Source organism: Actinomadura rugatobispora, from assembly GCF_042656285.1.
Classification (GTDB): Bacteria; Actinomycetota; Actinomycetes; order Streptosporangiales; family Streptosporangiaceae; genus Spirillospora; species Spirillospora rugatobispora.
Genome location: NZ_JBHSON010000010.1, coordinates 112,007 through 162,079, shown reverse-complemented (window position 1 = coordinate 162,079; position 50,073 = coordinate 112,007). Strand labels below are relative to the sequence as shown.

Genomic DNA, 50,073 nt, shown 5'->3' with positions numbered 1-50,073 from the left:
CGCGGGCGCGGAGATCATCCACATGGCCGAGAACGGCCTGTGCGCCGATGGCGAGCAGGAGCGGCTGCTGGCCGAGGGCGCCACCGAGATCGGCGGGCGGCTGCCGGTCAACACCGACGGCGGTCTCATCGCCAACGGCGAACCCATCGGCGCCTCCGGCCTGCGCCAGGTCCACGAACTGGTACTCCAACTCCGAGGCCAGGCCGGAGAACGCCAAGTCCCGGGCCAGCCCCGGGTCGGCTACGCCCAGCTCTACGGAGCACCCGGCACCGCCGGAGTCTCCATCCTCTCCGTTTGACGCGGGCGGGTCCTTCTCCCGGACGAACGCCTTGACACCCGGCGAACAGTAACTCAATATCGATGTCGACATTGAAGTTCTGGATGGAGGTGCCTTGGACGGTCCGATGAGCTATGGCCGACGGGTCGCCGCGCTGGCCGGCGAGCGCCCCGACGAGATCGCGCTGCGGCTGTGCCTGCTCGACGGCGAGGAGGTGACGTTCACCTGGGAGGAGCTGCACCGCAGGTCGGGCCAGCTGGCCGGCGCGCTCGCGGCCCGGGGGCTGGGGACCGGCGACCGGCTCTGCCTCGCGCTGCGCAACACCCCCGAGTTCGTCCTCGGCGCGCTCGCCGCGTGGAAGCTCGGCGCGGTGCCGGTGCCGATGCGCTGGGATCTGCCGGACTGGGAGCTGGCGAGGGTGCGGGAGGTGATCGACGCGAAGGTGCACCTCGATCCGTCCGACATCGCCTGGATCCGGGCCACGGCCGGCGATCCGGTGCCCGACCTCCCGGACGCGGTGTCGCCGCAGGTCTTCGGCATCTGCAGCAGCGGCTCGACCGGCACCCCCAAGGTGATCATGACCGAGCGGCCCGCGCTCTTCGACGAGCGGCGCGTGGTGCCGTTCGCCGCGCTGTGGCAGCCGATCCCGCGTCCCGAGACGATCCTGGTGCCCGCGCCGATGTACCACACCAACGGCTTCTCCACCCTGAACAACCTGCTCGGCGGCGAGCGGCTGGTGGTCATGGAGAAGTTCGACGCGGCCCGCGTGGTGGACCTCATCGAGCGGCACCGGGTGTCGACCTTCACCGCGACGCCCACCATGCTGCAGCGCATCGCCGACCTGCCCGGTATCGAGGGGCGCGACCTGTCCAGCCTGCAGTGGATCCTGCAGGGCGCGGCGCCCATGCCGCCGTCGCTGGTGCGGCGCTGGGCCGGGCTGATCGGGCCGGAGCGGATCTTCATGGCCTACGGCATGACCGAGGGCTTCGGCCTGACCGCGCTGCGCGGCGACGAGTGGCTGACGCACGAGGGCAGCGTCGGCCGCGGCTTCCAGGGCACCGAACTGCGGATCCTGGACGCGGAGGGCCGGGACCTGCCCGCGGGGGAGATCGGCACCGTGTACCTGCGGTCGGCGATCGGCGGGGGCTACAGCTACCGCGGAAAGGCGAAGCGGGCCGCCGCCACCGAGGACGGGTTCCACACCGCGGGCGACGTCGGCTACCTCGACGAGGAGGGCTACCTCTACCTCAAGGACCGCGCCGTCGACATGATCATCACCGGTGGCGCCAACGTGTTCCCGGCCGAGGTGGAGGCCGCGCTCATCGACCACCCCGGGATCGCCGACGTGGTCGTCATCGGGCTGCGCGACCCCGAGTGGGGGCGGCGGGTGCACGCCGTCGTCGAACCCGCCGACCACGGTGCCCCGCCGGACGCCGCCGAGGTCATCGCCTACGCCAAGGGCCGGCTGGCGGCCTACAAGGTGCCCAAGACCGTCGAGTTCGTCGACGCCGTCCCGCGCAGCGCCGCGACCAAGGTCAGCCGCACCGCCATGGTCAAGGCGCGCGGCGGCTGAGCGGCCCGCGCTGAGATCGCCGGGACCCCTCCCGGCGGCGGTCTGGGAGCCTGACGTCCGGTCGGGGCGGCAGCGCGAGGAGGACCAGGGTGGGCAGGAGCCGGCGGCTGTTCGGGCGCAGGCGTGGCCCTGAGCGTGATCCGGTCACCGATCCGCGTGAGGGGCCGCGGGTGAACCCGGCGGAGTCCGCCGTCCTGCCGGAGCAGACGTGGGCCTGGCTGGGGCTGCCGCCGCATCGCAACGTCCGCGGGTGTCACTACGTCCGCGTCGTGGACGGGGCTCCCGAGGTCGTCGCCGAGGACGTGCGAGGTGACGACCTCGCCGAGGCGGCGCGGGCAGGGCGGCTCTCCACGGCCGGCGAGATCATCGACATGGCCGTCCAACTGGCGTGGGGGCTGCAGGCCGTCCACGAGGCGGGCGTGGTGCACGGCGACGTGGGGACGGCCGGCGTGCTGCTCACCGCCGACGGCGTCGCGAAGCTCACCGGCTTGGGATCGGCACGGCGGACGGCGTCGCCCGCGGACGACGGCATGGCCGGGGACGTCCGCTCGTGGGCGGCCACCGTCCTGGAACTGTTCGCGGGAGATGACGCCGACCAGCGCCCGGCGGCCCCCAAGGGGGTCGCGGCCCTGCTCGGCGACTGCCTGGCCGCCGACCCGGCCGAGCGGCCGACCGCTCAGGAATGCGCGGACCGGCTCATCACGGCCTACGACCAGGCCGTGTCCCTGCTCCTCGGCGGCCGGCGAGAGGAGGCCGAGTCCTGCTGGGAGCGGGCTCTGCGCGACGACCCGCGGCACCCGGACGCGACGTTCAACCTGGGCCTGCTGCACTGGCGCGACGCACTCATCACCGACGACGAACTGGTACGGCGGCTGGAGGCGGCGGAGCAGGCCGGCGGAGACCTCGCTCGGCTGCTGGAGTCGGTGCACCTGGAGCGCGGCGGCGCCGGCGAACCGTCGTCGACCGCCCGGTGCGAGTCCGGCTGGATCTGCACGGTGGCGGTCACACCGGACGGCCGGCGCGTCGTGTGGGGCGCCGAGGACGGCGGGCTGCGCTCATGGAGCCCGGGTGACCGCCGGGCGACGACGCTCACCGGCCACTCCGAGGAGATCTGGTCGGTGGCCGTGACCCCCGACGGCCGCTACGCCCTCTCCGGAGGGTCCGACCGCACCGTGCGCCGGTGGGACCTGACCACCGGCCGGTGCCTGAACGTCCTGAGCGAGCACACCGGGCGCGTGCGCGGCGTCGCGCTCTCCCCGGACGGCATGCGCGCGATCACGGGCGCCGAGGACGGCCGGGTCCTGAGCTGGGACCTGCGCCGCGGCGCGCTCCTGGGCACCGTCGCCGAGGAGGACGTCGCCGTCCTCTCGGTGGCGATGACGCCGGACGGCCGGTACGCCATGGTCTCCGGGAACAAGGGGATGCTGCGCCGCTGGGACCTGCGCACCGGCCGGTGCCTGGGCACCCTCGCCGGTCACACCGGCACCGTCCTCTCGGTGGCCGTGACCCCCGACGGCCGGTACGCGCTGTCGGGGGGCGACGACGGCGACGTGCGGTGGTGGGACCTGGAGACCGGCGACTGCCTGCGCACGCTCACCGCGCACACCGACCCGGTCTTCTCGGTCGCCGTGACGCCCGACGCCCGCCTCGCGGTGACGGGGAGCCCGGACCGCACGGTGCGGTGCTGGGACCTGGCCACCGGCCGCTGCCTGCGCACCCTCACCGGCCGGAAAGGGGCGCCCTTCCGCTGGGTGACGGCCTCCGCCGACGGGCGGTTCGCCCTCGCCGGGGACCACGCGGGCACCCTCTGGTGGTGGGAACTCGCCACCGGCCGCCTCCTGCGCACGCTGACCGGCCACGACGGCCCGGTCAACCAGATCATCGTGCTGCGGGACGCCCGGCAGGCCCTCTCCGCGGGCGAGGACGGCACCGTACGCCGCTGGGACCTGGACGCCGGCCGGTGCGTGCGCACCTACACCGGCCATGACGACGCCGCGTACTCGATCGCCCTCGCCGCCGACGAGAGCGTGTTCCTGTCCTGCGGGGGCGACGGCACCGTGCGGTCCTGGGACCTGGCCACGGGCCGCGGCCTCCGCGTCCTCACCTACGGCCACCGCGTGATCGACGTGATCACTCCGACGATCCTCGCGGTCGCCGTCAGCGCGGACGGCCGCACCGCCGTCGCCGGGGACAAGGACGGCGACCTGACCTGGTGGGACCTGGCCACCGGGCGCTGCCTGCGCACGTTCTCCGCCTCCGGCGGCGCGATCAACGCGGTGACCATGGCCCCCGACGGCCGGACCGCCGTCTCCGGCGGCTTCGACAAGACCGTGCGCTGGTGGGACCTCGCGACCGGCGGTGCCGCGCCCTGGAGCTACAGCCGTCCGCGTTTCACGCTCGACCTGGGGGGCGCAGGCGGAGGAGTTCCGGAACCGCGTGGACGCCGCCCGCGCACTCCTCGACCGCGGCGACCCCCGGGGCGCCGCCGGGGAACTGCGGCGGGCGCGGGCCGTCCCCGGCTTCGGGCACGACCCGGCGCTGGCGGAGCTGTGGCGGCGGGCCGGCCACGGCGGTCGGCGCACCGCCGTCCTCGGCAGCCGGCAGACCCGTCGCCTGGAGTCGCCCAGCCACCTCGCGAAGGCGGTGGCGATCACGTCCGACGCTCGGCACGCCCTGTCGGCGAGCGGTGCGGCGCTGCGCTGGTGGGACCTGGCCACCGGCCGGTGCCTGCGCGTCCTGACCGGGCACGACGGTTTCGTCTTCGGCGTCGCGGTGACGCCCGACGGCCGGCGCGCCGTCTCCGTGGGCGACGACACGGTGCGCTGGTGGGACCTGGGCGAGGGCCGGTGCCGGGCGGCCCTGCCCCTGGGCACCGGGTCGCCGACGTTCTCGGTCGCCCTGGCGCCCGACGGTCGCCGCGCCCTGTCCGCGGGCGTGGACGGCGTCCTGCGCTGGTGGGACCTGGCCCGCGGCCGCCGCCTCCACGCCCTGACCGGCCACGACGGGCTCATCAACTCCGTGGCCGTCACCGCCGACGGCCGGCGCGCCCTCTCCGGCGGCGCCGACGGGACGGTGCGCTGGTGGGACCTGGCGGCCGGGCGGTGCCTGCGCACCTTCACCGACCACGGTGAAGCGGTGAGCGCGGTCGCGGTGACGCCCGACGGGCGCCACGCCGTGTCCGGCGGCACCGGCGGTGCCGTATGCGCGTGGAACCTCGCCGCCGGCACCTGCGGGCGCCTCCCCGTCCACCACACCGCCCAGATCAACTCCGTCGCGATCAGCGCCGACGGCCGCCACGCCCTGTCCGGCGGAGAGGACACCACGCTGCGCTGGTGGGACCTGGAGGAGGGCCGCTGCCTCCACCAGGTCAAGACCGCCTACGTGGCCTCGGCCGCGATGACCCCGGACGCCCACCACGCGGTCTCCGGAATGGCGGACGGCTCCCTCCTGCTCTGGGAGATCGCCTGGGACTACGCGTTCTAGTTCCGCATCTGCGACTCAGCTCGGGCACGGTACTGGCAGATGCATGCCATATGCGGCTTGGAGTGTCGTTTCTGCAAGGATAAGGTAAGGGTCGTCGCGGCGCCCCCGCGTGATCGCCGAGGCCGTGACCCGTACCCCTGAGGAGCCGCCGTGCAGTTCAAGCACCTGACCACCCGTCTGACCTCCGGGCTGACCGCCGGGGTCGCCGGTCTGGCCCTGCTCGCGACGGCCGTCACCGGCTGCGGCGACACCGGCGACGACGCCTCCGGGGGATCGGCCGGAAGCGGAAAGACGGTGACGGTGTTCGCGGCCGCGTCGCTGACCGAGTCGTTCACCGCGCTCGGCAAGACCTTCGAGGGCTCGCACCCGGGGGTGAAGGTCCGCTTCAACTTCGGCGGCAGCTCCACCCTGGCCCAGCAGATCACCCAGGGCGCCCCGGTGGACGTGTTCGCCGCCGCCAGCCCCGCCACCATGAAAACGGTCACCGACGCGCGCCTGGCCGAGGGGCAGCCGCAGACCTTCGTCCGCAACCGGCTGCAGATCGCCACCCCCGCCGACAACCCCGGCAAGATCGCCGGCATCAAGGACCTGGCCGGGTCCGATGTCAAGGTGGTGCTGTGCGCCCAGCAGGTCCCGTGCGGCGCGGCCGCCCAGAAGGCCCTCGGCGCCGCCGGTGTGAAGGTCGAGCCGGTGTCGCTGGAACAGGACGTCAAGGGCGCCCTGAACAAGGTCACCCTCGGTGAGGCCGATGCCGCCCTGGTGTACCGCAGCGACGTCAAGGCCGCCGGCGCCAAGGTGCACGGCATCGACTTCCCCGAGGCCGCCCAGGCCATCAACGACTACCCCATCGCCACCCTGGCCAAGGCGCCCCAGCCCGCCCTGGCCAAGGAGTTCCTCCAGCTGGTGGTCTCGGCACAGGGCAGGACCGTACTGACGGCGGCCGGTTTCGAGAGCCCCTGAACCCTGCGAGCGGTCAGTACACGTCGCGGACGTAGCGTTTGTCGGAGGCGAGCTGCTTGAGGTACGCGGTGGCGGCGTCCGGGGCGAGACCGCCGTGGGTGGCGGCGATGTCGCGCAGCGCCTGGTCGACGTCCTTGGCCATGCGGGACGCGTCGCCGCAGACGTAGAGGCGGGCGCCGTCCTGCAGCCAGGACCACAGGCGGTGCCCGTGCTCGCGCATGCGGTCCTGGACGTAGGTCCGGGTGCGCTGGTCGCGGGAGAACGCGGTGTCGAGCCGGGTGAGGTGGCCGTCGTCGTGGAGGCCGGTCAGCTCGTCCTGGTAGTAGAAGTCCGTGGCGCGGTGCTGCTCACCGAAGAAGAGCCAGTTGGGGGCGCGGTGACCGCGGGCGCGCCGTTCGTGGAGGAAGCCGATGAACGGTGCGACCCCGGTTCCCGGGCCGATCATCACCATCGGGGTGTCGGGGTCGGACGGCGGCCGGAAGTGCGGTGCGGTCTGGACGAAGACCGGTACCGGCGTGTCGGGGGCGGTGTCGGCGAGGAAGGCCGAGCAGACCCCCTTGCGGGTGCGGCCGTGGAGGTTGTCGTACCGGACGACGGAGACCGTCAGCGCGATCTCGTGCGGCTCGGCGAGAGGGCTGGAGGAGATCGAGTAGAGGCGGGGCTGCAGGCGCTTGAGGACGTCCCCCCACTCCTGCGCGGTGGCGCGGACGGGGTGCTCGGCGATGACGTCGACGGCCTGGCGGCCCCAGGACCACTGGGTGAGCTGGCCCTTGTTGCCCGGACGCAGCAGCTTCCTCAGGGCGCGGTCGCCGGTGCGTTCGGCGACGAAGCGCAGCAGGTCCGGGGTGATCCTGGTGATGTCCAGATGCCGGTGCAGCGCCTCATCGAACGGGACGGGGCCGACGCCGTCCAGCTCGATGACGGTGCCGGCGTCGACGCCGGTGGCGGCCAGCCATTCGGCCACCAGGTCGGAGCAGTTGACCGGGCGCACGCCGAGCGCGTCGCCGGCCTGGTAGGCGAGCGGGGCGTCGCCGTCACGGGTGTCGAAGACGAACCGCCGGACCTCCTTGGCCGACCCCGGGCGGCTGAGCAGCCGGTTGCCGGTGAGGCGGGCGGCGGCGGGGACGGGTTTGGCGCGGCGGGCGGGGGCGGCCGGAGCGGCGGGCGGAGCCGGAGCGGCACCGGCGGCCGGTGGGCGATCCTCCAGGGCGGTGAGGACCTGGTCGAGCCACGCCTGGGCTGAGGCGTCGTAGTCGGGTTCGCAGTCGGTGCGCGGGGCCAGCCGCACGGCCCCCAGCTCCTGCAAGCGCCGGTCCAGGCGGCGGCCGTGGCCGCAGAAGTCGTCGTAGGAGGAGTCGCCGAAGGCCAGGACGGCGTACCGCACGCCCTCCATGCGTGGGAGGTCGTCCGCGGCCAGCGCGTCCCAGAAGCCCGAGCCGTTGTCGGGCGCGTCGCCGTCGCCGAAGGTGCTGGTGATCAGGAGCAGCTCGCCGCCGGGGAGCGAGCGCGGGTCGGTGTCGTCCATGCAGCGGAGCGCGACCCGGTGCCCGGCCGCGGTGAGACGTTCGGCGGTGGCGGCCGCGAACTCCTCGGCGTTGCCCGTCTGCGACGCCCAGAGCACGGCCATCTCGCGACCCGTGCCCCCGGCCTCCGCCGCGGGCACGGGGGCCGGGACGCGGGAGTACAGGCCGGCCAGGACGCCGTTCACCCACAGCGCGCTGTCCTGCCCGAACGGCGCCGTGGGCGGCAGGACGGGGACGCCCGGCGCCCCGGCGTCCAGCCCCGCGAGGAACCCGGAGAGGTAGCGGCGTTCGGGCTCGGTCAGGACGGGCGGTGCCAGGTCCTGCAGCCCGAAGACGGCCGCGGCCGGGGGAGGGGCGTCGCCGCCCACAGCTCCGGCGCCGCCCTGGATGGACGGCGGCATCGCCGCCCGCGTGGCGACCCTGGTCAGCGAGACCGCGCACACCTTGAGCTCGGGCTGGAACGACAGCGGGTCGACCGCGTCGCTGGTCACGGCGTTGACGCTCAGGTACTCGCCGAACAGATCGTTCCAGTGGAACGGCGCAAAGCAGCATCCGGGCCGCACCCGGTCGGTCACCACGGCGGGCAGCACGGCCCTGCCGCGCCGGGAGGCGACCTCGACCGTGTCGCCCTCGCCGATGCCCAGTTCCCGCGCGTCCTGAGGATGGATCTCGATGAAGGGCGCGGGGTCGAGCTTGTTGAGCTTGGCGACCTTGCCGGTCTTGGTGAGGGTGTGCCACTGGTGCTGCAGCCGGCCGGTGTTCAGGACGAACGGGAAGGCGTCGTCGGGCATCTCGGCGGCGGGGATGTGCGGGCGGGCGAAGAACACCGCGCGGCCGCTCGCGGTCGGGAACACCGGCCCGCCGCCGTCCCGGTCCAGGTACCGGATCGGGTTGCGGTCGGGGCCGTCCGGGTCCGGGGCGGGCCACTGGACGGGGGTGTCGCGCAGCCGCCCGTAGGTCACGCCGCGCAGGTCGTAGCCGGTCGCGGGGTTCCAGGCGCCCTTGATCTCCTCGAAGATCTCCTCGGCACCGGAGTAGGAGAAGGCGTGTGCGTAGCCCATCGCGCACGCGATCCGGGCGATGATCTGCCAGTCCGGCAGCGCCTCCCCGGGCGGGTCGGCGGCCCGCGGGGCCAGGGTGAGGTTCCGCTCGCTGTTGATCAGGACGCCCTCGGCCTCGGTCCACAGGGCGCCGGGCAGGACCACGTCGGCGTAGGCGTTGGTCTCGGTGTCGGCGAAGACGTCCTGGGTCACCACGAACTCGGCCGCCTCCAGCCCGTCGATGACGGTCCTGCGGTTGGCGACCGAGGCGACGGGATTGGTGCAGATGATCCAGCAGGCCTTGATGTCGCCGTCGGCCATGCGCCGGAACATGTCGACGGTGCCCTTGCCGGAGCCGTCCGCGCGGATGGTGCCCGGCGCCAGGTCCCACAGCCGCTCGGCGAAGGCGCGGTCCTCCTCCACCAGCACCGAGCGCTGCCCGGGCAGGCCGGGCCCCATGTAGCCCATCTCCCGGCCGCCCATGGCGTTGGGCTGGCCGGTCAGGGAGAACGGGCCGCTGCCCGGGCGGCAGATGGCGCCGGTGGCCAGGTGCAGGTTGATCAGGGCGTTGGTGTTCCAGGTGCCGTGGGTGCTCTGGTTGAGCCCCATGGTCCAGCAGCTCGTCCACTCGGCGGCGGTGCCGATCCACTCGGCGGCCGTGCGGAGGTCGTCCTCGGGGACTCCGGTGATCTCGGCGACCGTGGCGGGCGGGTAGCCGGCCAGGAACTCCGGCATCGCCTCCCAGCCCTCGGTGCGGTCGGCGACGAACGCCTCGTCGATGTGCCCGCCCTCGACCAGCAGGTGCAGCAGCCCGTTGAGCAGCGCCAGGTCCGTGCCGGGCTTGACCTGCAGGAACAGGTCGGCCTTGGCGGCGGTCGCGGTGCGCCGCGGATCGACGACGATCAGCTTGGCGCCCGCCTTCACCCGCTCCATCATGCGCAGGAACAGGATCGGATGGCAGTCGGCCATGTTGGAGCCGATGACCAGGAACGCGTCGGCCCTGTCGAAGTCCTGGTAGGAGCCGGGCGGGCCGTCGGCGCCCAGCGACAGCTTGTATCCGGTGCCCGCGCTGGCCATGCACAGCCGCGAGTTGGACTCGATCTGGTTGGTGCCGATGAACCCCTTGGCGAGCTTGTTGGCCAGGTACTGCGCCTCCAGGCTCATCTGCCCCGACACGTACAGGGCCACCGCGTCCGGGCCGTGCTCGTCGATGACGGCGCGCAGCCGGGCGGCCGTCGCGCCGATCGCCGCGTCCACCCCCGCCGGTACGGGTTCGGCGCCGCGCGCGTCCCGTACCAGCGCGGAGGTGAGCCTGCCGGGCGCGGCCAGCATGTCCGCCGTCGTCGCGCCCTTGGTGCACAGCCGCCCGGAGTTGGCCGGGTGCGCCTTGTCGCCGGTCGCCTTGACGACCTTCCGGCGGCCGTCCGGCCCCGTGGTGACGTCCAGGACGATTCCGCAGCCCACACCGCAGTAAGAACAGACCGTTCGCACCTGCGTCGCGGCCTGCGAATCCAGCGCGGTCAACGATCAGCCCCCTCATCGGATCGGGACAGCGCGCTGAACGTATGAAACGCCCGTTAACCCCATGTCACGCCAAGGACTCACACACGGTTACATCTGTCACACAACCGGCGCACCGGCGCTGTGAGGCGTTCACGGGGCGACGCCGAGGGGGCCCGGTCGTCAGTCGGTGACGCGGCTCTTGCTGGTGTACAGCAGGTCCTGGTACTCGGGGTGCCTGGCGATCCAGGCGGTGTAGAACGGGCACACCGCGAGCACCGGCACGCCCTGGACGCGGGCGGCGTCGAGGGAGGACCGGACCAGCGCCGATCCGATGCCGCGCCCCTCGTAGGCCGGGTCGACCTCCGTGTGCACGAAGGCGATCAGTTCGTCGGTGCGGATGTACTGGGAGAACCCGGCCAGGTCCCCGCTCACCCGCGCCTCGTAGCGGTTCGCGTCGGGGTTGTCGATGGTCTCCACGTCGGCGGTCGTGGTCGTGTCGCTCATGGCTCCAGCCTCATCGGTCGTTGATCATTCTGCGTGTCGGCCCTCAGCGCGACGGGTTGCCGCGGGGGCTGAGGGTGGCGTTGGGCAGGGCCGGCGCGGGGAGGCGGTCCCCGTCGTAGCCCTCGACGGCGCCGAAACGGCCGGAGGCGTTCTGCCACGCCTCCCGCGCCTCGACGATGTCCTCGTGGCTCCGGCCGATGAAGTTCCACCACATGACGATCCGCTCGTTGAACGGCGGTCCGCCGAGCAGGAGCATGCGGGCGGCGGTGTCCGCTTCGTTCGCCAGCGTCAGCGTGCCGGCGCCCGCGCCGAGGTAGCCGAGCTCGGCGGGCCGCAGGAGGGTTCCGGCCGCGCGGACGTCCCCAGCGTCGACGAGCACGCCGTGCTCGAAGCCGGGGTCCACCGCCAGGGTGACCGCCGCCCGCGGCTCGAGGGTGATCTCGGCGCCGAGCAGCGGCGTGAAGGTCCGCACCGGGGAGGCCGCGCCCGCCAGCGAGCCGAGGAACACCCTGGCCTCGCCGCCGTCCAGCCGGACCGGGTCCGGGACGTGGTGCTGGAAGTCGCGGCCGGTGTGCCGGTGCTCCTCGGGCAGTGCCACCCAGAGCTGGACACCGTGCAGGATCGTGGCGCGGGCGGTGGAGACCTCGGAGTGGCTGATGCCGTGGCCGCCCGTCATCAGGTTCAGCTCGCCGGGCCGTACGAGCGTGTGGTTGCCCATGCTGTCGCGGTGCTCGATCTCCCCGCCGAACAGCCAGCTCACCGTCTGCAGGCCGGTGTGGGGATGCGGCGCGACGTCCATGCCGCCGCCGGCGGAGACGTCGTCGGGGCCGTAGTGGTCGGCGAAGCACCAGGCGCCGATCAGCGTGCGGGCCCGCTGCGGCAGCGTGCGCCGCACCCTCATCGCCCGGGGGCCGCCCAGCGGGACGTCCCGCGCGGTGAGGACCTCGACCCGCGCCGCGTCCGCGCCGCCCGGGGTAATTTCTCTTTCAACTACCACGTCACGATGATAGGTCGCCCGGTGCACCGGTCGGTGCGGAGCCGGACGGGCGCGTCAGGCGCCGGATCGGGCGAACTTCATGAACCAGTGCCCGCGGAGGTTGTCCGACCGTGTGAAGAACGGGTGGTCCGGATCGGTCATCTGGCGGAACAGGAACTCCGTCGCCGTGCACTCGAAACGGCTGCCGTCGCCGAGGCTGTCCACGGCGTAGACGGGCCAGCGGTCGGGATCGGGCCCTTCGGTGATCCAGAAGAACGTCTCCTGGTGCTCGTTGCTCGACCAGGGGATCACTCCCGACGGGGCGGGGAAGGGCGGATGCTCGTCTCCCGGGGCGAGGTCGTCTCCGGCGTGGACCTCGGCATGCCAGATCAGCTCATCGGGGGTGAAGACCTGGAAGAACGCGTCGAACAGGCCGTCGCAGCCGAACGTCTCGACGATCCGCCTGTAGTCGCCCGGCAGCGGCGCGCCCAGGCGGGACTCGACCGCCGCCCAGTCGGGCGCGGGCACGGGTGACGCCGTCCCGGCGGTGATCGCGACCAGCCGTTCTACCCAGGACATCTCCGCGGGCAGCTCCTCCGGGCGAGGGATGTCCCGCTCCGCGACAGCTATGAACGGCCGGCCGTCCGGGCCCCGCCCCAGCGTGACCGCCCGGTCGTCCCACACCCAGGCGTGCGTCCGGCCGGCCTGCTCCGCGAAGCGCAGGGACGGCGATGCGGCGTGGGTGAACGGGCCGGCGTACCGCTTGGTGAGCGTCTCGATCAGGCCGTCCACGTCCGCGCCGCCGGAGATCGGCAGGCAGGTGTGCCCGTCCGGATGCCCGGGCTCGTCGCACGTCAGGTCACCGGCACCCACGCCCATCAGGCGGGCCACGGCCGCCGCCAGTTGCTCACCGTCCATGGGGGCAGTCAAGCGCATGCCCCTGACAAGCGGTCAGGGCCCGGCGAGGTTGCGCTCGCGGAACGCGGCGGCCTTGGCGCGGTTCCCGCATTCGCGCATGTCGCACCAGCGGCGCGAGCGGCGCCGTGAGTGGTCCACGTACAGGCGGGTGCAGCGCGGGTCCTGGCATTCCTTGATGGCGGAGGCGAGGGGCTCGGTGAGCAGGTGGACGGCGGCGCGGGCGACCTCGGCGAGCGCGGCGGCCATGTCACCGGTGCGCGCCACGCCGCCCTCGGCCGTGAGGCGGACGGTGACGGGGGGCCGCGCGGCCGCGTCGTTGATGGCGTCGCGGTCGGCGGCGGCGGGATGCTCGCCGCGCAGAACCGCGGTGGCGGCGCGGTAGATCGCCTCCCGCAGCGCGACCGCGGCGGCCAGGTCGGCCGCGCCGGCGTGCGGGGGAGCGTCGAGCAGCCCGGCGGCCACCGTCCAGCGCGCCGCCTCGGCGGGCCCGGTCAGCAGTTCGCACCGCTCGTGGCGGCGGTACCGGACGGTGCCGGCCAGGTCGAGGGCCGCGTCGCCGCTGACGAAGGTGAACTCCACCATTCCAGGATAACCGTATTGACAGGTTACCCAGAGTCGTGACCAGATGGGATAACCACATCGACCGGTTACTTGGAGGGCTCATGGCGATCGGCCTGCGCCGGGGGAGCCGCACGTCCCCGCCGCCCGCGGGGACGGCGGGCCGCGGCGGCCGGGCCGTCCGAGCGGTGACGCCCACGGCGTTCGTGGTGCTCTGGAGCAGCGCGTTCATCGCCGGGGTGATCGGGGTGGACGCGGCGCCGCCGTTGCTGCTGACCTTCGCGCGGTTCGCGCTGGCGGGCGTGCTGCTGGCCGCGTACGCGGTGGCGGTGCGCGCGCCCTGGCCGCGCGGACGGCGGCTGGCGCACCTGGCGGTGACGGGCCTCCTGATCCAGGCGGTCCAGTTCGGCGCCCTCTACACCGCGCTGGGCATGGGCCTGCCCGCCGCCGTGGTGGCGTTGGTGCAGGGGCTGAACCCGGTGTTGATCGCGCTGCTGGCCGGGCCGCTGCTGGGGGAGCGGATCGGCGCCCGCCGATGGGCGGGGTTCGCGCTCGGCGCGGCGGGCGTGGTGCTGGCGGTCGCCGACCGGATCGCCGTCCCGGCGGCCGCCGCGGCGGGCACCGCCGCCGTGCTGTGCGTGGCCGGGGTGCTGGGGCTCAGCCTGGGCACCCTCTACCAGAAGCGGTTCGCCGCCGACATGGACGTGCGGACCGGAACCGCGGTGCAGTTCCTCGTCGCCGCTCCCGTCCTGGGCCTGGCGTCGCTGGCCTGGGAGACCCCACGGGTCGGCGACTGGACGGCCTTCGGCGGGGCGCTGGCCTGGATCGTGCTGGTCAACTCGATCGGGACCTTCCTGCTGCTGAACACCATGCTGAAGCGCGCGTCGGCCAGCCGGGTCGCCACGTTGTTCTTCCTGACGCCCTCGGTGACGGCGCTGCTGGCGTTCGCGCTGGTCGGCCAGGCCCTCGACGGCCTGGCGATCGCGGGCCTGGTCCTGGGCGGCGCGGGGGTGCTGCTGGCGGGTCAGTCACCGCCGCCGCAGGAGGAGTCGCAGGAGGAACCGCAGGAGTAGCCCCCGCACCCGCCGTTCTCGTTGCGGGAGGAGTCCGAGCGGTTCCCGGAGGAGCCCCCTCCGAAGAAGCCGCCGCTCGTACTGGACGACGTGCCGCCGGAGAACAGGGACGCGAGCCCGGTGAGGACGAAGCCGATGAGGAAGAGGACGCCGACGAACCCGGCGATGGACCCGAAGACGACGAGCAGGAAGAGCAGGGGGCCGGGCACGCTATCTCCCCTCGGACGCGGGCGGAAGATCGTTCACATCAGCATGCGACGCCCGCGCCGCGGCGCCGGTTCGGAACGCCGCCGTGAACTTCTCCGCCCCACCGGGCGACGGCCGAGCAGCGCGACTCGGGCATGCCGCCCTCTTCAAGGATTCCCAGGGAATCTTCGTCCGGGATCTCGATCGATTCACCGGGGTGCTTCGCCACCGGCTTCCGGGCGCCTCCGTCGACGAATGCACCGCGAATATCGGGCCGAAGAAATAGCGGCTCCGGGCGGCCGCCGGACGGCGGCCACCCGGATATCGACCTTTCACTCCCAGCCCCGGATGATGTTTCAGTGGGAGTGCGCGGCCGATCGAGTCGTGGTCATCGGGGAGTGCGCAGGTTCTCGGAGCCCTGCGCGAACATGGCGCGGAAGGTGATCGGCCCCACCGTGCCGTCGACCCCGATTTCCTTGCGGCTCTGGAAATTCCAGACGGCGGTCTTGGTCCTGTTCCCGTAGACGCCGTCGACCGGGATGGCGTCGCCCAGGATGTTCAGCGAGTGCTGCAGTCCCTTGACCAGGTGGGAACGGGTGTCGCCCGGCCGTGCGACGCCGTGGTCGGCGCGGAGCGTGACCCAGGTCTCGGCGTTGAGCCCGCCGGTCGCCTCGAGGTCGCGGGCGGCCTGGTACTTCTTGACGGCGGTGACCAGGGCGTCATCGAAGACGTCGGAGCCGGCGGCCCTGGGGTCGCAGTTCCTGAAGTAGCCGAACTGGGCCAGGAAGCAGCGCGCGGCCGCCACCCGGTAGTCCCGGTCGCCCTTCTTGAGCGCCTTCCACGGCTGGGCCTCGATGGCCGCCACGATCCGCCTGTCGGTCCCCGGTCCGTCGGCATTGGCGGAAACGGCGCCGACGCCGGCGACGAGCGCGGCAATGGCGGCGGCCAGGCCCGCCACCATCAGCCGCAGCGTGATTCTCATGCGATCTCCTCTCGGGACGTGTTCGACCCTTCTCTACGTGGGACGCCCGATTGTCAGGTCAAGTTTTCGCCCTATCGCGAGAAAGTTCGTCCACCGCCCTGGAGATCAAATGATAAGGCCCGTGACGCGCGCCTCACTTCGCCGGTTTACAGTCGCCAGAGATCTTTTATGTATTTTGAAGAAAGGAACTCGGCCGCCGGCGGCGGGGCGCCGGCGCGTGAAGAACGCCCCCGGCGGGGCCGCCGGGGGCGTGCGAGTCGTGGGGAGAGGTCAGGTGTCCCGGCGCAGGTCCTCGTCGAATTCCAGGTCGAAGGACCGCATCAGCCAGGCGAGGGTCTCGTAGGCGCCGACCGTGAAGATGACGTCCATCAGCTGCTGCTCGTCGAGGCCGCCGGACAGCGTGGCCCAGGTCGGATCCGCGATCGCGCCGTCGCGGATCAGTTCGTCCGTCGCGCGGAGCAGGGCCGCGTCGAGCGGGTCCCAGTACGGCGCGTCCGCGCCCCAGGCGACGCGGCCGATCTCATCGTCGGTGAGGCCGGCGTCGTGCGCCATGAAAACGTGCTGGGCCCACTCGTAGGAGCAGGAGCGCAGCGTCGCGACCCGCAGGACGAGGAGCTCGCGCTGCCGCTCGGTGAGCGTGGTCGCCATCAGGATGTGGCCGTTGAAGGTGAAGAAGGCACGCGCCAGGGCCGGATGGTGCGCGAAGGTCCCCAGCGTGTTGAGGGCCTTGGGACGGCCTTCGGACGTCGGCTGCGAGTGCCGGGGCGCCGGCGGCACCATCGCGGCCAGCGCCTCGCGCATCTCCGGCGGCCACTTCTTGATGGGGAGCGGTTCAACGCGTGCCATGTCGGGTCGTCCTTCCAAGGTTGATGGTCTGAACGGTGCGGCGGTGATGGCCGGCCTGTCAGGCGACGGCCTCTTCGCCGACGAGGGTCGTGCGGCGCATGAGCCGCGGGGAGGTCGGCTGGTACGGCAGCGCGCGATGCAGCATTCCGGTGTTGTCCCAGATCACGAGGTCGCCGGGGGTCCAGTGGTGCCGCAGCGTGAACCGCGGCTGGGTCGACCATTCCAGCAGACGGTCGAGCAGCGCGCGGCTCTCGGCCTGCGGCATGCCCACGACGTGGTCGGTGGTGGCGCCGACCAGGAGGGATTTGCGGCCGTTGCGGCGCGTCCACACCAGGGGATGCTCGCCGGAGGGCACCCGCCGCCAGGCGGCGAGCTGCTTCTCCGAGGGCGTGGGGTGCACCAGCGTCTGGGCGGCGGCGAAGCTGTGCACCACGCGCAGCCCCTCCAGTTCCTCCTTCTCCCTCTCCGGCAGCGCCTCGTAGGCCGCGTAGGTGTTGGCGAACTCGGTGTCGCCGCCTTCGTCGGACACCTGGCGGGCCACCAGGAGGGTGGCCTTCTGCGGGATCTCGTCGTTGGCGCCGTCGATGTGCCAGTAGAAGGTGCCCGCGCGGTAGGCGGCCAGTTCGCTCTTGGCGGGGTCCAGGCTGATCGTCGAGATCTCCGGGTGGTCGGTGTCGCCGCCCATCGGGGCCACGACCACCTCGCCCAGGAGCCTGCTCAGGGCGACGAGGTCGCCGTCCTCCAGGTGCGCCTCGCGGCAGATCACCACCCCGTGGGCGTCCAGCGCGGCGCGGAGCCTCTCGGCGTTGCCGGGTTCGAGCAGCAGGCGTCCCGTGGGACCGGTGGCCTCGCCGCCGATCTCCGGGCTGACGGGGGTGAAGGCGATGGACATGATCTCTCCTCCGGACGAGTGAGGTGGACCGCCCCGCGGACCGGCCGGCGCGCTCAGGGTGATGGATCGGGCACGCTCGTTCCCACCCTGTCTAGGCACCCGCCTAAATATCCTTGGGCATATGCCTAACAGCCGGGGGCGGCGCAGGTCAAGGGTGGATAGAGTGGCCGGGTGGTTCCCACCGCCCGCACCCCCGGCCTCCCGCACGCGACGGCGCCATGAGCGATCCCCGTCCCGGCAGGGACTCCAAGACCCGCGCAGTCTTGATCGAGGCGGCGACGCAACTGCTGCTGGAGGAGGGGTACGCCGCGGTCACCACGCGGAAGGTCGCCGCGAAGGCGGGCGTCAACCAGGCCCTGGTCTACTACTACTTCCGCACGATGGACGAGCTGTTCCTGGCCGTCTTCCGCCGCGGGGCCGACGCGACCGTCCGGCGGCTGGAGCGCGCCGCGGAGGCCGACCAGCCGTTGCGCGCCCTGTGGGAGGTCAGCAGCGAGCCCCGCGACAGCGCGCTGACCATCGAGTTCCTCGCGCTGGCCCACCACCGGCAGGTCGTCCACGCCGAACTCGTCGCCTACACGCGCAGGTACCGGCGGATACAGAAGGAGATACTCGAGCACGCCGTGAAGAGCCGGGCCACCGACGGCGGCGGCCCGACCCCGTCCGCGCTGGCCGTTCTGACCGTCGCGCTGTCCCGCGGGCTGGCCATGGACGGCATGCTCGGGATCACCGACGGCCACGACGAGATCCTCTCCCTCGTCGAGGAGCAGCTGGCGCGCTTCGAGCCCCTGGACGACGACCCCCGGCCGTGACCCCTCCCATGAGGGGCCGTGCCCGCGCGCTCGGCTGTTCCTGCTGGACCGCCCGGCAACGTTCAGCCGGGATCGCCGGGCGGGCCCGCCAGTGTGGCCAGGCGCTCGCGGTACTCGGCGGTGTCGATCTCGCCGCGGGCGTAGCGCTCGGCCAGGATGCCGCGGCCGCGCTCCACGCCGTCGTCCGGGCGGCCGACGGCGGGAGGGGCGGTGCGGGGCGGGCGCTCCGTGGCCCTGATGACCAGCACGACGGCGACGGTCACCGCGGCCACGGTGAGGAGCAGGAGGAGCAGGCCCCAGCCCATCATCCAGCCCGCCCAGGCCCCGTTTCCCATGTGTCCCCAGCCGTCGCGGGGGTCGGCGAACGCGGGGAACGAGCAGATGTTCATCGCGCACCTCCTGCCTTCCCCTCCACCCTTCTCCCGCGCGCGGCCCCGGCGGAGGGCCGAAGGTCCTCATGGTCATGGACCGACGCCCTCTGATACCGGACGTCACCGGGCAGAAGACTGCAGGTGACCGATCCGCAGGGGCAGGAGAACAGCATGAACATGAGCAATGGCGTCGTGGTCGGCTACGACGGGTCCGAGGCCGGTGTCCGGGCGCTGGACTGGGCGGCCGCGGAGGCGAGCGCCCGCGGGGTGCCGCTGACCGTGGTCCATGTCTGGGGGCTCTACATCGGCGGGGCGATCGCGATGCCCGCGCTGGACCTGCGCGCGGCGGCCCAGGAGACCCTGGACGCGGGGGCCGGGCGCGTCCGTGAGATCGCCCCCGATCTCAAGGTGAACCTCCTGCTGGAGCGGGGGGCGGTGGCGGCCAGGCTCATCGAGGCGGGCGCCGACGCCGATCTCGTCGTGGTGGGCTCGCGCGGCCTGGGCGGCTTCACCGGGCTGATGCTGGGCTCGGTCGGCGCCCAGCTGGCCGCGCACGCCCCGTGCCCGGTGGTGGTGGTGCGCGGCGAGCCCGAACCCGCCCCCGAACAGGAGCCCGGCACGGTGGTGGTCGGCGTCGACGGCTCCCCGGCCTCCCGCGCCGCCCTGGCGCTGGCGTTCACCGAGGCCGAGGCGCACGGCGCCCGGCTGACCGCCGTGATCGCCTGGGACTCCGCGCGCCCGGACGACCTGCCGCCGCTGGTGGACGCCGACGGCCTGCGCGAGGCGGCCCGGACGCGGCTGGAGCAGCTCCTGATCTTCTGGCGGGAGAGCCACCCGCGCGTCGAGGCCACGGCGAAGGTCGTGTCCGGGCCGCCTCGGGAGGCCCTGATGACCGCCTCGGTCGGCGCCCGGCTGCTGGTGGTGGGGTCGCGCGGGCTGGGCGGCGTCCGCGGCCTGCTGCTCGGGTCGGTCAGCTACGCGCTGCTCCACCACGCGGAATGCCCGGTGGCGGTCGTCCGCGTCCCCGGAGAGACCGTCGGCGCCTGACCCTCACCAGGGCCGCCCCGAGGCCCATTCGGGACGAAAGTCCCTGGTCCGGTCCTTCGGGGCGTCGCAGCATCGAGCCTGGAGGCCGGGGGTGGCGGCGCCGGACCAGGAGGGGGATTCACCATGGGGAGGTATGTGCTCGTCGGTTACGACGGGTCCCAGGAGAGCGACTACGCCCTGGCGTGGGCGGTGGAGGAGGCGCGGCTGCGGGAGCTTCCGCTGGAGGTCGTGCACGCCTGGCGCTGGCCGTACCCGATCGACTACATCGACTACGAGGGCACCGCGACCCTCAAGCGGGTGGGCCAGCACGTCCTGAACCACGGTGCGGAGTTGGCGCAGCGGGCCGAGCCCACGGTCGCGGTCCGCCGGCACCTGATGAACGGGCCCGCCCACGTCGCGCTGAAGCACCAGTGCCGTGACGCCGAACTGGCCGTCGTGGGTGCGCGCGGACGGGGTGAGCTGCCGGTGGGGTCGACCGCGTTGCGGCTGCCCGCCCGTTCCACCTGTCCGGTCGTGGTGGTGCGGAACGCGGCGGCACGGAGTGGGCTGGTCGTCGCGGGTGTCGATGGGTCGCCCGGGGGCGAGGCGGCGCTGGCCTTCGCCTTCCGGCAGGCGGCGCTGCGCGGGTGGTCGCTGCTCGCCGTCCACGGCTGCTGGGAGCCCAGCGCGGTGCCCGAAGCCGATCTCGCGCTGTTCTCCGAGCAGGAGAAGCTGCTGCAGATGTGCCAGACCCGGCTGGATCACGCCGTCGAGCCCTGGCGGATCCGGTATCCGGAGGTCGAGGCGGCCACGTCGGTGCCGATGCTCCCGCCGCGCGAGGCGCTGTTCGAGGCGGCCGAAGACGCCGCTCTCGCCGTGGTCGGCAACCGCGGGACGGGCGGGTTCGATCCGCTGCTGCTCGGCGCCACCAGCGGGACCTTGCTGCAGCACGCGCCGTGCGCGGTCGCGATCGTGCAGCCGGAGGCCCGGCCATGATCGATGAGATGACCCTTGCCCACGAGCCGTTCTTCTCCGGGACGCCCCGGCGGGCGCTGGCGCGGATCGCGAGCACCGCCCGGCCGGCCGCCTTCCCGGACGGGCACCGGCTGTTCGACGAGGGCGGCGCGGCCGACCGGTTCTGGATCCTGCAGGAGGGGGCGGTGGTGATCGACCTCCAGGTGCCCGGCCGCGGCGCGGTCGTGATCGAGACGCTGGGGCCGGGCGACGTGCTGGGCTGGTCCTGGCTGCACGCCCCGTACCGGTGGCGGTTCGGGGCGTGCGCGCGCACACCGGTGCGCGCGATCGAGTTCGACGCGCCCCTGCTGCGCGCGCTGTGCGCCGTCGACCCGGCGATGGCCTACGAGCTGTCGCGGCGCTTCACCGAGATCATCGTCGACCGGCTGCAGGCCACCCGGATGCGCCTGCCCGACCTGTACGCCCACCCCGCCGAGCAGCGATAGGCCACGCGCAGGCGGTCAGCCGCCCTGCACGAACGTCGCCGACACCCGCCCCAGCGGGTGGATGTCGGCCTCGATGAGGTCCCCGTCCCGCACCGGGACCATGGGCCCGAGCGCGCCGGACAGCACGATGTCGCCGCGGCGGAGCGGAGCGCCGATGTCGAGCGCGGTCCGGGCGAGCCATTCCAGGGCGTTGAGGGGGTCGCCGAGGCACGCGCGGCCCGACCCGTCGCTCGCCTGCCCGCCGTTGCGGAACATCCGCATCGACACCTCGGCGGGCGTGAAGCGCTCGACCGGCACTTCGCGGTCGCCGAGGACGAACACGCCGCTGGAGGCGTTGTCGGCCACCGTGTCGGTGATCCCGATCCGCCAGTCCTCGATCCGGCTGTCGACGACCTCGATGGCCGCGACCGCCGTCCCGGCGGCCGACCGGACGACGGCCGGGTCGGGATCGAGGATGTCGGCGGCGAGGACGAAGGCGATCTCCGCCTCGGCCCTGGGCTGCAGCAGCCGGTCGAGCGGCACCGTGCCGCCGGAGGGGTGGCGCATGTCGTCGAAGAGCACCCCGAAGTCCGGGCGGTCGACCCCGACCTGGCGCTGGACGGCCTCCGACGTCAGGCCGATCTTCTTCCCGATGATCCGGGCGCCGCGCGCGACCCGCCGGTCCGTGAGCGCCGACTGCACCGCGTACGCCGCGTCGATGTCCGACGGGCCGATGAGGTCGGCGACCGGGGCGCAGGCCGCGCGGTCGATCGCCGCGCGGTCGAGGCGGTCGGCCGCGGCGGCGATGGCCTCGGGGGCGACGCCGCCGCTCACGCGGCACCCTCCGGCGCCAGGAACTCCCGGACCGTCCGGTCGAACTCCGCACGCTGCTCCCACTGCGGCCAGTGCCCGGCGCCGTCGATGAGCCGGAACTCGCCCTTCGGGATGCGGCCGGCCATCTCGGCCCCCGCGTCCGGGGGGCCGGACGGGTCGTGGCTGGTCCAGATCACCAGCGTCCGCGCCTCGATCCTCGACAGGATCTCGGGGGTGAGCATGTTGCGGCGCCGCACCTCCGGGTCCTGCAGGCACAGGATGTGCCGCATCGACCGCGCGAAACCCGGCTGGGCGTAGATCGCCCGGCGGACGGCGACGAGCTCGTCGGTGACCGACGCGGGATCGGCCATCAGCCATTCCAGCCGGGCGCGGATGCGCTCCGGGCTGGGATCGTCGGCCGCGCCCTGGCTGAGCGTCCTGATGCGGTCCATGACCTCGGGGGTCGCCATCGAGCCGCCGGGCGTGTTCAGGACCATCCGGTCGACCCGTTCGGGATGGGCCGCGGCGAACCCCGCCGCGACCCATCCGCCGAGCGACTCGCCGCTCAGATGCACGCGGCCGAGCCCGAGCTCGTCGAGCAGCCCGAGCAGGTGCTCCTGGTAGTCGGCGATCTCGAGGTCGCGGGTGGCCGGCGTCGTGCGCCCGTGACCGGGGAAGTCGTAGGCGATCACCCGGAACCGTTCGGCGAGCGCCGGGACGTTCCGCACGAACGCCTCCAGGTGGCCGCCGGTCCCGTGCATGATGACGAGCGGCGTGCCCGCGCCCGCCTCCAGCACGCGCGTCGACCAGTCGCCGACCCGCACCCTGCGGACCGTGAACGGGGTGGAGCCCAGATCGGTCCAGAGCGTCATCCGCTGTCCCTTCTTCCGGTGCGCCGGCTACTGCGCCGACTTGACCTGGTACTGGCCGTTGACCTGCGGCGAGGACGGGATGAACGGGAAGTCGTCCGGCGGCGGGATCGGCGTGTGCCGGTCCGGCGTGTAGCTGAACTGGGTCTCGGTGAGCCAGTGCCCGGCCGGCATCTGCAGGTTGTAGAACGCCTTCACCAGGGAGTCGGGGGTCTTGTCGAGCGCCCCCGGCCGCGCGCCCGCCGCGGCGAGGAGCCGCAGCTCGTCCCAGGCGAGTGACGGGGTGGACAGGCTCTGGGTGGTGGGCTTGCCGCCGGTGTACCGCTTGTAGAAGTCCTTGAACGTCGGCGACTGCTGGCTCTCCGGCACCGCGACCTCGACCTTGAACACGAGGATCTCGAGGTTCTCGTTGGACTCACGGCTCCCGTACTTGTACGGCCCGCCAGCGGTGAGCGACATCCCGATGCCGGCGGCCGTGGGGACGCTCGTCCCGCCGGCCTGCGTCCGGGCCTGCATCAGCCGGACGGCGGCCTCACCGGTCGTGTCGAGGAACACGAAGTCGGGCTTGGTGGCGAGCATGCGCCGGTAGGAGACGGACAGGTCGACGTCGGTCGCCACGAACTCGAAGGCGTTCACCTTGATGGCGCTGCCGGCCATCCGCTCCTTGATGGCCTGCACGACGCCCTTGCCGTACTCGTCCTTGGAGACCAGGACGCCCAGGCTCTTGACCCCCTTCTTCTCCAGGTGCGGGCGCAGGCCGGTGAGCTGCGCCGCGCTGCTGGGGGCGGTCTGGAAGTGGTACGGGTACTTCTTCGGGTCGTTGAGCAGCGGGCTGGCGCCGAAGCCCACCGAGACGATCTTCTTGCGGGTGAGCAGCGGCACCAGCGCCAGCGCCTCGGCGCTCGACCCGCTCGGGATCACCGCGTCGGGCGGGTTCGAGCCCGACAGCGACTCCTGCAGGAGGCTCACCGCGCGGGTGGGGTCGGCCTGCGAGTTCTTGAACTGGAGTTTGACGCGGCGCCCGGCGATGCCGCCGGCCTCGTTGACCGACGCCGCGGCCGCCTCCAGGGCGTCGGTCGTCGCCTTGACCGTCGCGGCGGTGGGGCCGGTGACACCGCCGATGAACAGGACGTCGAACTCCTTGTCGTCGCCCTCGGAGGTGGTCCCGCACGCCGACAGGGTGAGCGCGAGCGCGAGGGTCGTCCCGATGACCGAGCGGCGTCTGAGGGGTGCGCTGAGTGACATCATGGGGGTGGGCTTCCTTCTTCCGTGCTTCCGAACTTGGTCGTGGCCTTTCATGGACGCGGGGGCCGCGTCACGGGAGTTCGCTCTCCTCGGCCATGTACGCGCGCTGGATCGCGTCGCGGAGGCCGGGGTCGTCGCTGCGGGCCGAGTAGACCGTGCGTCCCACGTTCAGGACGACGACCCGGTCCGCCGCCGCGAGGGCGAAGTCGACCGCCTGCTCCACCAGGAGCACGGCCAGGCCGCCCGCCCGCAGGTCCTTGATCACATCGAGCACCTGCCCGACGATCGCGGGCGCCAGGCCCGCGGACGGCTCGTCCAGCATCAGGACCCCGGGATCGGCGACCAGCGCCTGCGCGATCGCGAGCATCTGCTGCTGCCCGCCGCTGAGCGACGCGGCGGGCTGCTTCCTGCGCTGGGCGAGAATGGGGAAGCGCTCGTACATCTCCTTGATGAGCGTGCGCCCGCGCGCCTGGTCCCGGCAGGCGTAGGTGCCGAGGACGAGGTTGTCCTCCACCGTCCGCGACCGGAAGACGCGCTTGCCCTCCTGGACGTAGGCGATGCCCGCCCTGGCCCTGCGGTACGGTGCCATCCGGGAGAGGTCGGCGCCGTCGAGCGTCGCGCTGCCCGCGGTGATCTTGTTCAGTCCGGCGACGGCGCGCAGCGTCGTGGTCTTGCCGGCGCCGTTGCGGCCCAGGAGCGCGGTGACGGACCCGCTGTCCGCGCGGAACGTGGCGTCGCTCACGACGCGCAGATCGCCGTAGCCGGTGGCGAGTCCCTGAACTTCCAGCGTGGTCATGCCCGGTCCGCCTTCTCGGTGTCGAGCAGTTCGTCCGCGACCCGGGTGCCGGCGATCTCGCCGCCCTGGCCCAGGTAGGTCTGGACGACCTCGGGATGGGACGCGATCTCGTCGGGGGACCCGGTGGCGATCACCCGTCCCTCGGCGAGCACGACGATGGTGTCGGCGAGCGCGCGGACGAGCGCGAAGTTGTGCTCCACCAGGAGGATCGTGATCCCCGCGTCGCGCATGCTCGTCAGCACCCGCACCAGCCCGTGGATGTCGTCCTCGTCGAGACCGGAGGCGACCTCGTCCAGGAGGACCAGCGAGCTCCCCCCGGCGATGGCCCGGCCCAGTTCGAGCATGCGGCGGGTGCCGAGGGCGAGGTCGGCGGCCGGGGTCCCGGCCTGGCGGGCCAGCCCGAGGCTCTCCATGATCTGCCGGCCGGTGCGGCGTTCGGCGTCCAGCGCCTTCCAGTGCCGGGGGAGGCGCAGCGCGCTCTCGGCGAGGGAGATCCGGTGCCGGGCGAACCGCCCGGTGACGATCGCGTCCATCACCGTGAGCCCCTGCGGGATCAGCGGCGTCTGGAAGGTGCGCCCGACGCCGCGCCGCGCGACCTGGTGCGCGGGCAGGCCCGAGATCACCTGGTCGCCGAGCCTGATCGTCCCGCCGTCCAGCGAGTAGTACCCGGAGATGAGGTTCATCAGGGTCGTCTTGCCGGACCCGTTGGGCCCGACGAGCGCCGTGATCCGGCCCGGCCCGGCCTCGAAGGAGACGTCGTCGACGGCGAGGTTGCCGCCGAACCGCTTGCTCACCCCCGACACGGTGAGCGCCAGCCCGTCGACGGCCGGGAAGGTCACGGCGGCGGGCGGCTCGGCCGGGGCCGCGTCCCCGGCGGGGCCGGACCGGCGGCGCAGCCGCGCCGCCGCCTTCCGCCCGAGCCGCTCGGTCACGCCCGCCAGCCCGTTGCGGAGCAGCAGGCCCCCGGCGATCAGGAAGGCGCCGTACACGACCAGCGCGTACTGGTCGAAGACCGTGATCCGCAGCGGCCCGATCTCCATGATCGCGGCGCCCACGATCGCGCCGTAGACGCTGGTCGCCCCGCCCAGGATGGCGGCCGCCAGGATGACGATCGCCAGCTCGAGACCGAAGGTCAGCGGGGACAGGTAGGCGTCCAGGTAGGCGATGAAGCAGCCCGCGATGCCCGCCGGGACGGCGCTGAGCGCGTAGACGGTGACCTTGGTCGCGAAGGGGGAGGTGCCGATCGCCGTCGCCAGCACCGGGCTCTGCTTCAGGACGAGGAACGCGGCCCCGTGCCGGGACACCACGATGTTCCGGAAGACGGCGAACCACGCGGCCGTGACCAGGATGACGACGACGTAGAAGCCGTTGTCGCCGAGCTCGGAGCCGAGCAGCGTGGGGACCGGGATCCCGTTCAGCCCCTCCAGCCCGCCGAGCCGGTCGCCGAAGATGTTGACGACCGAGGGGATCAGCAGCACCACGAAGAACGAGGTGATCGCGAGCGCCCAGCCGCCCAGGCGCAGCCCGGGCAGCCCGGTGACCACGCCCAGCAGCACGGCCACCGCCACCGCCGCGAGCAGGCACACCAGCAGGTCGTCGATGACGTTGATCGCGAGATAGCCGGTGGTGTACGCGCCCGCCGCGTAGAGCGGCACCTGCCCGAGGGCGAGCTCGCCGGCGTAGCCCAGCGTGAGGTTCAGCCCGCTGACGACCATGGACAGGATCGCGATCAGCAGGACCAGGCGGATCGTCGCGCTGTTCAGGCCCAGCCAGGGCAGCACGGCCACCAGGCCGACGATGACGGGCCACCCGGCGAGGGCGAGCCTGCGTGCCGCACCCGTCGTCATACCACTCTCTCCTTCCGGCCGCCCGCCAGCCCCTGGGGGAAGGCCAGCAGGGTCACCGCGAACACCACGAACACGACGATGTCCCGGTACAGCGGTCCGATGTAGCGAGCGCCCAGCGCCTCGATGATCCCGATCGCGAACGCGGCGAGGAGCACGCCCCGGTGGCTCCCGACACCGCCCAGTACCAGCACGACGAATCCCTTCACGGCCAGGATGAGCGCCAGCGAGGGCGCGGCGAACGTCTTGGCGACCAGCAGCGGCCCGAGCAGCCCTCCGACCGCGGCGGCGAACGCGAACCCCCACATCGACAGCGCGCCCACGTTGATCCCGCGGAGCTGGGCCGCCTCCCGGTCGTCGATCTGGGCGAGCGCGGCCAGGCCGATCCTGGTGCGCCGGGTGCCGAGCTCCAGCGCGACGGCGAGCACGATGGCCGCCGCGACGATGATCAGGTCGAGCGGCTGCGCCCGGGTGCCGAAGAACACGAGCGTCCCGTCCGGTCCGAAGAACGGGACGCGCAGCGCGTCCGTCCCGTAGACCAGGGCGATGATCCCGGTGATGACGGTGGCGACCCCGACCATCGTCACCAGCTCGGCGCTCCCCTCCGCCTTGCGCAGCGGCTGGATCGCGAACCGCTCCTCCAGGACGCCGGCGAGCCCGGCGAGGAGGAAGGCCACCGCGAACACCAGCGGCATCGGCAGGCCGCCGGCGCTGTAGGCCCAGTAGGCCACGTACATCCCGACGACCATCAGGTTCGCGTGCGCGAAGTTGAGGACCCCGGAGGCCAGATAGGTCATGTTGTAGCCGAGCGCGACCATGGCGTAGATGGCCCCGGTCGCGAGCCCGGCGATGATGTCCGTCACGATCGTTCTCCCGGCTGTTGCGCGTCGCCGACACCGCCCGTGACGTTCGGGAACCGGCCCGTGGCGACGCCCGCCATGTATCCGCCGTCGACCCAGATCACCTGTCCGGTGAGGTAGCTGGCCGAGGGGCTGTTGAGGAAGGCGAGCACGGCCGCCTGCTCGCGGGGCTCGGCCGTCCGGCCGAGCGGTCGCGGGATGGAGTCGAGGAACCCGGCTCCCCTGGACTCCCGGGACGCGTCCAGGATCGGCGTGTCGGTGAGCCCCGGGGCCGCGCAGTTCATGCGGACGCCCCGCGCGGCCAGCTCGACCGACCGCGTCAGCGTGTACCAGACGAGGGCGTCCTTCGACACGGCGTAGCCGGTGCCGATCCGCTCCCGGTGGTCGCGGCACCAGCGCGTGGCGGCCGGGCGGTCGGCCGCGGCCAGCAGGCCGGCCACCAGCTCGCGCCGCCGCGGGTGGTGCGAGGCGGCGATCGAGGCCGTGTTCACCACCGCCGCGCCCGCGGTCATGCGCTCCAGGAGCAGTTCGGTGAGCTCCCGGGTGCCGACGAAGTTGATCCCGATGATCTCCGCCGGGTCGGCGAGCCCGGAGACGCCCGCGACGTTGAACAGGGCGTCGATCCGGTCGCCCGCGGCGCCCGCCGCCTCGGCGACGGAGCGGGAGTCCGCGAGGTCGACGCGGTGGAACCCGGCGACCGGCGCCGACGTGGGCCGGCGGTCCAGGCCGATGACCTCGGCGCCCTGGCGGACCAGGAGGCGCGCGAGGGCCTCGCCGATGCCCGACGCGCATCCGGTGACCACGACCCGCTTGCCGCCGTACTCGGGCGGGCTTCCGTTCGTCGTCACGGTGTCCTCCGCCCTTCCGCGCGCTCGGGACGGGAGCCGCCGCGGGCGTCGGCGATGTCGTTGGCGGCGACGTACCCGAAGGTCATGGCCGGGCCGAGCGTCGCGCCCGCGCCGGCGTAGCTGCGGCCCATGATCGTCGCGGACGCGTTGCCGGTCGCGTACAGCCCGTCGATGGCCGTGCCGTCGCCGCGCAGCGCGCGGGCCCGCGCGTCGGTGACGATGCCGCCGTTGGTGCCCAGGTCGGAGAGCCTGAGGGCGAACGCGTAGTAGGGGCCCTCGCCCAGCGGCGCCAGGTTCGGGTGCGGCAGCGTGCGGTCGCTGTAGTACTGGTCGTAGAGGCTGTCCCCGCGGTGGAAGTCGGGGTCGCGCCCCGTCCCGGCCATCCGGTCGTACCGGTCGGCGGTGCGGCGCAGCCGGTCGGCCGGGACGCCGATGCGCCCGGCGAGCTCGTCGAGCGTCCCCCCGGTGACGACGGAGCCCGACGCGGTCCACGAGCCGGGCAGTTTCCGCCCCGTCGGGACCGGCGCGAACGGGATCCTGGGCAGCGGCAGATGCCCGAAGATCACGTAACGCCGCCAGCACCACTCGTTGGTGATCAGCCAGACCGGGATGTGCCGGACGCCGGCGTCCTCGCCCGCGATCATCGTGTAGCCGAAGTCCTGGTACGGGGCGGCCTCGTTGATGAAGCGGTCGCCGTCGCCGTTGACGATGAACTGCGCCGGCATCATCCGCTCGTTCAGGCTGAACTGCACCCGCCCCTCGCCCCACGCCACCGCCGGGTACCACCAGGCGCCGTCCATGAGGTCGAGGTCCGCGCCGGCCCGCTGGGCGGCGACGATGCCGTCACCGGTGTTGGACGTCGCGCCGAGGCTCAGCGACGGGTCGGCCTGCGGCTGGTGGGTCCGGCGCAGCTCGGCGTCGTGGTCGAACCCGCCGGAGGCGACGACGACGCCCCCGAGCGCCCGGACCCGCCGGACGGTCCCGTCCCGCCTGATCTCGGCGCCGGTGACCCGCCCGGTCTCGTCGGTGGTCAGCGACGTCATGGGGGAGTCGAGCCACAGCTCCAGCCCGCGTTCGCGGAAGGCGAGCATCAGCCGGGTCATGAGCGCCTGGCCCATCGTCACGACGCGCTCGCCGAGCAGCCGCGCCCGCACCATGCGCCACAGCAGCCGGGTGAAGAGGAGCTTGCCCTTCCAGGTCTGGCGGAGCCGGTAGAAGTCGACGAGCTCGTTGGGACCGATCCACAGTCCCGGGGGAGCGACGGCGTGCGGCGGGAGCAGGCGCTCGGCGTCCGCTCCGAGCTTGCGCATGTCGATCGGGGGGATGTTGATGACGCTTCCCTCGGCCGAGCCCCCGGGCAGTTCCGGGTAGTAGTCGGGGTAGCCGGGCTTCCACACGAAGCGGAGGTGCTCGCTGGCCCCCTCCAGGAAGGCGAGCATCTTCGGAGCGTGTTCCAGGTAGGCCCTGAGCCGGTCATCGCCGACCAGTTCGTCCGTGATCTTGCGGAGGTATTCGAGGACGTCCTCAGAGTCCAGGCGCACCCCCGCGCGCACCTGCTGCGGCGCCCCGGGGGCCCAGATCCCGCCGCCCGACAGGGCGCTGGAGCCGCCGAAGTGCGCGGCCTTCTCCACGACGAGCGTGCTGAGCCCGCGGGCGTTCGCCGCGAGCGCGGCGGTGAGGCCGCCGGCGCCCGAGCCGACGACGAGGACGTCGACGGTGCGGTCGGGTTCGGGATCGCGGTCGTGCTCGTGGTCGTGGTCGCTGCGACTATCGGTCATTCTCCCCCACCTCTTCCGGGATTGCGGCGGACGGGTTCAGGGCCAGGGCCTTCATCAGCCGTCGGGAGGTCGCGGACGACTGCTGGGCGATCGAGGCGGCCGCGACGCATCGGTCGGGGCGCAGGAAGACGACCGACTCACGGTGCGCGTCGAACCAGGCCTTCAGCGGGCCGGGGTCGCCGACGACGAGCACCTCGGGAGGGAAGGCGCCGTCGCCGAGCTGCGCCTCCGGCACGACGGCGACGAGCCGTGCCCCGAGCCGCCGCCAGAGCTCCAGCGCGTCGTGGTCGAGGATCGCGGTCGGGTCGTTGTTCCAGCACAGCACGGCGAACCAGCCGCCGAGCGCGTCGTCGAGGAGCATGACGCCGTCCGACGTGCGGACCTTCGGCTGGATGAAGAGCCGCCCGACCGGCGAGCCCGCACCCGACGGCGGCACGATCGCCCCGCTCTGGTAGCGCGGCATCGGCTTGAACCGCATCTCGACGACGTAGCGCTTCAGCGACGGGAACGCCGAGGCGGCGGAGGCGACCCGGTCGCGCGCCCAGGCGAGCCGGCGGTCCCGGATCGAGATGATCCGCCCGACCGTGGTGGACAGGTCGATCATGGCGCGGGCGTGGTCGCGCCGCTCCTGGTCGTAGGTGGGGAGCAGCTCCTCGCCGCAGAGGCCGCGGACGACGGCGGCGAGCTTCCAGCCGAGGTTGGCCGCGTCGCGGATCCCGCTGTTGTACCCCTGCCCCTGCCAGACCGGCATGAGGTGGGCGGCGTCGCCGGCGAGGAGGACACGGCCCTTGTGGAACGTTCCGGCGAGCCGGGAGTGGTGGGTGTACACGCGGTGCCGGATCACCTGGACCTGGGCCGGGTCCGGGACGTAGGGCGCCAGCAGGCGGTGCAGGAACTCCGGCTTCTCCGCCTCGTCGTCCGCCTCGTCCGGCATCATCATGAACTCGAACCTCCGGATCCCGTGCGCGATCGAGATGGAGGCGAACGGCCGCTCCGGATCCGCGCCGACATAGCTGTTCGGGGAGCCCAGGGGGTCGTTCTCGATGTCGACGACGAGCCAGCGGGTCGAGGAGGTCGTCCCCTCGAAGGACGTCCCGAGCAGGCGGCGGGTGAGGCTGCGGCCGCCGTCGCATCCGACCAGGTAGCGCGCGCGGACCTCGCGGACGGAGCCCTCTCCGGAGTCCTCGCCGGAGCGGATCCGGACGATCACCCCGTCGCCGGTGTCGTCGAAGGTCTCCACCGGGGTCCGCCACGCCACCTCGACCGAGGGGTAGCGCGCCAGCCCCGCCAGGAGTTCGGCGTCGACGAGCGGTTGCACGAAGCCGTTGCGCTTGGGCCAGCCGTAGTCGGTGCCGCTCGGCGCGATCTCGGCGAGCACCCGGCCCTTGCCGTTGACGAAGCGCAGGATCTGGTTCGGGATCGTGTGCCGCTGCACCCGGTCGATCAGCCCGATCGACTGGAAGGTGCGCAGCGACTCGTCGTCCAGGCCGACACCGCGCGGGTAGTCGATGAGCGCCGCGCGCTCCTCGGCCACGAGCACCGAGACGCCGTGCGCGCCGAGGAGGTTCGCGAGCGTGAGCCCGACCGGGCCGGCGCCCACGATGAACACGTCCACGCGATCTCTGGACGCGGTGGGCGGCGCCGTGCGCGGGGGACTGGAACCCATCGTTGACCCTTCACTGACAGGGGGACAGCCTGTGTGTATATAACGCACATGCTGTTGCGATATTCACAACTTAGCCAGCCACCTGCGGGCCGTCAATGTTCATCCGCCGGAAACATCGATTAGTGTGAAGATAATGAGTACTGTGATGTAAATATCGGAACACGCGTCACAGGTACGAGTCACAGGAACGATGGGAGGCGCGAGCCATGACCGCGTGGGATCACGAGGTGGATGTCGTCGTCCTCGGCAGCGGCGGCGCGGGACTCACCGCGGCGCTCACCGCCGTGTCGCACGGGGCTTCCGTGGAGGTGTACGAGAAGGCGCCGACCGTGGGCGGGACGACCGCCGTGTCGGGCGGGATCGTGTGGGTGCCGGCCCACGACCGGGCACCCGGCCTGGACCTGCCCGTCGAGGACGCGCTGCGCTACCTCCGCGCCCAGTCCCTGGGGTCGATGGACGACGGTCTCGTCGAGACCTTCGTCCGCACCGCACCCCGCATGATCGACTTCGTCGAGGCGCACAGCGAGGTGCGCTTCGACATCGCCGCGGGCTTCCCGGACTACAAACCGGAGTTGCCCGGCGGGAAACCCACGGGCGGCCGCTCGCTCAGCCCCGCGCCGTACGACGCGGCCCGGCTCGGCGAGTGGCAGGACAGGATCACCGCCTTCCCGGCGGACTGGAGCAACGTGGGATTCGACGCGGAGACCCGCGCCCGCCTCCATCCGTCGATCGGAGACGCGCCCGCGTCGACGTGCGTCGCCGGGACCGCCCTCGTCGCGGGGCTCCTCAAGGGGCTGCTGGACGCCGGCGTCGTCCCGCGGACGAACGCCCGCGCCGTCGAGCTCCTCACCGGAGACGACGGCGGCGCCGTGGCGGGCGTGCGCGTCGAGACCGGCGGCGAGCGGGTCGCCGTGCGCGCCCGCCGCGGCGTGATCCTGGCGACCGGCGGCTTCGAGTGGGACGAGACGCTGGTCCGCGCCTTCCTCCGGGGCCCTATGCACGGCGCCGTGTCGCCGCCCAACAACACCGGGGACGGGCTGCGCATGGCCATGGCCCTCGGCGCGGACCTCGGCACCATGGGCGAGGCATGGTGGGTGCCCATCGTCCGGATCCCGGGGGACACCATCGACGGCCGCCCGCGCAGCCGCAGCGTCAGGCTGGAGCGCACCCGTCCCCGGAGCATCATGGTGAACCGGGCCGGCCGGCGGTTCGTGAACGAGTCCTGCGACTACAACTCCATGGCCGGCGCCTTCCACTACCTCGACCCCCGCGACGGGTACGTCAACGACCGGGCGTGGATCGTGTTCGACTCCGTTCACCTCGACCGCTACGGCTTCCTCGGCGTCGCCCCGGGAGAGCCGGTCCCTGACTGGTTCTCGGGATCGGCCGACCTTCCGGCGCTCGCCGCGGCGACCGGCATCGACCCGGACGGGCTGGCGCGCACGATCGAGGACTGGAACCGCGACGTCGCGCGGGGGGAGGACCCGGGCTTCGGGCGCGGGTCCAGCGCGTACGACGGCTGGTGGGGCGACGAGTCGGCGGCCACCGCCGCGGGCCGGACGCTCGGCCCGATTGACACGCCGCCGTTCTACGCCGTGCCGGTCTCGGTCGGCGCGATGGGGACCAAGGGCGGGCCGCGCACCGACCGCGACGGCCGCGTCCAGCGCGTGTCCGGCGGCGTGATCCCCGGACTCTTCGCCGCGGGCAACGCCATGGCGGGCGTGACCGGACGGGCCTACGGCGGAGCGGGGGGAACGATCGGGCCCGCGATGGTCTGGGGATTCCGCGCGGGCCAGGCCGTGGCCACGGGCGAGGTGCCCTCGGACCGCGCGGAACGGTAGCCCCGGCGGCGCCTTTCGCCCGGACCCCGCGGGGAACATCCCGCGGGGTCCGGGCGACGGCCTTCCAGGCGCCTAGTCGACGAAGAAGTCCAGCAGGAGCTTGTTCACGACCTCGGGACGCTCGATCTGCGGGCAGTGGCCGGCGTCTTCGACCACCACGGAGGAGCCGTCCGGGATCACGTCGGCGATCTCCGCCGCCCAGCCGGGCGGCTTCAGCTTGTCCTTCTCGCCCTCCACCATCAGCACCGGGACGGAGATCCGCTCGTACGCCGGCTCGCCGCGCGGGCCCGCCGGGGGCTCGGCCCCGGGACGGCGGAAGCGCGCCGCCGCGATCGCCTCCCAGGCGCCCGGGGCGACGCTGGACGCGTAGCGCCGCCGCACGTAGTCCTCGTCGGCCGGATACGACGGATCGTGGAACAGCGCCTCGACGATCCGCCGCATCGCCGGCAGCGTCGCGTCGTAGTCGTAGAGCGCGCTCGTGTGCGGGTTCCGCAGGATCTCACCGCCTCCGCAGATGGCGACCATCTTGCGCACCGGCAGGATCGGCGCGTCCGCCACGGCGTCGACGAGCAGGTTCACGGCGCCCATCGAGTTCCCCACGAAGTACGCCGAGTCGATCCCCAGCAGCGCGCAGAACCGCGCCACGTGCCGGATCCTCGCGCCGCGCCCGTCGACGAAGTCCACCACCTTCGCGGTCCGGCCGTAGCCCAGCTGGTCCGGAGCCAGCACGCGGTGGTGCTCCGCCAGGGCGGCGATGGTGTTCTCCCAGGCGATCTCCGCCTCGGCGCCGAACTCGCCGCCGTGGAGCAGGACGACCGGCTCCCCCTCGCCCGCGTCGAGGAAGCCGGTGACGAGCCCGTCCACCACGATGGTCCGCCGGTGGACCGCCACCGCCCCCGCCCCGCTCACGCGGCACCGTCCAGCGGGACCGCGGTGGTCGTCGCGAAGCCGGCGAGCCACTCGGGGATCGCCCGGTAGTAGGACGAGCGGACCGTGTACGGGCCCGCGGCCGCCAGCGCCGCGTACGCCGCGATCCAGGTCCTCACCTCGGGCGCGGAGTGGCCGCCCTCGGCGACGAACCACTCGTTGCTCCGCCCGTCCACCGCGGCGAAGTCGCCCGCCGCGAGAGAGCGCAGCACCAGCGCGTCCCAGTCGGGGTTGAGCGGGCGGAGCGCCCCGCCGCCGTGCGCGAACTCGCTCGCGGCCTTGACGGTGCGGCCCTCCCTCTGGGCGCGCTGCTCCGGCGAGGGGTCGCGGCCGTGCGTCAGGCGCTCCGCGACCTCGGGCGTCGCCTCCTTCAACCGCGGCACCGGTGGATCGTGCGACAGCCCCCCCGAGCCGATCAGGAGGACGCGGCGGTCCATCTCCTTCAGCGCCTCCCCGACCGCGGTGCCCAGGTGCCGGGCGCGGACGGCCGGCCCCAGCGGCTCGGCCACGCAGTTGATGAAGACGGGAACGACCGGAACCGCGGTCAACGAGCCGAAGAGGAACGTCAGCGGCTGGACGAAACCGTGGTCGACCCGCATGTCCTCCGAGACCGCCACATCGACGCCGCTCGCCAGAACCCTCTCGGCGACGGCGTACGCCGCGTCCCGGTCCACGTCCAGCGCGCCGGAGGGCAGGCCGTAGTCCCCGACGGAGGTGGCGGCCGCGCCGACGCAGAAGGACGGCATCATGTCGTACAGGAAGCCGTTGTAGTGGTCGGGCGCGAAGATCACGGCCAGGTCGGGGGCGAAGTCCTCGGCGAACGCCCGCGCCGCGGCGAACTCGGCGTCGACCTCCGCCCTGACCTCGGGCGCCGGATCGTGCAGGCCGATGAGCGGTGAATGGGACGTCGCGCACAGGGCAACGGGCACGGCGGATCCTTTCTGACGTTCGGGCTGCGGCCGGTGCCGACGCCACCGGGCGGCGCGCCGTGTTCGCGCGCCTACCCTCGATGCTGTATCATTATTTACATACACGTGCTCGATATATGTGCACATGGTAGGGACCGGTCCAGCGGGCCGTCAACGCCGCCGGGCGCCGGTGCAGGGCCGGCCGGGTGATGGGTGAGGGGGCCTCGTACATGGCAGGATCCACGGGACGCACGCAGGTGGGCAGCCAGACGCTCGCGCGCGGCCTGCGCGCCTTACTGACGGTCGTGGAGTCGAGCGGCGGCATGACCGTCCAGGAGCTGGCCCGCGAGCTCGACGTCCACCGGTCCATCGCCTACCGGCTGCTGCAGACGCTCGCCGACTTCGGCTTCGTCGCGCACGGGGAGAACGGCACGTACCATCCGGGGGCCCGGCTGGCCACGCTCGCCGACACCTACCTGCCCGCGCTGCGCGAGGCCGCGTTTCCGATCATGCGCGAGACGGCGGACGACCTCGGCTGCACCGTCGCGCTGTTCGTCGCCGAGGGCGACGAGGCCGTCGCGATCGTCCTGGTGGAGCCCACGACGACCTCCCACCACATCGCGTTCAAGGCCGGGATGCGCACCCCCATCGACCGCGGGGCCGCCGGCTACGCGCTCCTGTCCGCCGCGCCGCCGCGCGAAGGCGAACCGGCGCCCGTGGCCCGGACCCGCGAGCGCGGCTACGCCACCAGCGAGGGCGAGATACTGGTCGGCGCGTACGCCATCGCCGCCTCCATCCCGGACACCGTCCCCCGCACCTGCCTCAACCTCATCACCCACCGGGAAGACCAGGCGAAGGCGGCCGAGAAGCACATCGTGCAGGCGGCGCAGAGAGTCGGCCGCGCCCTGCGCCCGACCCGCTCCGACGACCCCGGCCGGCCCTAGCCGTGCCTCAGGGCCCCGGCCGGGTGCGCGGCGCGCGGACCAGGGCCTCCTGCATCACCGTCGCGACGAGCACGCCCTCGCGGTCGAAGATCAGGCCGCGGCACAGCGCCCTGCCCCGGTCGGCCCAGAAACTTTCCTGGTCGTAGAGGAACCACTCGTCGGCCCGGAAGGGCCGGTGGAACCAGACCGTGTGGTCCAGGCTCGCGAAGACCAGGCCCGGGTCGCCCGCCTTCAACCCGTGCGGCGGCAGCGACGAGGAGAGCAGGAAGACGTCGGTCGCGAAGGCCGCCGCGCCCGCGTGCAGCAGGGCGTCGTCGCCGAGCGGCCGTGCGGACCGCAGCCAGAAGCGCTGCTTCGGGGGCCTGCGCTCGCCGCGCGCGACGGCGACGCGCGGCAGCTCCCCGTCGAAGCGCAGGTCCAGGGGGAACGTGGCGGAGAAGGTGCGGAACCAACTGAGCGAGGGTTCTCCGGCGCTCGCCATGGCCTCGATCGCGGGCGGCAGCGTCTCCGGATCGGGCGCCGCGGACCGGGGGGTCTGGTGCCGCAGTCCCTCCTCCTCGACCTGGAAGGACGCGGTGAGAAGGAAGATCGCGGCGCCGTTCTGCTCGGCGACGACGCGGCGGGTGGTGAAGCTCGACCCGGCGCGCATCTCCTCGACGCGGTAGTCGACGGGCAGCCGCGGGTCGCCCGCCCTCAGGAAGTGGCCGTGCGCCGAGTGCGCCGCCCGATCCGCCGGGACCGTGTGGCCCGCCGCCATCAGGGCCTGCGCGGCCACCTGCCCGCCGAACAGCCGCGCCCCCGGGTGCGAGGGCGCGTCCTCGGCGGCGGCCCGCAGCAGGTTCCCGCCCACCGGTTCGAGCGTGAGGAGGCGGGCGAGCCCCGGCCTCTCCGTGATCTCCATAGGCTCCTGCCGGTCGTCCATGGGTGGTACTGGTCGGATCGGACTGATGCGGAAGGGGAACGGCTCGTCCCGGCCCACTGCGGGGGGACGAGCCGTTCCGCGCCGGTCCGGCCGTGGGACGTGTCAGCGGGGGGCGAAGCGCTGGCCGCCGTCCAGACGGAGGCACTGGCCGTTGAGCATGGGGTTGTCGACGATGGCGTAGGCGAGCTTGGCGTACTCCTCGGGGCGGCCCATGCGCTTGGGGAAGGCGGCGTCCTTGGTGAGGGCCTTGGCGAAGTCGTCGGGGATGCCGGCGGTGATGCCGGTCGAGAAGAGGCTCGGGGCGATGGCCAGGACGCGGATGCCGAGCGAGCCCAGGTCGCGGGCCATGGTGAGGCACATGCCCGCGATGCCGGCCTTGGCGGCGGTGTAGGCCACCTGGCCGATCTGGCCCTCGAAGGCGGCGATGGAGGCGGTGTTGATGATGACGCCGCGCTCCTCGTCCTCGGGCTCGTTGGTGCTCATGTGCGCGGCGGCGAGCCGGGAGATGTTGAAGGAGGCGATCAGGTTGAGGTCGACGGTCTGGCGGAAGGCGTCCAGGTCGTGCGGGCCGGTCTTGCCGAGGGTGCGCTGGGCGACGCCGCCGCCGGCGGTGGTGACGACGACGTGCAGGCCGCCCAGGTCGGCCACGGCGGCGGCCAGGGCCGCCTCGGTGCCGGCGAAGTCGGTGACGTCCACGGGGTGGAAGGGGCCGCCGACGGCCTTGGCGACGTCCGGGCCCGCCGAGCCCTCGCGGTCCAGGACCGCGACGGCGGCGCCGCGCGCCGCCAGCAGTTCCGCGGTGGCCCGGCCCATCCCGGACGCGCCGCCGACCACGACCGCCTTCTTGCCCTTGATCTCCATGTGCTCCTCCGTCGCTCTCGGCGCAAGGCCCATCGGATTGCCGATCTCGCCGTAGGATAGGCCCGTTCTCATCGCCCGCTGAGACCGGAGTCCCATGAGCGGATCCCGGTGGTGGCCGGGGGCGCGGAGACGGTGGTCAGACGTCCCAAGTCAGGTGCAGCGGAGTGGTCAGGGTGAGCTGGCCGCCCGACTCCAGCAGTTCCCGGGAGCCCTCGTCCGCCAGCCGGTAGGAGGGGATGCGGGCGTGCCACTCCTCGAAGGCGATCCTCAGTTCGCGGCGGGCGAGGTGGGACCCCAGGCACCGGTGCGGGCCGGCGCCGAAGCCGATGTGGTTGTTGGGGCTCCGATCGATCCGCACGGTGCGCGCGTCGTCGAAGGCGCCGTCGTCGCGGGTGGCGGCGTTGAGCGGGAGCAGCACCATGTCGCCCTCCTTGATCGGGCAGCCCTGGACCTCCGTGTCGCGGGTGGCCTTGCGGCCCGGCAGCACGATCGCGTAGGCCCGGACGAACTCCTCGATCGCGCCGGGGATCAGTTCCGGATCGGCGACGATGCGCTCGCGGTCCTCGGGGTTGCGGGCGAGATGCAGGAAGCTCCAGCCGAGCGTGGCCGTGACCGTGTCCAGCCCCGCCATGAACATGAGCAGGCAGAACGCCAGCAGGTCCTCCTCACCGACCGGCTTCCCGCCGATCCGGAACCGGAGGGCCGCGCTGATGAGGTCGTCTCCGGGCTCCCTGCGTTTGCGGGCGACGACCTCGGCGAAGTAGCCGGTCACCGCGCGCATCGCCCGCATCCGCAGCACCCGGCCCTCCTCGGTCTTGGGAGAGCGCAGGATCTGGTGCTCCCACTCCATGAAGGTGTCCAGCTCCGCCGCGGGCAGGCCCATCAGGTCGAGGAAGATGGTCGTCGGGTAGATCTGCGCGAACTCCGCCATGAAGTCGCACGAGCCCTGCTCGGCGATACGGTCGATGACCTCGCGCGCCCATGACCGGACCCGGTCCTCGAGGCGGACGATCGCCCTGGGGGAGAAGGCGGGCGCGAGCTGCCGGCGCCACTCCCGGTGCTCCTCCCCGTCGAGCATCTCCGGGATCCACCGGTACGCCGGATCCGGATCCATGGCCACCACGGAGCTGCTGGAGAAGTCCTCCGGGTTCTGCAGGATCTCCAGGATGCCCTCGTGGTTCAGCATCATCCAGAAGCCGGGGCCGAAGTCGTTGCGGTACCAGGGGGCCTCGGCCCGCAGCTCGTCGAACGTCCGGATCCACTCGCCCTGCGGGCGGTGGGCCGAGTAATCGAGATTCACGACAGGACACGACTGCTCGTTGCTCTGCACGGGTCCCATTCTCACTCCTCCGCGGTAGGGTGATCGGCCATGGGGCGTGTGACGGGCAAGGTCGCGCTGGTGACAGGAGCGGCCCGCGGCCAGGGTCGTTCCCACGCGGTGCGCCTGGCCGAGGAGGGGGCGGACGTCGTCGTCACCGACGTGTGCCGCGACATCGGTGACGTCCTCGCCTACTCCCTGGGCACGAAGGAGCAGCTGGAGGAGACCGCCGAGCTGGTCAGGCGGGCGGGCGGCCGCTGCGTCGCGCTGCCGGCCGACGTGCGCTCGGTCTCCGACCTCCGCGCCGCCGTCGACGCGGCGACGGCCGAGTTCGGCCGGCTGGACGCGGTCGTGGCGAACGCGGGCGTGATCAGCGCCGGAAGCGCGTGGGAGCTGTCCGAGGAGGCGTGGGACCTCGTCATGGACGTCAACCTCAAGGGCGCCTGGAACACGGTGCGGGCGGCGGTCCCCGTGATGATCGAAGCCGGGGAGGGCGGCTCGGTCGTCCTGATCAGTTCGGCCGCCGGGATCCGCGGGCACGTCCCCTACGCCCACTACGTGGCGAGCAAGCACGGCGTCGTCGGGCTGATGAAGGCCCTCGCCAACGAGCTCGCCCCGCACAGGATCCGCGTGAACACCGTGCACCCCACCGGCGTGAGCGGCACCGGGCTCAGCCTCGGACCGCCGCCCGAGGAGCTCGCGGCGCGCGAACCGCTCTTCGCCATGAGCGCGATGAACCCGCTGGCGCCGGCCGTCGAGCCGCGGGACGTGTCGAACGCCGTGCTCTTCCTGGCCTCGGACGAGGCCCGCTATGTCACCGGCCTGCAGTTCACCGTCGACGCCGGCGGCACGAACAAGCCCTAGGGCTCCGGGCACGTCACAGCCTCGCCTGCTCGTCGGAGCGGCCGCGCAGCCACTCGCCGACCACGCTGAAGGACAGGATCGTCAGGAACAGCACGGTGGCGGGCACGAAGACGAGGTGCGGCCGGGTCTGCAGATGGTTGCGCCCGTCGGCGATCATGTTGCCCCAGCTCGGGGTGGGGGTGACGACGCCGAGCCCGAGGAAGCTCAGGGCGGCCTCGGCCAGCACGAGCACGGCCGCGATCACGCCGGCGTAGGCGAACACCGGCGGCGCGACGACCGGCAGGATCTCGCGCAGCAGGATCGTGCCGCGCCGCGCGCCGAGCCCGCGCGCGGCGAGCACGTACTCGGCGTCGGCGTGCCGCAGCGTCCCGCTGCGCGCCAGCCGGGCGAACGACGGGAACGCGGCGATCGACAGCCCGATGATGATCGTCGGGATGCCGGGGCCGAGCACCGCCGCCAGCGCGAGCAGCAGGATGAGGCCCGGGAACGCCAGCGTCGCGTCCACGACGAGCCCGACCGCGGTGTCGAACCTCCCGCGCACGAAGCCGGCGGTGATGCCGGCGAGCAGGCCGAGCACGACCGCGATCACCAGCGCCGCGGCGGCCGCCGCGAGCGAGACGCGCGCGCCGAAGATCAGCCGCGAGAGGATGCTGCGCCCCTGCGCGTCGGTGCCCGGCAGCTGCCCGGCGACCTCGAACGGCGGCGTCTGCACGCCGTGGCCGACGTCCACGCCGGGGTCGCTGATCGGCAGCAGGTCCGCGGTGAGCGCGGCCGCGATGACCAGTGCCAGCCAGGCGATCGCGCAGGCGACGGCCGGCGGCGGGCGCCGCCGGCGCTCACGCGCGGACGCGGGTGCGGGGGTCGAGGAGGCCATAGAGCAGGTCCACGAGGAAGTTGACGGCGAGGAAGGCGATCGCGATGAACGCGACCGTGCCCTGGACGGTGACGAGGTCCTTGTTGGTGATCGATTCCAGCAGCAGCGTGCCGAGGCCGGGCAGCACGAAGATGGTCTCGACGAGCACGGTGCCCGCCAGCAGGCGCGCGAGCGTCAGGGCGCTCAGCGTGAGGAGCGAGAACGACGAGGGGCGCAGAGCGTGCCTCCACATGATGGTCCGGCGGGGCAGTCCCTTGGAACGGGCGAGGGCGATGAAGTCCTGCTGGAGCGTCTGGATCAGGTCGGCGCGAAGCACGCGCAGCAGCACCACCGTGTCGGCCAGCGCGATCGACACCACCGGCAGCACCGCGCCGCGCACGTTCTCCAGCGGGGCCTCGGTGAACGGCGTCCAGCCGATGAGCGGGAAGACGTGCGTCCGGTAGGCGAGCAGGTAGATCAGCGTCATCGCGACCACGAACGAGGGCACCGACACTCCGGCCGAGCCGAGCGCGCCGACGAGGCGGTCGAGGCGCGAGCCCTGGTGCTGGGCGCACAGGACGGCCAGCGGCACGGCGATCGCGAGCGCCAGCAGCGTGGCCAGCAGCGCGAGCTCGAAGGTGACCGGGAAGCGCCGCAGGATCGTGTCGAGCACCGGCTGCCTGTTCAGGTAGGAGATGCCGAGGTCGCCCCGGAACAGGCCCGCGAGCCAGTCGCCGTAGCGGACGAGGAGCGGATCGTCGAAGCCGTACTGGCGGTTGATGGCGTCGACGACCGCCGGCGAGGTGTTGTCCCCGGCCATGACCGTCGCCGGCGACCCCGGCGTGAGCTGCAGCAGCAGCGTGGCCGCGAACGTGACCAGGAGGAACGTCGCGACCAGCCGGGCCAGGAGGCGGGCGACGGCCCTCATGCCGCGAGCGGGTGGTGGCAGGCGACGGCATGCCCGGGGGCGGCCTCGCGGACGGCGGGCTCCTCGGCCGCGCAGCGCTCGCTCGCGCGCGGGCAGCGCGTCCGGAACCGGCAGCCCGAGGGCGGGTCGAGCGGCGAGGGGACGCCGTCGGAACGCGGCGCGGGGGCGGGCCGCACGTCCGGGTCGGGGACCGGGATCGCGTCCAGCAGTGTCCGCGTGTAGGGGTGCAGCGGTCGCCGGTAGAGCGCGTCCGGCGTGGCGATCTCGCAGATCCTGCCCAGGTACATCACCGCGACGCGGTCGCTGACGTGCCTGACGACCGCGAGGTCGTGCGCGATGAACAGCATCGTCAGCGCGTGGCGCCCGCGCAGGTCGACCAGCAGGTTGAGGATCTGCGCCTGGACGGAGACGTCGAGCGCCGACACCGGCTCGTCGCAGATGAGCACCTCCGGTTCGAGGACCAGCGCGCGGGCGATGCTGATGCGCTGGCACTGGCCGCCGGAGAACTGCCCGCGGCGCCGGTGCGCCGCCGGGTCGTAGGACAGGCCGACCGCCTCCATCGCCGTCCGGACCTTCTCGGCCCGCTCCCGCGCGTCGCCCAGCCCCCAGATGCGCAGGCCCTCGCCGACGATGTCCTCGACGCGGCGGCGCGGGTTCAGGGAGGAGACCGGGTCCTGGAAGATCATCTGCAGCCGGGTGCGGGCGCGCCGCAGCTCGCCCCGGCGCAGCGTCGACAGGTCGCGGCCGTCGAGCCGCACGGTCCCGCCCGTCGCGCGGACGTGCTGGGCGATCGCCCTGGCCGTGGTCGACTTGCCGCAGCCCGACTCGCCGACGAGCCCGAGCGTCTCGCCGGGGGCCAGCGCGAAGCTGACGCCGGACACGGCGTGCACCGTGCGGCCGCCCGGGGCGGGGTACTCGACGGCCAGGCGGTCGACTTCGAGTTTCGGCGTCATCTACGGCTCCGTCCCGATCGGGTGCCAGCAGGCGAAGCGGTGCCCGGGCGTCCCGGCCTCGCGCAGCGGCGGCTCCTCGGCGAGGCAGCGCGGCCCGGCGTGCGCGCAGCGCGGGGCGAAGCGGCAGCCGGGGCCGGGGTCGAGCAGGCTCGGCGGGCTGCCCGGGATCGTGCGCAGCGGGCCGCGGTCCTCGGCGTCCAGGCGGGGGATCGCCCCCAGCAGCGCCTCGGTGTAGGGCATCCGGGGGCGGCGGAACAGCGCCCGCGTCGGGCCGTACTCGACGATCTTGCCGGCGTACATCACCGCGATGCGGTCGGTGCGCGTCGCCACCACGCCGAGGTCGTGCGACACCAGGACGGTCGCCATCCCCCGCTCGCGCCGCAGCTCGGCCAGCAGGTCGAGGATCTGCGCCTGCACCGTGACGTCCAGCGCGGTGGTCGGCTCGTCGGCCAGCAGCAGCTCGGGCCCGCAGGCCAGCGCGATCGCGATGATCACCCGCTGCCGCATGCCGCCCGACAGCTGGTGCGGGTAGCGCCGCAGCATCGCCTCGGGGTCGGCGATGTGCACCGAGCGCAGCAGGTCGGCGGCGGCGGCGCGGGCGGCGGCCCTGGAGAGCGAGCGGTGCAGCCGCAGGCCCTCGGTGAGCTGGGCGCCGATCCGCATCACCGGGTTCAGCGAGGTCAGCGGGGACTGGAACACCATCGCGATCCGGGTGCCCAGCACCGACCGCATCGCCTCGTCGTCGAGGGCGAGCAGGTCCTCTCCCGCGAACAGGACCGATCCACTCCGCTGCGCGTCGTTCCCGGGCACCAGCCCCGTGACCGCGCGCGCGAACGCCGTCTTGCCGCAGCCGGACTCGCCGACCAGGCCGAGCGTCTCGCCGCGTTCGACGGTGAGGCTGACGCCGTCCACCGCGTGCACCATGCCGCGCCCGGTGCGGTAGCGGAGCCGCAGGTCGCGCACCTCCATCAGCGGCGGGCTCATGGCGCGGCCGGTTCGATCGTGACGAACCACTTGGTGACGTCCGCGCCCGCGCGGTGCGCGTCGAGCAGGTCGACGGCGTCGTTGATCGCCTCCAGCGGGAAGCGGTGGGTGACGAGCGGGGCCGGGTCGAGCCGGCGGGCCTCCAGGTGGCCGAGGATCTCCAGCATGTCGCGCCGGCCGTGCCCGCGCTCGCCGAGCAGCCGGTACTGCGACACCGGCATCGCCCGGACGTAGTCGAACGCCAGCTGCTCGGTGCCGTCGCCGCCGTAGAGCACGGCCCGCGAGCCGGTCCGCAGACCGAACAGCGCCTGCGCGGTGATCGCGTGCCCGGAGGGCAGGAAGTCGAGCAGCGCGTCGGCTCCCTTCCCGGCGGTGCGCTCCCGGATCGCCCGCGTCAGGCCGTCGTCGCGCTCCCAGCCGGGTTCGAGCACGAGCGGCTCGACGATCTCGGGCGCCAGCTCCCGCAGGGCCTTCAGCCGTTCCGCCGAGCGGCCGACCGCCAGCACCCGCCCGACGCCCAGCAGCGGCGCCTGGCGGACGACGGCCGCGCCGTTGCCGCCGGTCGCGCCGGTGAGCACGATCGTCGCGTCCCTCGGCGGGCGCGCGGCGGTCAGCGCGTGGTAGGAGACTCCGAGCAGGCCGAGCCCGGCGGCGACCGGGAACGGCACGTGGTCGGGCACCCGGTTGATCGCGGTGGCCGGGACGCGCCAGTACTCGGCGAAGCACCCCGACGAGTAGTGGGCGTACCGTTCTCGCGCCGCCGCGCTCGCGCCCTCGCCCGGATCCGAGCCGATCACCACGACGCCCTCGCGGCAGGAGACGCCGTTGTCGGAGAGGCACGCGTCGCAGCGTCCGCAGGGAAGCGTCGGGTCGACGTGCACGCGGTCGCCGACGGCCGTCCCGAACGCGTGCCGGCCGCGGGCGGCGACCGTGCCCGCCGCGTGGATCCCGATGATCGCCGGCAGCCGGTGGTACCACGGCAGCTCCCGCCAGCGCAGCAGCGTCGAGCTGTTGATCGACGCGCCCTCCACCCGGACGAGGACGTCGCCGTCGCCGAGCTCGGGCACCGGGACCCGCTCCAGGCGGAAGTGCGACTCGCCCTCGTGGGAGACGGCGGCGAGCATGGTCCCGGGCGTCACCTGAACCTCAGCTGGGCCAGGTCGACCTGCGAGGGGTCGTGCAGCTTGACGTTCGTGAGGTCCTTCGCGACGAGCGTCGGAGCACCCGGGCGGTACAGCATGATGAACCAGTTCAGCTGGACCAGCCGTTCGGCGGCCTGGACCATGTGCGCCTTCTGGCGGGCCGGGTCGGTCTCGGGCCGCGCCTTGGCCAGGATCGCGTCGAGCTGGGGATCGGACCACTTCAGGTAGTTCTGCGGCCCGCCGGTGCCGAACGAGGCGACCATCGCCTCGGGGTCGTTGGCGCCGGACTGGTTGAGCGCGACCTGAGCCTGGTTGGCGAGCAGCCGCTGGGTCGCGACCTGACCGGTCACCGTCTCGATGTTCACCTGGACGTTCTTCAGCCGCCGCCACTGCTGCTGCAGCGTGGTGAAGGTCGGTATGGCGGTGGGCGCCGCGGGCACCGTCACCGTCACGGGGCCGCCCTTCTCGGCGACATAGGAGTCGATCAGCCGCTGCGCCTCGGCGAGGTCGTTCGTGGGCTGCCTGAGCTGGGCGGCGCGCCCGGCGTCGTAGAAGAGGGACGATCTGGTCAGCCAGCCGTCGGACGGGCTGACGGTCTCGGCGAAGTTCTTCTTGGTGAGGTCGTCGAGGTCGGTCGCCAGCGTCAGCGCCCGGCGGACGCGCGGGTCGTCCAGCGGCGGCCGGGACGCGTTGAAGATCACCATCGCGGCGCCGTTCATCGGCTGCAGGTGGTACCGGAACCCGGCCTGCTTGTAGCGCGTGATGTCCGGCGTGAACGCCATCACGCTCGCGACGTGGGCGGCGCCGGACATGACCGCGTTGACCGAGGTCGTGATGTCGGGCGCCTGCCTGACCGTGAGCTTGTCCAGGTAGGGGCGCGGCGCGTCCCAGTAGCGCGGGTTGCGCTCCAGCGTGAGATGGCTGCCCGGCACCAGCTCCTTGAGCACGAACGGGCCCGCCCCCACCGTGGTCTGCGGGCTCGTGCCGTAGCTCTTCCCGTGCTTCTTCAGCGCCGCCGGCGAGGCGATGTTCGTGCACGTCCCGCTGCGCACCTGGCCGCTGCCGAACAGCTGCTGCGGGAGGCTGCCGCGCGGCTCGGGCAGCGTGATCCGCAGTTCGAGCGGCCCCTTGACGTCGATCGCCTTGAAGTCCTCGATCGTCGTGGAGCACCCCGACCCCAGCTGGGGGTTGTCCTTGATGCGGTCCCAGTTGAACTTCACCGCCCCGGCGTCCAGCGGCGTCCCGTCGCTGAACGTGACGCCCGGCCGGAGCTTGATCGTCCAGACGGTCGCGGCCTCGTCGGGCGTGATGGACTCCGCCAGCCGCGGGATCACCGTGCCGGCGGCGTAGTCGACGCGGAAGAGGTTGTCGTAGACCGCGTAGCCCAGCGGACCTTCGACGGCGCCGACCGAGGCGATCGACGCGGGGTCGAAGGTCGGCGGCTGCAGGGTCGTCAGGAGCGTCGCGTGACCACCGGAGCGGCCGGCGCCGCCGGACTGCGCGCCCGAGCCGCAACCGCCGAGGGCGATCGCGGCCGCCGCCGCGACGATGATCCAGCGTCTCATGCGTTCATCCCGTTCTTTAACGGCCGCTGTAGCTAACTTTTACGACCATTATAGTAGGGAATATGCGGCGGGCCGTCCACTAAACTCCTCGCGTGACGACCGACACCCCGCCCGGCCCGCCGCTGCGCGGTCGCGTCGAGAAGCGCGAGGCCATCCTGCGCGCCGCGCAGCGGGTCTTCGGCGCGAAGGGGTACGCCGCGACCACGATGGACGACATCGCCGAGGCCGCCGAGGTCGCGACGCCGACGATCTACAACCACATGGGCAACAAGGAGCAGCTCTTCCGCTACGCGATCGGGGCCGCCAACGAGCGCCTGAACGCCAGGACGCTGGAGGCGCTGGCCGCCTTCCCCGCCGATCCCGAGGACCTGCGCGAGGCCCTGCTCGAACTGGCGGCCAACCTGACCCGCTGCATGCTCGACCCGGACGCCTGGGCGATCCGGCGGCTGATCTACGCCGAGATCGGCCGCTTCCCCGACCTGTTCGCCGACACGGTGAACAGGCCGGGACGGGACGCCTCCCTCGACGCGCTCGCCGGCCGGATGGCGCAGCTGGCGCACGCCGGCCGCCTGCGGATGGACGACCCGGCCCGCGCCGGCAGCCACTTCATCGCCCTCATCTGGGCCGACCTCGACGCCGAGAGCGCGCTGGGCACGCGGCCCGTCCCGCCCGACGCCGTCCGCCGCACCGAGCGGACGGGCGTCGACGCGTTCCTGCGCGCCTACGCGCCGTAGGGCGTCACCCGACCGCGTGCCGGCTCGGCACGGGCGGCAGGCCGAACAGGTCGCGCAACGTCGTCCCCTCGTACTCGCGGCGGAACAGGCCCCGCCGCTGCAGGATCGGGACGACGTGGTCGACGAAGACCTCCAGCCCTTCCGGAAGCTCCTGCGGCTGCAGGGTGAAGCCGTCAGCCCCGTGGGCGCGGAACCATTCCTCCATGTCGTCGGCCAGCATCTCGGGGGTGCCGATGAACTCGCGATGGGTGCCGGCCGCCAGCCGCCGCAGCAGCCGGCCGGTCGTCATGTCGTGCTGGCGCGCCATCTCCACCAGCCGCGCGTACCGGCTCCGCACCTCCGGCGGCAGCGTCGCCGTCAGGTCCGGGAACGGCTCGTCCAGCGGCATCTCGGGCAGCTCGATGCCGTCGACCTGCCAGGTCAGGATGGTGCGGCCGATCTCGGGCTCGATGAGCTCGGCGAGCTCGGCGGCCCGCCGCCGGGCCTCGGCCTCGGTGCTCGCGAGCACCGGCTTGATGCCCGGCAGGATGAAGATCTCCTCCGGTGCGCGCCCGAAGCCGGCGGCGCGGCGCTTGATGTCGGCGTAGTAGGCCCGCGCCGACTCGAGCGAGAGCTGGTTGGTGAAGATCACCTCGCCGAACCGGGCGCCGAAGCTCCGCCCCGCCTCCGAGGCGCCCGCCTGGACGAGCAGCGGGCGGCCCTGCGCGGAGCGCGGGACGTTCAGCGGCCCCGCGACGTCGAAGACGCGCCCGCGGTGGTCGATCGCGTGGACCTTGCCGGTGTCGACGAACACCCCGCCGGCGGGATCGGCGACGACGGCGTCGGCCTCCCAGCTGTCCCAGAGCTTGGTGACCACGTCGACGAACTCCTCGGCGTCGCGGTAGCGGCCGTCGTGGTCGCGCAGCTCCCGGTCGCCGAAGTTGCGCGCCGCCCCGGTCAGCGCCGTCGTGACGATGTTCCAGCCGGCGCGCCCGCCGCTGATACGGTCCAACGACGCGAACTGCCGGGCCAGGTTGTACGGCTCGAAGTAGGTCGTCGAGGCCGTCGCGATCAGGCCGATGCGGCTGGTCGCCACCGCGTACGCCGCCAGCAGCGTGATGGGCTCCAGGAACGGCACCCGGTACCTGGCGTTGTGCAGGAGCATCGGCGCGTCGGCGATGAAGATCGAGTCGAGCAGGCCCCGCTCCGCGAGCCGCACGAGCTCGATGTCGTAGGTGATGTCGTCGTACCGGGAGAGGTCGTGGCCGTTGCGGCGCCAGGCGGCGATGTGATGGCCCGCCTGGTCGAGATGGAGGTTGACGTGGAGCCGTCGATCGCCTTGCCGAGTCACAGTTCCCTGCCCCTGTCGAGTGCGTGCGCCGGGCGGTCCGCTAGCCGACGGTGATGCTGCCCTGCCCGACCTGCTCGACGAGCGCGTAGCGGTCGGCGACACGGTCGACCCGGCTCACCTTGCCGTCGCGGAACGTGAAGATCATGAGCTCCTCGATCTCGAACTCCCGGTCGCTCGGCTGGAGCCCCATCACCTCGCCGATCACCTGACCGCGCACCGTCAGCTGCACGGCGACCTTGTCGCCCTCGGCGATCATCGTCTCGACCGTCACCGGACGGCCCTTCAGCCTCGTCGCCAGGTACCGGTTGTGCTCCCGGAGCCCCGCCAGGCCCTGCCGCCCGTTCGGCATCGTGTTCGCCGGCAGCTCGACGTCCTCGTGGAAGAACTCGGCCAGCCGGTCGTCGGCGTCCCCGCCGGAGGACCCGTCGCGCGAGCCGCCCGCGTAGTACGCGCGCAGGATCTCCTTGTTGGTCCTGGCGATGTCCTCAACGGTCATGGGGCGTTCCTTTCGGCGCGTGAGGGGCCTCGGCGTCGGGGGAGGGGGCCGCGTCCAGGCAGGCCACACCCGCCCGCCCGCCGAACTGAAGCTACAGATATGGAATCTTGAAGTCATCGTTATAGATTTCCTTAGGATCTATCTCACACCCGGCCGGATCCCGCAAGCCGGACCGCGCCGTGGTCGTGGCGGGCGCCGAGGGCGCCCGGCCGTTTCACCGCGGGGCGGTGCCCACCGCGACGAGTCCGGCCACGGGCTCGACGTGCCGCCGGCTGATCAGCCATCGGCCGTCCTCCTGGGCGAAGGTGTCCTGGACGAGGCCGACCACCGTCCAGTCCGCCGGACGGTGCTCGCCGAGCGGTGTGCGCGTGGCCGCCCAGTGGTACACGGTCGCGTAGGCCTCGACGTGCGGGACGCCGGAGATCCAGTCGATGGTCGTCTGGCCGACGACGTGCGCCACCCGCGGTTCCCGCCGCGGGCCGCCCGCCGACATGAACGCGGCGAACGCGTCCCGGCCGTGGAAGCGCTGCGTCGGACCGGGCATCACGTCGTACTCGATGAGGGCGTCGCGAGTGAAGCAGGCGGTGCCGATGTCGGTGAACCGCCCGAGGTCGGCCATCCGGAAGAAGCGGTAGAAGGTCCTGTAGATCTCCCGCTCCGCCATGAGGATCGCCAGCGGGTCGGCCGGACCGGGTTCCCGGCCGTCGATGTCACGTTCCGTGCGCGTTTCCTGGGTCATCTGGCCGAACCTCGCTATGATGAAAAACGGGGACGCTCCCCGCATCGGTAATATGGGGTCTGTCCCCGCTTAGTGTCAAGGGAGGCGAAAGTGACGGGCGCCG

47 protein-coding genes and 2 pseudogenes (1 of these 49 running past the window's edge) are annotated in these 50,073 nt (G+C 72.9%); 16 read left to right on the top strand and 33 right to left on the bottom strand.

Going from position 1 to position 50,073, the window contains the following annotated elements:
- From ACFPZN_RS09695 to modA, 6 genes and pseudogenes are all read left to right on the top strand, one after another.
- Positions 1-298 (top strand): thiolase C-terminal domain-containing protein (locus ACFPZN_RS09695; protein ID WP_417281727.1); only part of this gene is annotated, 298 nt, incomplete at its 5' end.
- A gap of 106 nt (positions 299-404) precedes the next feature.
- Complete coding sequence (locus ACFPZN_RS09690; protein WP_378281497.1) at positions 405-1,850, top strand: class I adenylate-forming enzyme family protein; 1,446 nt, start codon at positions 405-407, stop codon at positions 1,848-1,850.
- 89 nt (positions 1,851-1,939) lie between these two features.
- A pseudogene (locus ACFPZN_RS09685) lies at positions 1,940-4,183 on the top strand (protein kinase); the annotation flags it as partial.
- A 25-nt stretch (positions 4,184-4,208) separates the two neighbouring features.
- Positions 4,209-4,883: pseudogene (locus tag ACFPZN_RS09680) on the top strand (WD40 repeat domain-containing protein); the annotation flags it as partial.
- A gap of 102 nt (positions 4,884-4,985) precedes the next feature.
- On the top strand, positions 4,986-5,333 hold the full coding sequence (locus ACFPZN_RS09675; protein ID WP_378281500.1) for a WD40 repeat domain-containing protein: 348 nt from the start codon (positions 4,986-4,988) through the stop codon (positions 5,331-5,333).
- A 150-nt stretch (positions 5,334-5,483) separates the two neighbouring features.
- On the top strand, positions 5,484-6,293 hold the full coding sequence (gene modA / locus ACFPZN_RS09670) for a molybdate ABC transporter substrate-binding protein (RefSeq protein WP_378281496.1): 810 nt from the start codon (positions 5,484-5,486) through the stop codon (positions 6,291-6,293).
- Positions 6,294-6,306: 13 nt separating this feature from the next.
- Here the strand turns inward: modA and ACFPZN_RS09665 are convergent, their stop codons facing one another.
- The 5 genes from ACFPZN_RS09665 to ACFPZN_RS09645 form a co-directional block, all read right to left on the bottom strand.
- Positions 6,307-10,380 (bottom strand): molybdopterin-dependent oxidoreductase, encoded by a 4,074-nt coding sequence (locus ACFPZN_RS09665; RefSeq protein WP_378281495.1) that lies wholly within the window; start codon positions 10,378-10,380, stop codon positions 6,307-6,309.
- Between the two features lie 159 nt (positions 10,381-10,539).
- A complete protein-coding gene (locus ACFPZN_RS09660) occupies positions 10,540-10,863 on the bottom strand; it encodes a GNAT family N-acetyltransferase (RefSeq protein WP_378281494.1) in 324 nt (107 codons plus the stop codon).
- A gap of 43 nt (positions 10,864-10,906) precedes the next feature.
- Entirely contained in the window at positions 10,907-11,860 is a 954-nt protein-coding gene (locus ACFPZN_RS09655) for a pirin family protein (RefSeq protein ID WP_378281493.1), read from the bottom strand.
- A 54-nt stretch (positions 11,861-11,914) separates the two neighbouring features.
- A complete protein-coding gene (locus tag ACFPZN_RS09650; protein WP_378281492.1) occupies positions 11,915-12,757 on the bottom strand; it encodes an SMI1/KNR4 family protein in 843 nt (280 codons plus the stop codon).
- Positions 12,758-12,790: 33 nt separating this feature from the next.
- Entirely contained in the window at positions 12,791-13,336 is a 546-nt protein-coding gene (locus ACFPZN_RS09645) for a CGNR zinc finger domain-containing protein (RefSeq protein WP_378281491.1), read from the bottom strand.
- An 83-nt stretch (positions 13,337-13,419) separates the two neighbouring features.
- Here ACFPZN_RS09645 and ACFPZN_RS09640 point away from each other — a divergent pair, with 83 nt between their 5' ends.
- A complete protein-coding gene (locus ACFPZN_RS09640; RefSeq protein ID WP_378281490.1) occupies positions 13,420-14,388 on the top strand; it encodes a DMT family transporter in 969 nt (322 codons plus the stop codon).
- Here ACFPZN_RS09640 and ACFPZN_RS09635 read toward each other — a convergent pair.
- The 4 genes from ACFPZN_RS09635 to ACFPZN_RS09620 form a co-directional block, all read right to left on the bottom strand.
- Positions 14,340-14,597 carry a hypothetical protein gene (locus ACFPZN_RS09635; protein WP_378281489.1) on the bottom strand — a complete coding sequence of 86 codons (258 nt, stop codon included), beginning with the start codon at positions 14,595-14,597 and terminating at the stop codon, positions 14,340-14,342. The genes ACFPZN_RS09640 and ACFPZN_RS09635 overlap by 49 nt on opposite strands.
- Before the next feature lie 365 nt (positions 14,598-14,962).
- Positions 14,963-15,556: a peptidoglycan-binding domain-containing protein gene (locus tag ACFPZN_RS09630; protein ID WP_378281488.1), complete on the bottom strand. Its 594-nt coding sequence runs from the start codon at positions 15,554-15,556 to the stop codon at positions 14,963-14,965.
- 270 nt (positions 15,557-15,826) lie between these two features.
- Positions 15,827-16,402, bottom strand: a complete 576-nt coding sequence (locus tag ACFPZN_RS09625) for a carboxymuconolactone decarboxylase family protein (protein WP_378281487.1) — start codon at positions 16,400-16,402, stop codon at positions 15,827-15,829.
- A 58-nt stretch (positions 16,403-16,460) separates the two neighbouring features.
- A complete protein-coding gene (locus ACFPZN_RS09620; RefSeq protein ID WP_378281486.1) occupies positions 16,461-17,294 on the bottom strand; it encodes a TauD/TfdA dioxygenase family protein in 834 nt (277 codons plus the stop codon).
- A gap of 218 nt (positions 17,295-17,512) precedes the next feature.
- Here ACFPZN_RS09620 and ACFPZN_RS09615 point away from each other — a divergent pair, with 218 nt between their 5' ends.
- Entirely contained in the window at positions 17,513-18,106 is a 594-nt protein-coding gene (locus tag ACFPZN_RS09615; RefSeq protein WP_378281485.1) for a TetR/AcrR family transcriptional regulator, read from the top strand.
- A 62-nt stretch (positions 18,107-18,168) separates the two neighbouring features.
- On the opposite strand, the gene ACFPZN_RS09610 is transcribed toward ACFPZN_RS09615, so the two are convergent.
- Entirely contained in the window at positions 18,169-18,495 is a 327-nt protein-coding gene (locus ACFPZN_RS09610; RefSeq protein WP_378281484.1) for an SHOCT domain-containing protein, read from the bottom strand.
- A 153-nt stretch (positions 18,496-18,648) separates the two neighbouring features.
- Between ACFPZN_RS09610 and ACFPZN_RS09605 the strand changes: the two genes are divergently transcribed.
- From ACFPZN_RS09605 to ACFPZN_RS09595, 3 genes are all read left to right on the top strand, one after another.
- On the top strand, positions 18,649-19,524 hold the full coding sequence (locus tag ACFPZN_RS09605; protein WP_378281483.1) for a universal stress protein: 876 nt from the start codon (positions 18,649-18,651) through the stop codon (positions 19,522-19,524).
- A gap of 123 nt (positions 19,525-19,647) precedes the next feature.
- Entirely contained in the window at positions 19,648-20,499 is an 852-nt protein-coding gene (locus tag ACFPZN_RS09600) for a universal stress protein (protein ID WP_378281482.1), read from the top strand.
- A gap of 8 nt (positions 20,500-20,507) precedes the next feature.
- Entirely contained in the window at positions 20,508-20,963 is a 456-nt protein-coding gene (locus tag ACFPZN_RS09595) for a Crp/Fnr family transcriptional regulator (protein ID WP_378281481.1), read from the top strand.
- 15 nt (positions 20,964-20,978) lie between these two features.
- Here ACFPZN_RS09595 and ACFPZN_RS09590 read toward each other — a convergent pair whose 3' ends face one another.
- The 9 genes from ACFPZN_RS09590 to ACFPZN_RS09550 all read right to left on the bottom strand — a co-directional run bounded on the left by ACFPZN_RS09590 (position 20,979) and on the right by ACFPZN_RS09550 (position 31,661).
- The gene (locus ACFPZN_RS09590) at positions 20,979-21,776 is read right to left on the bottom strand and encodes a 2-keto-4-pentenoate hydratase (RefSeq protein ID WP_378281480.1); all 798 of its coding nucleotides are present in this window, start codon (positions 21,774-21,776) and stop codon (positions 20,979-20,981) included.
- Positions 21,773-22,627 carry an alpha/beta fold hydrolase gene (locus tag ACFPZN_RS09585; RefSeq protein WP_378281479.1) on the bottom strand — a complete coding sequence of 285 codons (855 nt, stop codon included), beginning with the start codon at positions 22,625-22,627 and terminating at the stop codon, positions 21,773-21,775. The genes ACFPZN_RS09590 and ACFPZN_RS09585 overlap by 4 nt, the downstream gene beginning before the upstream one ends.
- 27 nt (positions 22,628-22,654) lie before the next feature.
- On the bottom strand, positions 22,655-23,872 hold the full coding sequence (locus ACFPZN_RS09580) for an ABC transporter substrate-binding protein (RefSeq protein WP_378281478.1): 1,218 nt from the start codon (positions 23,870-23,872) through the stop codon (positions 22,655-22,657).
- Between the two features lie 67 nt (positions 23,873-23,939).
- Positions 23,940-24,665 carry an ABC transporter ATP-binding protein gene (locus ACFPZN_RS09575; protein WP_378281477.1) on the bottom strand — a complete coding sequence of 242 codons (726 nt, stop codon included), beginning with the start codon at positions 24,663-24,665 and terminating at the stop codon, positions 23,940-23,942.
- Positions 24,662-26,512 carry a branched-chain amino acid ABC transporter ATP-binding protein/permease gene (locus ACFPZN_RS09570; protein WP_378281476.1) on the bottom strand — a complete coding sequence of 617 codons (1,851 nt, stop codon included), beginning with the start codon at positions 26,510-26,512 and terminating at the stop codon, positions 24,662-24,664. Before ACFPZN_RS09570 ends, ACFPZN_RS09575 begins: the two co-directional genes overlap by 4 nt.
- On the bottom strand, positions 26,509-27,372 hold the full coding sequence (locus ACFPZN_RS09565; protein WP_378281475.1) for a branched-chain amino acid ABC transporter permease: 864 nt from the start codon (positions 27,370-27,372) through the stop codon (positions 26,509-26,511). The genes ACFPZN_RS09570 and ACFPZN_RS09565 overlap by 4 nt, the downstream gene beginning before the upstream one ends.
- Positions 27,369-28,217 carry a coniferyl-alcohol dehydrogenase gene (locus ACFPZN_RS09560; protein ID WP_378281474.1) on the bottom strand — a complete coding sequence of 283 codons (849 nt, stop codon included), beginning with the start codon at positions 28,215-28,217 and terminating at the stop codon, positions 27,369-27,371. Before ACFPZN_RS09560 ends, ACFPZN_RS09565 begins: the two co-directional genes overlap by 4 nt.
- Positions 28,214-29,995, bottom strand: a complete 1,782-nt coding sequence (locus ACFPZN_RS09555) for an FAD-binding protein (RefSeq protein ID WP_378281473.1) — start codon at positions 29,993-29,995, stop codon at positions 28,214-28,216. Before ACFPZN_RS09555 ends, ACFPZN_RS09560 begins: the two co-directional genes overlap by 4 nt.
- Positions 29,985-31,661: a bifunctional 3-(3-hydroxy-phenyl)propionate/3-hydroxycinnamic acid hydroxylase gene (locus ACFPZN_RS09550; protein WP_378281472.1), complete on the bottom strand. Its 1,677-nt coding sequence runs from the start codon at positions 31,659-31,661 to the stop codon at positions 29,985-29,987. Before ACFPZN_RS09550 ends, ACFPZN_RS09555 begins: the two co-directional genes overlap by 11 nt.
- A gap of 206 nt (positions 31,662-31,867) precedes the next feature.
- Between ACFPZN_RS09550 and ACFPZN_RS09545 the strand changes: the two genes are divergently transcribed.
- Positions 31,868-33,502: an FAD-dependent oxidoreductase gene (locus tag ACFPZN_RS09545; protein ID WP_378281471.1), complete on the top strand. Its 1,635-nt coding sequence runs from the start codon at positions 31,868-31,870 to the stop codon at positions 33,500-33,502.
- A gap of 72 nt (positions 33,503-33,574) precedes the next feature.
- On the opposite strand, the gene ACFPZN_RS09540 is transcribed toward ACFPZN_RS09545, so the two are convergent.
- Positions 33,575-34,411 (bottom strand): alpha/beta fold hydrolase, encoded by an 837-nt coding sequence (locus ACFPZN_RS09540; protein ID WP_378281470.1) that lies wholly within the window; start codon positions 34,409-34,411, stop codon positions 33,575-33,577.
- Positions 34,408-35,358 (bottom strand): 3-carboxyethylcatechol 2,3-dioxygenase, encoded by a 951-nt coding sequence (locus ACFPZN_RS09535; RefSeq protein WP_378281469.1) that lies wholly within the window; start codon positions 35,356-35,358, stop codon positions 34,408-34,410. Before ACFPZN_RS09535 ends, ACFPZN_RS09540 begins: the two co-directional genes overlap by 4 nt.
- 209 nt (positions 35,359-35,567) lie before the next feature.
- On the opposite strand from ACFPZN_RS09535, the gene ACFPZN_RS09530 reads away from it, so the two are divergent.
- The gene (locus tag ACFPZN_RS09530; RefSeq protein ID WP_378281468.1) at positions 35,568-36,281 is read left to right on the top strand and encodes an IclR family transcriptional regulator; all 714 of its coding nucleotides are present in this window, start codon (positions 35,568-35,570) and stop codon (positions 36,279-36,281) included.
- Between the two features lie 7 nt (positions 36,282-36,288).
- On the opposite strand, the gene ACFPZN_RS09525 is transcribed toward ACFPZN_RS09530, so the two are convergent.
- The 3 genes from ACFPZN_RS09525 to ACFPZN_RS09515 form a co-directional block, all read right to left on the bottom strand.
- Entirely contained in the window at positions 36,289-37,182 is an 894-nt protein-coding gene (locus tag ACFPZN_RS09525) for an acyl-CoA thioesterase (RefSeq protein WP_378281467.1), read from the bottom strand.
- 123 nt (positions 37,183-37,305) lie between these two features.
- Complete coding sequence (locus ACFPZN_RS09520; protein WP_378281466.1) at positions 37,306-38,064, bottom strand: SDR family NAD(P)-dependent oxidoreductase; 759 nt, start codon at positions 38,062-38,064, stop codon at positions 37,306-37,308.
- Positions 38,065-38,200: 136 nt separating this feature from the next.
- Positions 38,201-39,403, bottom strand: coding sequence for a cytochrome P450 (locus tag ACFPZN_RS09515; protein ID WP_378281465.1), 1,203 nt, complete (start codon positions 39,401-39,403; stop codon positions 38,201-38,203).
- Between the two features lie 30 nt (positions 39,404-39,433).
- On the opposite strand from ACFPZN_RS09515, the gene ACFPZN_RS09510 reads away from it, so the two are divergent.
- Positions 39,434-40,246, top strand: a complete 813-nt coding sequence (locus ACFPZN_RS09510) for a mycofactocin-coupled SDR family oxidoreductase (protein WP_378281464.1) — start codon at positions 39,434-39,436, stop codon at positions 40,244-40,246.
- Positions 40,247-40,259: 13 nt separating this feature from the next.
- Here the strand turns inward: ACFPZN_RS09510 and ACFPZN_RS09505 are convergent, their stop codons facing one another.
- Genes ACFPZN_RS09505 through ACFPZN_RS09480 form a run of 6 tightly spaced genes read right to left on the bottom strand, consistent with a single transcriptional unit; the run spans position 40,260 to position 46,671 of the window.
- Complete coding sequence (locus tag ACFPZN_RS09505; protein ID WP_378281463.1) at positions 40,260-41,120, bottom strand: ABC transporter permease; 861 nt, start codon at positions 41,118-41,120, stop codon at positions 40,260-40,262.
- A complete protein-coding gene (locus ACFPZN_RS09500; RefSeq protein WP_378281462.1) occupies positions 41,083-42,027 on the bottom strand; it encodes an ABC transporter permease in 945 nt (314 codons plus the stop codon). The genes ACFPZN_RS09505 and ACFPZN_RS09500 overlap by 38 nt, the downstream gene beginning before the upstream one ends.
- A complete protein-coding gene (locus ACFPZN_RS09495; protein WP_378281461.1) occupies positions 42,024-42,980 on the bottom strand; it encodes an ABC transporter ATP-binding protein in 957 nt (318 codons plus the stop codon). The genes ACFPZN_RS09500 and ACFPZN_RS09495 overlap by 4 nt, the downstream gene beginning before the upstream one ends.
- Entirely contained in the window at positions 42,981-43,964 is a 984-nt protein-coding gene (locus ACFPZN_RS09490; RefSeq protein ID WP_378281460.1) for an ABC transporter ATP-binding protein, read from the bottom strand.
- Positions 43,961-45,103, bottom strand: coding sequence for a zinc-dependent alcohol dehydrogenase (locus ACFPZN_RS09485; RefSeq protein WP_378281459.1), 1,143 nt, complete (start codon positions 45,101-45,103; stop codon positions 43,961-43,963). The genes ACFPZN_RS09490 and ACFPZN_RS09485 overlap by 4 nt, the downstream gene beginning before the upstream one ends.
- A complete protein-coding gene (locus tag ACFPZN_RS09480; RefSeq protein ID WP_378281458.1) occupies positions 45,100-46,671 on the bottom strand; it encodes an ABC transporter substrate-binding protein in 1,572 nt (523 codons plus the stop codon). The genes ACFPZN_RS09485 and ACFPZN_RS09480 overlap by 4 nt, the downstream gene beginning before the upstream one ends.
- Before the next feature lie 92 nt (positions 46,672-46,763).
- On the opposite strand from ACFPZN_RS09480, the gene ACFPZN_RS09475 reads away from it, so the two are divergent.
- On the top strand, positions 46,764-47,405 hold the full coding sequence (locus ACFPZN_RS09475) for a TetR/AcrR family transcriptional regulator (RefSeq protein ID WP_378281457.1): 642 nt from the start codon (positions 46,764-46,766) through the stop codon (positions 47,403-47,405).
- 4 nt (positions 47,406-47,409) lie between these two features.
- Here the strand turns inward: ACFPZN_RS09475 and ACFPZN_RS09470 are convergent, their stop codons facing one another.
- The 3 genes from ACFPZN_RS09470 to ACFPZN_RS09460 all read right to left on the bottom strand — a co-directional run bounded on the left by ACFPZN_RS09470 (position 47,410) and on the right by ACFPZN_RS09460 (position 49,970).
- The gene (locus ACFPZN_RS09470) at positions 47,410-48,735 is read right to left on the bottom strand and encodes an LLM class flavin-dependent oxidoreductase (RefSeq protein ID WP_378281456.1); all 1,326 of its coding nucleotides are present in this window, start codon (positions 48,733-48,735) and stop codon (positions 47,410-47,412) included.
- 40 nt (positions 48,736-48,775) lie between these two features.
- A complete protein-coding gene (locus tag ACFPZN_RS09465; RefSeq protein WP_378281455.1) occupies positions 48,776-49,231 on the bottom strand; it encodes an ester cyclase in 456 nt (151 codons plus the stop codon).
- A 214-nt stretch (positions 49,232-49,445) separates the two neighbouring features.
- Complete coding sequence (locus ACFPZN_RS09460) at positions 49,446-49,970, bottom strand: nuclear transport factor 2 family protein (protein WP_378281454.1); 525 nt, start codon at positions 49,968-49,970, stop codon at positions 49,446-49,448.
- 90 nt (positions 49,971-50,060) lie between these two features.
- Here ACFPZN_RS09460 and ACFPZN_RS09455 point away from each other — a divergent pair, with 90 nt between their 5' ends.
- Positions 50,061-50,073: the 5' end (the start) of a TetR/AcrR family transcriptional regulator gene (locus ACFPZN_RS09455; protein ID WP_378281453.1), read on the top strand. It continues 593 nt past the right edge of the window; 13 of the gene's 606 nt are visible here — the first part of the coding sequence; the start codon lies at positions 50,061-50,063; the stop codon falls past the right edge of the window.

Coding starts and splice junctions, on each gene's coding strand:
- ACFPZN_RS09690 (WP_378281497.1), top strand. CDS start 405: ATGAGCTATGGCCGACGGGTCGCCGCGCTGGCCGGCGAGCGCCCCGAC.
- ACFPZN_RS09660 (WP_378281494.1), bottom strand. CDS start 10,863: ATGAGCGACACGACCACGACCGCCGACGTGGAGACCATCGACAACCCC.
- ACFPZN_RS09650 (WP_378281492.1), bottom strand. CDS start 12,757: ATGGACGGTGAGCAACTGGCGGCGGCCGTGGCCCGCCTGATGGGCGTG.
- ACFPZN_RS09640 (WP_378281490.1), top strand. CDS start 13,420: ATGGCGATCGGCCTGCGCCGGGGGAGCCGCACGTCCCCGCCGCCCGCG.
- ACFPZN_RS09630 (WP_378281488.1), bottom strand. CDS start 15,556: ATGAGAATCACGCTGCGGCTGATGGTGGCGGGCCTGGCCGCCGCCATT.
- ACFPZN_RS09625 (WP_378281487.1), bottom strand. CDS start 16,402: ATGGCACGCGTTGAACCGCTCCCCATCAAGAAGTGGCCGCCGGAGATG.
- ACFPZN_RS09620 (WP_378281486.1), bottom strand. CDS start 17,294: ATGTCCATCGCCTTCACCCCCGTCAGCCCGGAGATCGGCGGCGAGGCC.
- ACFPZN_RS09615 (WP_378281485.1), top strand. CDS start 17,513: ATGAGCGATCCCCGTCCCGGCAGGGACTCCAAGACCCGCGCAGTCTTG.
- ACFPZN_RS09610 (WP_378281484.1), bottom strand. CDS start 18,495: ATGAACATCTGCTCGTTCCCCGCGTTCGCCGACCCCCGCGACGGCTGG.
- ACFPZN_RS09605 (WP_378281483.1), top strand. CDS start 18,649: ATGAACATGAGCAATGGCGTCGTGGTCGGCTACGACGGGTCCGAGGCC.
- ACFPZN_RS09600 (WP_378281482.1), top strand. CDS start 19,648: ATGGGGAGGTATGTGCTCGTCGGTTACGACGGGTCCCAGGAGAGCGAC.
- ACFPZN_RS09595 (WP_378281481.1), top strand. CDS start 20,508: ATGACCCTTGCCCACGAGCCGTTCTTCTCCGGGACGCCCCGGCGGGCG.
- ACFPZN_RS09585 (WP_378281479.1), bottom strand. CDS start 22,627: ATGACGCTCTGGACCGATCTGGGCTCCACCCCGTTCACGGTCCGCAGG.
- ACFPZN_RS09580 (WP_378281478.1), bottom strand. CDS start 23,872: ATGATGTCACTCAGCGCACCCCTCAGACGCCGCTCGGTCATCGGGACG.
- ACFPZN_RS09575 (WP_378281477.1), bottom strand. CDS start 24,665: ATGACCACGCTGGAAGTTCAGGGACTCGCCACCGGCTACGGCGATCTG.
- ACFPZN_RS09570 (WP_378281476.1), bottom strand. CDS start 26,512: ATGACGACGGGTGCGGCACGCAGGCTCGCCCTCGCCGGGTGGCCCGTC.
- ACFPZN_RS09555 (WP_378281473.1), bottom strand. CDS start 29,995: ATGACCGATAGTCGCAGCGACCACGACCACGAGCACGACCGCGATCCC.
- ACFPZN_RS09550 (WP_378281472.1), bottom strand. CDS start 31,661: ATGGGTTCCAGTCCCCCGCGCACGGCGCCGCCCACCGCGTCCAGAGAT.
- ACFPZN_RS09545 (WP_378281471.1), top strand. CDS start 31,868: ATGACCGCGTGGGATCACGAGGTGGATGTCGTCGTCCTCGGCAGCGGC.
- ACFPZN_RS09530 (WP_378281468.1), top strand. CDS start 35,568: ATGGCAGGATCCACGGGACGCACGCAGGTGGGCAGCCAGACGCTCGCG.
- ACFPZN_RS09525 (WP_378281467.1), bottom strand. CDS start 37,182: ATGGAGATCACGGAGAGGCCGGGGCTCGCCCGCCTCCTCACGCTCGAA.
- ACFPZN_RS09520 (WP_378281466.1), bottom strand. CDS start 38,064: ATGGAGATCAAGGGCAAGAAGGCGGTCGTGGTCGGCGGCGCGTCCGGG.
- ACFPZN_RS09515 (WP_378281465.1), bottom strand. CDS start 39,403: ATGGGACCCGTGCAGAGCAACGAGCAGTCGTGTCCTGTCGTGAATCTC.
- ACFPZN_RS09510 (WP_378281464.1), top strand. CDS start 39,434: ATGGGGCGTGTGACGGGCAAGGTCGCGCTGGTGACAGGAGCGGCCCGC.
- ACFPZN_RS09505 (WP_378281463.1), bottom strand. CDS start 41,120: ATGGCCTCCTCGACCCCCGCACCCGCGTCCGCGCGTGAGCGCCGGCGG.
- ACFPZN_RS09500 (WP_378281462.1), bottom strand. CDS start 42,027: ATGAGGGCCGTCGCCCGCCTCCTGGCCCGGCTGGTCGCGACGTTCCTC.
- ACFPZN_RS09495 (WP_378281461.1), bottom strand. CDS start 42,980: ATGACGCCGAAACTCGAAGTCGACCGCCTGGCCGTCGAGTACCCCGCC.
- ACFPZN_RS09490 (WP_378281460.1), bottom strand. CDS start 43,964: ATGAGCCCGCCGCTGATGGAGGTGCGCGACCTGCGGCTCCGCTACCGC.
- ACFPZN_RS09480 (WP_378281458.1), bottom strand. CDS start 46,671: ATGAGACGCTGGATCATCGTCGCGGCGGCGGCCGCGATCGCCCTCGGC.
- ACFPZN_RS09465 (WP_378281455.1), bottom strand. CDS start 49,231: ATGACCGTTGAGGACATCGCCAGGACCAACAAGGAGATCCTGCGCGCG.
- ACFPZN_RS09460 (WP_378281454.1), bottom strand. CDS start 49,970: ATGACCCAGGAAACGCGCACGGAACGTGACATCGACGGCCGGGAACCC.